45 protein-coding genes (1 of these 45 running past the window's edge) are annotated in these 47,729 nt (G+C 73.4%); 25 read left to right on the forward strand and 20 right to left on the reverse strand.

Annotation, left to right across the window (positions count from 1 at the left end; genetic code table 11):
- Positions 1-214, reverse strand: the beginning of a protein-coding gene (dnaA, locus tag BM142_RS12120) for a chromosomal replication initiator protein DnaA (protein WP_139228868.1). Its footprint begins 1,529 nt before the window's first position; only the first 214 of its 1,743 coding nucleotides appear in the window; the start codon lies at positions 212-214; its stop codon lies beyond the left edge, outside the window.
- Between the two features lie 672 nt (positions 215-886).
- On the opposite strand from dnaA, the gene rpmH reads away from it, so the two are divergent.
- The 8 genes from rpmH (at position 887) to BM142_RS12160 (ending at position 6,632) form a co-directional block, all read left to right on the forward strand.
- Positions 887-1,024: a 50S ribosomal protein L34 gene (rpmH, locus tag BM142_RS12125; protein ID WP_040338882.1), complete on the forward strand. Its 138-nt coding sequence runs from the start codon at positions 887-889 to the stop codon at positions 1,022-1,024.
- 1 nt (position 1,025) lies between these two features.
- Complete coding sequence (rnpA, locus tag BM142_RS12130) at positions 1,026-1,427, forward strand: ribonuclease P protein component (protein ID WP_092198685.1); 402 nt, start codon at positions 1,026-1,028, stop codon at positions 1,425-1,427.
- Positions 1,424-1,795: a membrane protein insertion efficiency factor YidD gene (gene yidD / locus BM142_RS12135; RefSeq protein ID WP_254790832.1), complete on the forward strand. Its 372-nt coding sequence runs from the start codon at positions 1,424-1,426 to the stop codon at positions 1,793-1,795. The genes rnpA and yidD overlap by 4 nt, the downstream gene beginning before the upstream one ends.
- The gene (yidC, locus tag BM142_RS12140; RefSeq protein ID WP_139228869.1) at positions 1,788-2,858 is read left to right on the forward strand and encodes a membrane protein insertase YidC; all 1,071 of its coding nucleotides are present in this window, start codon (positions 1,788-1,790) and stop codon (positions 2,856-2,858) included. The genes yidD and yidC overlap by 8 nt, the downstream gene beginning before the upstream one ends.
- Before the next feature lie 79 nt (positions 2,859-2,937).
- A complete protein-coding gene (locus BM142_RS12145) occupies positions 2,938-3,591 on the forward strand; it encodes a Jag family protein (protein WP_092198691.1) in 654 nt (217 codons plus the stop codon).
- 84 nt (positions 3,592-3,675) lie between these two features.
- A complete protein-coding gene (rsmG, locus tag BM142_RS12150; RefSeq protein ID WP_092198694.1) occupies positions 3,676-4,359 on the forward strand; it encodes a 16S rRNA (guanine(527)-N(7))-methyltransferase RsmG in 684 nt (227 codons plus the stop codon).
- A gap of 118 nt (positions 4,360-4,477) precedes the next feature.
- Entirely contained in the window at positions 4,478-5,530 is a 1,053-nt protein-coding gene (locus tag BM142_RS12155) for a ParA family protein (RefSeq protein ID WP_092198697.1), read from the forward strand.
- A 28-nt stretch (positions 5,531-5,558) separates the two neighbouring features.
- Positions 5,559-6,632, forward strand: a complete 1,074-nt coding sequence (locus BM142_RS12160; protein ID WP_092198699.1) for a ParB/RepB/Spo0J family partition protein — start codon at positions 5,559-5,561, stop codon at positions 6,630-6,632.
- A gap of 91 nt (positions 6,633-6,723) precedes the next feature.
- On the opposite strand, the gene BM142_RS12165 is transcribed toward BM142_RS12160, so the two are convergent.
- The 9 genes from BM142_RS12165 to BM142_RS12205 form a co-directional block, all read right to left on the reverse strand.
- Positions 6,724-7,734, reverse strand: coding sequence for a D-alanine--D-alanine ligase family protein (locus BM142_RS12165; RefSeq protein ID WP_092198702.1), 1,011 nt, complete (start codon positions 7,732-7,734; stop codon positions 6,724-6,726).
- Positions 7,731-9,173, reverse strand: a complete 1,443-nt coding sequence (locus BM142_RS12170; protein WP_254790833.1) for an aminotransferase-like domain-containing protein — start codon at positions 9,171-9,173, stop codon at positions 7,731-7,733. The genes BM142_RS12165 and BM142_RS12170 overlap by 4 nt, the downstream gene beginning before the upstream one ends.
- A 103-nt stretch (positions 9,174-9,276) precedes the next feature.
- Complete coding sequence (locus BM142_RS12175; RefSeq protein ID WP_092198865.1) at positions 9,277-10,446, reverse strand: N-acetylmuramoyl-L-alanine amidase; 1,170 nt, start codon at positions 10,444-10,446, stop codon at positions 9,277-9,279.
- Between the two features lie 198 nt (positions 10,447-10,644).
- Positions 10,645-10,971: a thioredoxin gene (gene trxA, locus BM142_RS12180; RefSeq protein ID WP_092198705.1), complete on the reverse strand. Its 327-nt coding sequence runs from the start codon at positions 10,969-10,971 to the stop codon at positions 10,645-10,647.
- A gap of 84 nt (positions 10,972-11,055) precedes the next feature.
- On the reverse strand, positions 11,056-12,066 hold the full coding sequence (gene trxB / locus BM142_RS12185; RefSeq protein WP_254790835.1) for a thioredoxin-disulfide reductase: 1,011 nt from the start codon (positions 12,064-12,066) through the stop codon (positions 11,056-11,058).
- A 139-nt stretch (positions 12,067-12,205) separates the two neighbouring features.
- Positions 12,206-13,927 carry a hypothetical protein gene (locus BM142_RS12190; protein WP_092198868.1) on the reverse strand — a complete coding sequence of 574 codons (1,722 nt, stop codon included), beginning with the start codon at positions 13,925-13,927 and terminating at the stop codon, positions 12,206-12,208.
- Positions 13,928-14,007: 80 nt separating this feature from the next.
- Complete coding sequence (gene murJ, locus BM142_RS12195; protein WP_254790836.1) at positions 14,008-16,065, reverse strand: murein biosynthesis integral membrane protein MurJ; 2,058 nt, start codon at positions 16,063-16,065, stop codon at positions 14,008-14,010.
- Positions 16,062-18,416 (reverse strand): DUF6049 family protein, encoded by a 2,355-nt coding sequence (locus BM142_RS12200; protein ID WP_092198712.1) that lies wholly within the window; start codon positions 18,414-18,416, stop codon positions 16,062-16,064. The genes murJ and BM142_RS12200 overlap by 4 nt, the downstream gene beginning before the upstream one ends.
- A 75-nt stretch (positions 18,417-18,491) precedes the next feature.
- Positions 18,492-18,968, reverse strand: a complete 477-nt coding sequence (locus tag BM142_RS12205; RefSeq protein ID WP_092198874.1) for an NUDIX hydrolase — start codon at positions 18,966-18,968, stop codon at positions 18,492-18,494.
- A gap of 204 nt (positions 18,969-19,172) precedes the next feature.
- Between BM142_RS12205 and BM142_RS12210 the strand changes: the two genes are divergently transcribed.
- Together BM142_RS12210 and BM142_RS12215 are read left to right on the forward strand one after the other, a co-directional pair.
- Positions 19,173-20,630, forward strand: coding sequence for a CCA tRNA nucleotidyltransferase (locus tag BM142_RS12210; RefSeq protein ID WP_254790838.1), 1,458 nt, complete (start codon positions 19,173-19,175; stop codon positions 20,628-20,630).
- 61 nt (positions 20,631-20,691) lie between these two features.
- Entirely contained in the window at positions 20,692-21,702 is a 1,011-nt protein-coding gene (locus BM142_RS12215) for a matrixin family metalloprotease (RefSeq protein WP_254790839.1), read from the forward strand.
- A 28-nt stretch (positions 21,703-21,730) separates the two neighbouring features.
- Here BM142_RS12215 and BM142_RS12220 read toward each other — a convergent pair whose 3' ends face one another.
- A complete protein-coding gene (locus BM142_RS12220) occupies positions 21,731-23,014 on the reverse strand; it encodes an MFS transporter (RefSeq protein ID WP_092198718.1) in 1,284 nt (427 codons plus the stop codon).
- Positions 23,015-23,100: 86 nt separating this feature from the next.
- On the opposite strand from BM142_RS12220, the gene BM142_RS12225 reads away from it, so the two are divergent.
- Complete coding sequence (locus tag BM142_RS12225; protein WP_092198721.1) at positions 23,101-23,766, forward strand: YqgE/AlgH family protein; 666 nt, start codon at positions 23,101-23,103, stop codon at positions 23,764-23,766.
- A gap of 116 nt (positions 23,767-23,882) precedes the next feature.
- Here BM142_RS12225 and BM142_RS12230 read toward each other — a convergent pair whose 3' ends face one another.
- The 3 genes from BM142_RS12230 to BM142_RS12240 form a co-directional block, all read right to left on the reverse strand.
- Entirely contained in the window at positions 23,883-24,656 is a 774-nt protein-coding gene (locus BM142_RS12230; protein WP_092198724.1) for a hypothetical protein, read from the reverse strand.
- A 98-nt stretch (positions 24,657-24,754) separates the two neighbouring features.
- Positions 24,755-25,834 (reverse strand): inositol-3-phosphate synthase, encoded by a 1,080-nt coding sequence (locus tag BM142_RS12235; protein WP_092198727.1) that lies wholly within the window; start codon positions 25,832-25,834, stop codon positions 24,755-24,757.
- A complete protein-coding gene (locus BM142_RS12240; RefSeq protein ID WP_092198730.1) occupies positions 25,822-26,502 on the reverse strand; it encodes a PadR family transcriptional regulator in 681 nt (226 codons plus the stop codon). Before BM142_RS12240 ends, BM142_RS12235 begins: the two co-directional genes overlap by 13 nt.
- A 297-nt stretch (positions 26,503-26,799) precedes the next feature.
- Between BM142_RS12240 and BM142_RS12245 the strand changes: the two genes are divergently transcribed.
- The 3 genes from BM142_RS12245 (at position 26,800) to BM142_RS12255 (ending at position 31,580) form a co-directional block, all read left to right on the forward strand.
- Positions 26,800-27,213 carry a DUF5318 family protein gene (locus BM142_RS12245; protein ID WP_217640695.1) on the forward strand — a complete coding sequence of 138 codons (414 nt, stop codon included), beginning with the start codon at positions 26,800-26,802 and terminating at the stop codon, positions 27,211-27,213.
- Between the two features lie 201 nt (positions 27,214-27,414).
- Positions 27,415-29,967 (forward strand): transglycosylase domain-containing protein, encoded by a 2,553-nt coding sequence (locus tag BM142_RS12250; protein ID WP_092198736.1) that lies wholly within the window; start codon positions 27,415-27,417, stop codon positions 29,965-29,967.
- An 83-nt stretch (positions 29,968-30,050) separates the two neighbouring features.
- Positions 30,051-31,580: a glycosyltransferase family 87 protein gene (locus BM142_RS12255; RefSeq protein WP_254790840.1), complete on the forward strand. Its 1,530-nt coding sequence runs from the start codon at positions 30,051-30,053 to the stop codon at positions 31,578-31,580.
- Here the strand turns inward: BM142_RS12255 and BM142_RS12260 are convergent.
- A complete protein-coding gene (locus BM142_RS12260; RefSeq protein WP_092198742.1) occupies positions 31,577-32,401 on the reverse strand; it encodes a deoxyribonuclease IV in 825 nt (274 codons plus the stop codon). The genes BM142_RS12255 and BM142_RS12260 overlap by 4 nt on opposite strands.
- Before the next feature lie 173 nt (positions 32,402-32,574).
- On the opposite strand from BM142_RS12260, the gene BM142_RS12265 reads away from it, so the two are divergent.
- The 5 genes from BM142_RS12265 (at position 32,575) to rplI (ending at position 35,313) form a co-directional block, all read left to right on the forward strand.
- Positions 32,575-33,576 carry a hypothetical protein gene (locus tag BM142_RS12265; protein ID WP_092198745.1) on the forward strand — a complete coding sequence of 334 codons (1,002 nt, stop codon included), beginning with the start codon at positions 32,575-32,577 and terminating at the stop codon, positions 33,574-33,576.
- A gap of 222 nt (positions 33,577-33,798) precedes the next feature.
- Positions 33,799-34,086 (forward strand): 30S ribosomal protein S6, encoded by a 288-nt coding sequence (gene rpsF / locus BM142_RS12270; protein ID WP_034952381.1) that lies wholly within the window; start codon positions 33,799-33,801, stop codon positions 34,084-34,086.
- A 2-nt stretch (positions 34,087-34,088) separates the two neighbouring features.
- Entirely contained in the window at positions 34,089-34,586 is a 498-nt protein-coding gene (locus BM142_RS12275) for a single-stranded DNA-binding protein (protein WP_092198748.1), read from the forward strand.
- A 32-nt stretch (positions 34,587-34,618) separates the two neighbouring features.
- Positions 34,619-34,855, forward strand: coding sequence for a 30S ribosomal protein S18 (rpsR, locus tag BM142_RS12280; RefSeq protein WP_014743489.1), 237 nt, complete (start codon positions 34,619-34,621; stop codon positions 34,853-34,855).
- Positions 34,856-34,857: 2 nt separating this feature from the next.
- The gene (rplI, locus tag BM142_RS12285; RefSeq protein WP_254790842.1) at positions 34,858-35,313 is read left to right on the forward strand and encodes a 50S ribosomal protein L9; all 456 of its coding nucleotides are present in this window, start codon (positions 34,858-34,860) and stop codon (positions 35,311-35,313) included.
- 125 nt (positions 35,314-35,438) lie between these two features.
- Here the strand turns inward: rplI and BM142_RS12290 are convergent, their stop codons facing one another.
- Positions 35,439-35,840 carry a RidA family protein gene (locus BM142_RS12290; protein ID WP_092198751.1) on the reverse strand — a complete coding sequence of 134 codons (402 nt, stop codon included), beginning with the start codon at positions 35,838-35,840 and terminating at the stop codon, positions 35,439-35,441.
- Positions 35,841-36,393: 553 nt separating this feature from the next.
- Here BM142_RS12290 and dnaB point away from each other — a divergent pair.
- Positions 36,394-39,009 (forward strand): replicative DNA helicase, encoded by a 2,616-nt coding sequence (gene dnaB, locus BM142_RS12295; RefSeq protein ID WP_092198755.1) that lies wholly within the window; start codon positions 36,394-36,396, stop codon positions 39,007-39,009.
- A gap of 242 nt (positions 39,010-39,251) precedes the next feature.
- Here dnaB and BM142_RS12300 read toward each other — a convergent pair whose 3' ends face one another.
- Positions 39,252-40,016: a GNAT family N-acetyltransferase gene (locus BM142_RS12300; RefSeq protein ID WP_092198758.1), complete on the reverse strand. Its 765-nt coding sequence runs from the start codon at positions 40,014-40,016 to the stop codon at positions 39,252-39,254.
- Positions 40,017-40,132: 116 nt separating this feature from the next.
- On the opposite strand from BM142_RS12300, the gene BM142_RS12305 reads away from it, so the two are divergent.
- A complete protein-coding gene (locus tag BM142_RS12305) occupies positions 40,133-41,119 on the forward strand; it encodes a DUF2804 domain-containing protein (protein WP_092198761.1) in 987 nt (328 codons plus the stop codon).
- Between the two features lie 74 nt (positions 41,120-41,193).
- Here BM142_RS12305 and BM142_RS12310 read toward each other — a convergent pair whose 3' ends face one another.
- Positions 41,194-42,387, reverse strand: a complete 1,194-nt coding sequence (locus BM142_RS12310; RefSeq protein WP_092198764.1) for a fatty acid desaturase family protein — start codon at positions 42,385-42,387, stop codon at positions 41,194-41,196.
- Positions 42,388-42,466: 79 nt separating this feature from the next.
- A complete protein-coding gene (locus tag BM142_RS12315; RefSeq protein ID WP_092198767.1) occupies positions 42,467-43,564 on the reverse strand; it encodes a ferredoxin reductase in 1,098 nt (365 codons plus the stop codon).
- Between the two features lie 93 nt (positions 43,565-43,657).
- Between BM142_RS12315 and BM142_RS12320 the strand changes: the two genes are divergently transcribed.
- The 4 genes from BM142_RS12320 to BM142_RS12335 all read left to right on the forward strand — a co-directional run bounded on the left by BM142_RS12320 (position 43,658) and on the right by BM142_RS12335 (position 46,995).
- A complete protein-coding gene (locus BM142_RS12320) occupies positions 43,658-44,869 on the forward strand; it encodes a helix-turn-helix domain-containing protein (protein WP_092198770.1) in 1,212 nt (403 codons plus the stop codon).
- On the forward strand, positions 44,866-45,459 hold the full coding sequence (locus BM142_RS12325) for an RBBP9/YdeN family alpha/beta hydrolase (RefSeq protein WP_092198773.1): 594 nt from the start codon (positions 44,866-44,868) through the stop codon (positions 45,457-45,459). Before BM142_RS12320 ends, BM142_RS12325 begins: the two co-directional genes overlap by 4 nt.
- A complete protein-coding gene (locus tag BM142_RS12330; RefSeq protein WP_092198776.1) occupies positions 45,456-46,355 on the forward strand; it encodes a hypothetical protein in 900 nt (299 codons plus the stop codon). Before BM142_RS12325 ends, BM142_RS12330 begins: the two co-directional genes overlap by 4 nt.
- 118 nt (positions 46,356-46,473) lie before the next feature.
- Positions 46,474-46,995 carry a hypothetical protein gene (locus BM142_RS12335; protein WP_092198779.1) on the forward strand — a complete coding sequence of 174 codons (522 nt, stop codon included), beginning with the start codon at positions 46,474-46,476 and terminating at the stop codon, positions 46,993-46,995.
- 286 nt (positions 46,996-47,281) lie between these two features.
- Here the strand turns inward: BM142_RS12335 and BM142_RS12340 are convergent.
- On the reverse strand, positions 47,282-47,729 hold a 448-nt coding region (locus BM142_RS12340; protein ID WP_139228870.1), incomplete at its 5' end, for an HNH endonuclease signature motif containing protein.

Consider the following 47,729-nt stretch of genomic DNA (forward strand, 5'->3'; position numbering starts at 1 on the left):
GCTCCGACAGCGCTTCGGCGAGCACCCGCCGCATGCGGGACTCCAGCACGGTCTGGGTGAACTCGTTGGGTGCCGCGAGGACGGCGGTGTCCTCGAACAGGCCCACGGGCCGCGTGAGGTTGAGCATCGCGTTCTGCTGAGGGGACAGGCTCGTCGCCAGCCGCTCGCGGATCTGGTCCCAGACGGTCGCCAGGTCCAGCGTGGCATCGGCCATGCCGCTTCTTCCTCCCCATCGACGTCGACCCCGGTCGCCCGTCCGTCCTCCGGCGTCCCCCGGTGGTGCCGCCCTCCGCGGTCCCCTGCCGGACCACTCGGCTGTGGATGCGCGGGCGCATGTGTTCCACACCGGTGTCCACAGGCTGTGCACGGTCGGCGACAGCTGTTGCCGGGTCGCGCGCCGGAACCGGCGCCGATCGGCATCTCTGCAGGTCGCGGGCCGGTTGGGGCAGAATTCTGGACGGTTCGATGGTCGGCTGACCGACGGGATCGGCCCGCACGGCGGACCCTGGGGTCCGACGTGGAGCGACGGTGACGCTAACAGCCCCGTCCACAGCCCGGCAACGCTCGGGTGGGCCGCCGCGGCGCGTCGACCGCGGCGTGCCGACACCGCCGGACGGCCCGCCGGAGGGATCATCGGCGGTCGGGATCCGCCCGGCCTCCGGTCCGGTCGCTTCCTCGGCTATGCTGACGGGAGTCTGTGGACGGTTCCGGCCGCCTCCTGCACCCGCGCGGTACGGCCGTGCAGGTGGGAAGGCGGGTGAGCCGCTCCGCAGTGACCAGCTTCCGGGGTCGTCGGGATGCGGCACATCGTCGTCCGTCCAGGCCCCCGCGCAGGCCCACCCACCGGCGGGTCTGCACCGCCGATGTCGTGTAGTGGGAGTACCTCGTGAGCAAGCGCACGTTCCAGCCGAACAACCGCCGACGGTCGAAGACCCACGGCTTCCGGCTGCGGATGCGGACCCGCGCGGGCCGGGCGATCCTCGCCGGTCGTCGGCGCAAGGGTCGCGAGAAGCTCTCCGCCTGACGTGCTGCCCGCGCAGGCACGCCTGCGCCGGCGTCCGGAGTTCACCGCGGTCGTCCGGTCCGGCAGGCGCGCCGGGCGGCCGACCATGGTCCTCCACTACCTCTCCGAACGGCCTGCACAGGCCGTGACTCCGTCGTCCGCGGGTTCGCCCGGTCCGGGGACCGCCCCGGGTGCCCGCGTGGGGTTCGTGGTCGGCAAGGCGGTCGGCAACTCGGTGGTCCGCCACCGGGTGACCCGTCGGCTGCGTGCCGTGGTGCGCGACGAGCTGCACCGGCTGCCGTCCACCGCCGATCTCGTGGTCCGGGCGCGGCCGGAGGCCGGGACGGCGACGTCCGCACTGCTGCACCGGGACCTGTCGTCCGGACTGGACCGGCTGCTGGGCGAGCAGGCCCGGCGATCATGATGCGGCGCGCCCTCCTCGCGGCCATCCGCTTCTACTCGCGGGCGATCAGCCCGGCCCTGCCCCCGCGCTGCCGCTTCTATCCCACCTGCAGCGCCTACGCCGCGGAGGCCGTCGAACTGCACGGCGCCGCGAGGGGCACCTGGCTGGCCCTGCGCCGGCTCGGGAAGTGCGCCCCCTGGCATCCCGGCGGCGTCGACTTCGTCCCCGCACGACGGTCGGCGACCGGAACCGCAGAGGTCAGCCGCTCGTCGAGCACTGCAGCGTCGCCGTCCCCGGACGACGACAGCGAGCCGTCCGCCGCCCGCCGTCCCCACCGAGCCGCCCCGCCGGATCCCCGCCGGGCGAACGAGGAGTCCTCCGTTGCTTGACTGGCTGTACACCGGCATCTCCTGGGTGATGGCGCGGTGGCACTCGCTGTGGGACACGGTCTTCGGCAACCCTCCCGCGGAGACCGCGCTCGGCGGGTTGTCCTGGGTCCTCGCGATCGTCTTCCTCGTCGTGACGATCCGGCTGATCCTTTTCCCGCTGTTCGTCAAGCAGATCAAGTCGCAGCGGGCGATGCAGGAGCTGCAGCCGGAGCTCGCCAAGCTGCGCAAGCAGTACGGCAGCGACCGGCAGGGCATGGCCGTCGCCCAGCAGGCGCTGATGAAGGAGCGCGGGGTCAACCCGCTGGCCGGCTGCCTGCCGATCCTGCCGCAGATCCCGGTGTTCCTGTCGCTGTTCCACGTCCTCCGGCGGCTCGCCCCGGACAAGCCCGGCCTCTACAGCTGGTCCGACGAGCTGACCGACCAGGCGGCGCGCGCCCAGCTGTTCGGCGCCCCGATCTCCTCGTCGTTCAACATGAGCGGCGCCAAGGAGACGGCGATCCTCGACATCGCGGGGGTCACCTACACCAACATCCGCATCGTCGCGTTCGTGCTGATCGTGATCATGTGCTTCACGACCTACTACACGCAGAAGCAGATCATGAAGCGCTCCGGCCCGGTCGAGGGCCAGGCCGCGATGGTGCAGAAGATCCTGCTCTACGTCATGCCCGCGGGTCTGTTCGTGTCCGGCTTCCTCTTCCCGATCGGCGTCCTCCTCTACTGGTTCACCAACAACCTGTGGACCCTCGGGCAGCAGTTCTTCATCCTGCGCAAGATGCCCCCGCCCGGGTCCGACGCCGCCAAGGCCAAGGCCGCCGGGGACAAGCCGGCCGTCGACCCGAAGACGCTCGCCCCCAAGCCCGGGGCGAAGCCGGTCCGCCCCAAGGGCGGGCGCCCGGTGGCTCCTCCGGCCACGGATGCGCCCACCGGCGACGGTGCCGCTGACGGGTCCGCGTCGCCGAACGGCGGCGCGGCCAACGGCCGGCCGCCGGGCAAGCAGTCACCGGGTGGTGCGACCAGGGCAGGCCAGTCGCCGCCGAACCGGGGCAAGCGCAAGCGGCGCTGACCGCGCACCGGCGTCGCGCCCGACGCCCCCTCGACCACCGGGTCCGCCCGGCCGCCCGCACCGACCTGGGAGGAACTCCATGAGTGTCCCGCAGCAGCCCGAATCCACGTTGACCGCCGAGGCGACCAGTGACGCCGTCCTGAGCCCGGCCGACGGGGGCGAGGGGTCCGCGGACCCGGCGCTCCCCCAGGCGGACGCGGCCAGCGACGACGCCGTCGTCGACCCCGTGGCCAATGGGGCGGAGGAGGACGACGAGGCGGACGAGGACGGTGCGGACCTCCTCGTGCGCGAGGGCGACGTGGCCGGTGACTACCTGGAGCGTCTGCTCGACATCCTGGACAAGGACGGCGACATCGACCTCGACGTCGAGGGTGATCGCGCGTCGGTCGCGATCGTCGGCGGGAAGCTGACGGATCTGATCGGCCCTGACGGCGCCACGCTGGAGGCGCTCCAGGAGCTCACGCGGCTGGCTGTCGCCCAGTCCACGGGCGTGCGCAGCCGGCTGATGCTGGACATCGGCGAGTTCCGCGCCAAGCGCCGTGCCGACCTCACCGCCCTGGCCGGCGACACCGCACGCCGGGTGTCCTCCAGCGGCCAGCCGGAGCGGCTGTCCCCGATGAACCCGTTCGAGCGCAAGGTCGTGCACGACGTGATCGCCGGGGTGCCGGGGGTGCACAGCGAGTCCGAGGGCGAGGAGCCGAACCGCCGCGTCGTGGTCCTGCCCGACAAGTGACGGACGCGTGAGCGGGCTCGCGGGTCCACCAGCGGGAGCGCCGCGCGTGCGCAGGCAGTCGACCATCGCTGGCGAGGAGGCGGCATGAGCGATCCGGGGTCCGTCGGAGACGGGGGCGTACCGCCCACGCCCGCGGTCGCGGAGGAGCTCTTCGGCCCGGCGTTGCCGGTGGTGGAGCGCTACGTCGTGCAGCTGGCGTCGGAAGGAGTCCTCCGTGGCCTGATCGGGCCGCGCGAGGTCCCGCGCCTCTGGGAGCGCCACGTCCTCAACAGCGCCGCGGTCGCCGAGGCGGTGCCGCCCGGCGCCCGGGTGGTCGACGTGGGTTCGGGCGCTGGTCTCCCCGGTATCCCGCTGGGGCTGGCCCGGCCGGACGTGTCGCTCACCCTGGTGGAGCCGATGGCCCGGCGGGTGGAGTTCCTCGACCAGACCGTCGCGGACCTCTCCGCGGTGGCCGGGTCCGCACTCGCCTGGCGGATCGTCCGGGGCCGGGCCGAGGAGCGCTCGGTGGCCACGGCCGTCGGACCCGTCGACGTGGTGACCGCCCGGGCGGTCGCTCCGCTGCCCCGGCTGATCGGCTGGTGCCGGGGGTTGATGCGCCCGGGCACCCAGTTGGTCGCCCTCGTCGGCGCCCGCACGCTCGACGACCTCTCGGCGATGGTCCCGGAGCTCGAGGCCGCGGGGATGCGGGACATCCATCCGCGGGCCGTCGGTGCGGCGCTGGGGGATGCTGCCACTACCGTGGTGGTCATGACGCGTGGAGCACGGTGACGGCGCTCCCGCTGCACCCCACGATCCGCTGTTCCACGTGGAACAGGTACAGCCACACGACCCCGTTCCACGTGAAACGGCTCGGTACGGTGGAACAGTGCTGCAGGAAGGACCCGCGATGACCGACCCCGGCGAACGGCTGCGCAGCAGTCTCGCGGCCGACCAGTCGTCCTCGGCGTCCTCGGCGTCCTCGGGCGGTGCCGCCGACTTCGACAGCCCGATCGCGATGGAGGCGCTGCGCGCCACCCGCGTGCTGCACGCCGCGGACCAGGATCCCTTCCCGGTGCCGAGCCGGATCCGCGTCATCACCATCGCGAACCAGAAGGGCGGGGTCGGCAAGACCACGTCGACGGTGAACCTCGGGGTGGCCCTGGCCCTCTACGGGCTGCGGACCCTGGTCATCGACCTCGACCCGCAGGGCAACGCCAGCACCGCCCTCGGGGTCGAGCACACCGTGGGCACGCCGTCGGTGTACGACGCCCTCGTCGGCGACAACTCGCTGGGTGAGGTCGTACACCCCACGACGGCGAGCCCCAAGCTGCTCTGCGTGCCGGCCACGATCGACCTGGCCGGGGCCGAGATCGAGCTGGTCTCCGTGGTCGCCCGGGAGCACCGCCTCCGCCGGGCGATCGAGGCCTACGTCCACGAGCTGCCACCCGAGCAGCGGCCGCACTACGTGCTGATCGACTGCCCGCCCTCGCTCGGGCTGTTGACCCTCAACGCGCTGGTCGCCGGCGACGAGGTGCTCATCCCCATCCAGTGCGAGTACTACGCGCTGGAGGGCCTCGGGCAGCTGCTCAACAACATCGACCTGGTCCGCCAGCACCTGAACCCCGGCATCTCGGTCCGGACGATCCTGCTCACCATGTACGACGGGCGCACCAAGCTCGCGGACCAGGTCGCCGACGAGGTCCGCAACCACTTCGGTGACCTCGTGCTCCCCGCCGTGATCCCGCGCAACGTCCGCGTGTCGGAGGCGCCGGGCTACGGGCAGTCCGTGCTCACCTACGACCCGGGCTCCCGCGGATCCACCAGCTACGTCGAGGCGGCCAGGCAGCTCGCCGAGCGTGGCGTGGACCTCCCGCCGCTGGAACGCTCCGGGCTGGCGGGAGCCAACGGTGCTCCCCCGGTCACCGCCCAGTCAACGGTCAGTGCGCAGGACAGTCAGTGAGCAACCCACGGGTGAGCGGAGAGCGGTCATGAGCAAGCGTGGCGGTCTGGGCCGGGGCCTCGCTGCCCTCATCCCCACCAGCGCTCCCGAGACGGAGCGCCCGTCCCCCGCACCGGAACCGGCCGCAGCTCCGGCGGTGTCCCTGGTGCCCTCGCCGGCCGCCGACGAGCGGGACGGCACGACGGACGCTCCGCCCGCCATGTCGGTCCCGGCCTTCGGCACGCCCGTCGCCCCGGTGACACCTCCCGACGACGACGGGGCACTCGGCGTCCCCGGCGCGCAGCTTCGCGAGGTGGCGGTCACCTCCGTGGTCCCCAACCCGAAGCAGCCGCGGCAGGTCTTCGACGACGAGGCGCTGGAGGAGCTCACGCACAGCGTCAAGGAGTTCGGGCTGCTCCAGCCGATCGTCGTCCGGGAGAACGTGGGCTTCCCGGGGGAGGGCACCAGCTACGAGCTGATCATGGGCGAGCGGCGGCTGCGGGCCGCCCGCGCAGCGGGGCTGGAGACCGTGCCCGCCATCGTGCGGGACACCACGGACGACGCCATGCTGCGCGATGCGCTCCTGGAGAACATCCACCGCGTCCAGCTGAACCCGCTCGAGGAGGCGGCCGCCTACCAGCAGCTGCTGGAGGAGTTCGGCGCGACCCACGAGGAGCTGGCCAGCCGGATCGGCCGGAGCCGGTCGCAGGTCACCAACACCATCCGGCTGATGAAGCTGCCGGTGAAGGTGCAGACCCGCGTCGCGGCCGGGGTCATCTCCGCCGGCCACGCGCGTGCGCTGCTCGGACTGGCCGACGCCGAGGCGCAGGACGCCCTGGCGACCCGCATCGTGGCCGAGGGCATGTCGGTCCGCGCGACCGAGGAGGCCGTGGCGATGGCCGCGGCAGAGCGCCCGGCGGCCAAGCGCCGTACCCGGAACATCAGCGCGCCGGGTGTCGAGGAGCTGGGCTCCCGGCTCTCCGATCGCTTCGAGACCAAGGTCAAGATCCAGATCGGCCGCTCGAAGGGGAAGATCGTCGTCGAGTTCGGCTCCGTCGACGACTTGCAGCGGATCATCGGCGTCATGGCCCCGGAGATCACCGGGCGCCGTCCGGAGGGCTGATCAGCCGTCACCAGCGAGAAAGGCCGGTTTACGTCACTGACGTAAACCGGCCTTTCTCGTGCCGCTCGGATCGGGGTGGTGGGAGGAGGCGTCAGCGCGCCGATCCGGCGCGCCGGGCAAGCAGCTGGGCCAGGACGTCGCCGAGCTCGTAGCCGGCGGTCTCGACCGACATCGGGAACATCGAGGTCTCGGTGAGTCCCGGCGACACGTTCACCTCGAGGAAGTGCACCTCGCCGTCCGGCGTGACGATGGCGTCGGTCCGGGACAGGTCGGCCAGCCCCAGGACGCGGTGCACCGTGACGGCGAGCTCGGCGGCGCGGGCGGCGACGGCGTCGGAGACCCGGGCGGGCACGTGGTACTCGGTCAGCCCCGGGGTGTACCGCGCGGTGTAGTCGAACACACCCGACGCCGGCACGATCTCGACCGCCGGCAGCGCCTGCGGACCCTCCCCCAGGTCGATGACCGAGATCGCCAGCTCCACCCCGTCGACGTAGCGCTCCACCATGACGGAATCGCCGTAGGCGAAGCAGCTGACCATCGCCGCGGGCAGGTCCTCGACGTTGCTGACCTTCTGCACCCCGAGGGCCGACCCGCCCGACGCCGGCTTCACGATCAGCGGCAGCCCGAGCCGGGCGACCATCAGATCGAGGACGGCGCCGGCACCGAGCTCGCGGAAGGTGCTGTGCGGCAGCGCCACCCAGTCCGGCGTCGCGGCGCCGGCTGCCCGCACCACCGACTTGGCGGCCGGCTTGTCCCACGCGAGCCGGCAAGCGGCGGCCGGGGAGCCCACGTACGGGACACCGGCCAGGTCGAGGACCGCCCGCAGGGCTCCGTCCTCCCCCGTCGCTCCGTGCAGCGCGATGAACACCGCGTCGGTCGGGGAGGCGGCGAGGCCGGGGAGCAGGTCGGCGTCCGCGTCCCGGATCTCGGCGTCCACGCCGGCCCGGACGAGCTCCTCCCACACCTGGGTGCCCGAGGACAGGCTGACCTCGCGCTCGAAGGTCAGGCCACCGCTGAGGACGACCGCGCGCAGGCCGGAGTGGTCGGCCGCGCCGGACGCGGGGGTCGTCGCCGTCGGCCGTCCGGCTGAGGGATGGGTCATGCCCGTCCGTCCTCGTAGGTGTCGCTGTTGGCCGGCCCGACGATGGTGCCGGAGCCGCTGAACGGGGCGTCCGCCCCGGCCGCGGGGCGGACGGCGCGGAAGCTGCCGGTGTCCACGGCGTCGAACGTGGAGTGCAGGTCCAGCTCGGCCTCGATGACCCGGGCCAGCCGGCGCACGCCCTCCCGGATCTGGTCCGGTTCGGGGTAGCAGTAGGACAGCCGCATGAACTCCCGGCCGCTGCCGTCGGCGTAGAACCCGATACCCGGTACGTAGGCCACCAGCGCGTTCACCGCGCGGGGCTGCATGAGCTTGGCGTCCAGACCGTGCGGCAGCTTCAGCCACACGTAGAAGCCGCCGTCGGGGCGGGTCCAGGTGGTGCCGGCCGGCATCAGCGTCTCGAGCGATTCCAGGGTGGCGTCCCGGCGCTCGCGGTACAGCTCGGTGAACAGCTTGATCTGCTCCCGCCAGGGCTGGGTGTCCAGGTACCGGGCGACGGCGTACTGGGTGAGCGACGGCGGGCAGAGCACCTGCGCCTCGGTGGCCAGGACCAGCTTCTCCCGGACGGCGAGCGGGGCGAGCACCCAGCCCACCCGCAGGCCCGGGGAGAAGGTCTTGGAGAACGAGCCGAGGTAGATGACCCGCTGGGAGTCCCGGGCGCGCAGCGCGCGCAGCGGCTCGTGCTCGAAGCCCAGCAGGCCGTACGGGTTGTCCTCGATGACGAGCAGGTCGTGCCGCTCGGCGATGGCCATGATCGCCTCGCGCCGCGGCTCGGTCAGCGTGACGCCGGCGGGGTTGTGGAAGTTCGGCACGGTGTACAGGAACTTGACCCGGTCCCCGGCCGCCCGGCAGGCGACGAGCGCCTCCTCGAGGGCCTCCGGGATCAGCCCGTCGTCGTCCATCGCGACGTGCCGGACCCGGGCCTCGGCGGACTGGAAGACGCCGAGCGCGCCGACGTAGGACGGGGCCTCGGCGAGGATCACGTCGCCCGGGTCGACGAAGACGCGGGTGACGAGGTCGAGCGCCTGCTGGGAGCCGACGGTGACGACGACCTCGCTCGGTGAGGCGTCGGTGATGCCCTCCAGGGCCATGACATCGCAGATCCGCTCGCGCAGCCGCGGGTCACCCTGTCCGGAGCCGTACTGCAGGGTCTGCGCGCCCATGCCGGAGACCAGCTCGCCGATCATCGAACCGACGGCGTCCAGCGGCAGCGCCGTGACCGCGGGCATGCCGCCGGCCAGGGAGACCACCTCCGGCCGGCTCACGACGGAGAAGAGGGCGCGGATCTCCGAGGACTTCATGCCGTGGGTGCGTGCTGCGTACCGGTCGGCCAGGGGGTCCAGCCGCGGATGCCGCGGGACGACGTGGGGATGCGCACCGTGCGTCAGGTGCGTCCCCGGCTGACCGGGACCGGCGGGTGGGCCGGGCGGAGTGGTGGGCACCTTCACGAGTGTAAGGACGTGGCGACCGAGCGGGACCGGGCCTCCCGCCCCGAGTGGACTGCACCACCGGCCGTCCGCCGGACGACGAGGCGGCCAGGAACCGTCAGATCCGCTCCGGCAGCACGAAGGTGCCGGTCTGGAGGTCGGCCTCGGCGGGCAGGTAGAGCCGCTGGACGGCGGCCAGGACGGCGGAGGCGACGGCGCTCCGGACGCGGGCGTCCAGCAGGAGCAGCCGGTCGACCGGGTGGGACAGGTAGCCGCAGTCCAGCCGGACCGCCGGCATCCGGGTCATCCGGAGGGTGCCCCAGGTCTTGGGGTGCGAGCCCAGGTCGAGCATGCCGGTACGGGCGAGGACCTCGCGGCGCGCGAGGTTGGCGAACTGCTCGCCGACCGTGGAGGAGGCGCCGGAACCGGTGCCGTAGTAGTAGCTGGCCACGCCGCGCGCGTGCTCGGAACCGTGCGAGTCCAGGTGCAGGGCGATGAACAGGTCGGCGCGGGCGTCGTTGGCGAAGGCGGTGCGCTCGGCCGCCGACGGGTTCTGGTCCCTGCCGCGCGTGAGGTACACCCCGGCCCCGGCCGCGGCGAGCCGCCCCTCGATGCGCGAGGCCAGGTCGAAGACGAGGTCGGACTCGGTGGTCTCCCCCTGGGTGTAGCCGGCGTCCTCGCCGCCGTGGCCCGGGTCGACCACGATGCGGCGGCCGATCAGGTGCGGCCCGCTCTCGACGAAGGAGGCGCTCTGCCGGAGGAGCTGCGGCCGCCCGCCGGTGACCTTGCGGCCGAGCTGGCGCAGGGCACGGAGGGTCGCCGGCCCGCACGTGCCGTCGGAGGTGAGGCCGTAGTCGCGCTGGAAGGCCCGGAGGCCGCTCTCGGTCCCGGGCCCGAAGACCCCGTCCACCGGTCCGGCGTCGTAGCCGAGCTCGTGCACGCGCTCCTGCAGGGTGATGACGTCGTCGCCGCGGACCGGTCGCTCCGGGTCGTAGCGCAGCAGCCGGTCCCCCAGCGACCAGCGGGCCTCGTTCAGGGCCCGGTAGGTCTCCTCGCCGACCCGCCCGTCCACCGACAGCCCGCGGTCCTGCTGGAAGTGCCGGACGGCCAGCTCGGTGGCCTGGTCGTAGACCGCCGAGTCCAGCGCCACGTCGGGAAGGGTGGCCATGGCGTGCGGCGGGCGGGGGACGGCGGTGCCGTCGACGTCCGGCAGCAGGCCCAGGCTTCGTAGCGCCGTCTGCACGTCCGCGACGGCGGCACCACGGTCCCCGAGCCTGAGGATCTGCATGCGGCTGTCGGCTCCCATCGTGTCCTGATTGTCGTCCCCCCGGCCGTTCCCGGCCCAGCGGGGGTGCATCCGGACGAAGGAGGGCCCACCCGGCGAGGGCCCCGCTGCCCCCGCCACTCGCGCGCTCGCGGCGGGGTCTGCAGTGGGGCCGATCCCGGATGGGCCCGTTCGTGACCCGGCGTCACCGGGCCTGGCGGCTCAGAGGTAGTCGGCGAGGTCGTTGAGGATCGCGCCCTTGGGCTTGGCGCCGATGATGCTCTTGACCGGCTTGCCGCCCTGGAACACCGTCATCGTCGGGATCGACATGACCTGGTAGTCGCGGGCGATCTGCGGGTTCTCGTCGATGTTGAGCTTGGCGATCGTGAGCTTGTCGCCGTGCTCGGCGGCGATCTCCTCGAGGACCGGGGCGACCATCTTGCAGGGGCCGCACCACTCCGCCCAGAAGTCCACGAGCACGGGCTTGTCGCTGCCCAGCACCTCGTTGGCGAAGCTGGTGTCGGTCACCGTGACGGTGTTGCCTGCCATGGGTCGTTCTCCCTTGTCTCGGCTTGCTGGAGTGCCTGTCGGGGTCAACCGACGGGCGGGTGGATGTATGCCCGGGCGGGCGCCTCAGCGCTCGTCGAACGTGTCGGCCAGCCAGCGCTCGGCGTCGATCGCCGCAGCGGCGCCGGTGCCGGCCGAGGTGATGGCCTGCCGGTAGATGTGGTCGACGACGTCGCCGCAGGCGAACACGCCATCGATGTTGGTGCGGGTGGACGGGTGCTCCACCTGGATGTAGCCCTCGTCGTCGAGCTTGAGCTGCCCGGCGAACAGCTCGCTGCGCGGGTCGTGCCCGATCGCGACGAACAGGCCGCTGACCGGCAGCGTCTCGGTGCCACCGGTGGCGGTGTCGGTCAGCTCGACCGCCGAGACGGTGGAGTCGCCCAGCACCTCGGTGACCTGCTTGCCCAGCGCCCAGCGGATCTTGGCGTTGTCCTGCGCGCGCTTCTGCATGATCTTCGAGGCGCGGAGCTCGTCGCGCCGGTGCACCACGGTGACGCTCTTGGCGAAGCGGGTGAGGAAGGTGGCCTCCTCCATCGCCGAGTCGCCGCCGCCGACCACGGCGATGTCCTGGTCGCGGAAGAAGAAGCCGTCGCAGGTGGCGCAGGCGGACACGCCCCGGCCGAGGAGGCGCTGCTCGTTCTCCAACCCGAGGTACCGGTACTTCGACCCGGTGGCCACGATGACGGCGTGGGCGCGGAAGACCTCGCTGCCGACCTTGACGATCTTGGGCTCGGCGGTCAGGTCGACCTCGGTGACGTCGCGCGGCTCCAGCTGGGCCCCGAACTTCTCCGCCTGCGTCCGCATGTCGTCCATCAGCTGCGGCCCCTGGATCCCCTCCGGGAAACCGGGGAAGTTCTCCACCTCGGTGGTGGTCATGAGCGCACCGCCGAACTGGGAACCCTCGAACACCAGCGGGTGGAGGTTCGCGCGGGCGGCGTACGTGGCTGCGGTGTAACCAGCCGGGCCGGACCCGATGATGATCAGGTCACGAACACCGTCGTGCTCGGCGGGCGGGATCACGGGATCCTCGATCTCGCCCGTCGTCACGGCGGGACCGGGGGTCGGGAAATCAGTCACGGGCTGCACAACCACCGATCGTAGGGGTCGCATTCCCCGCCGCGCTGCCCCTTGCCGGTGGCTGCACCGCGCCGGGGCACCCCCCGTGCACCCCGGCGGCGCGGCTCCGGACCCGCGCGCGCCAGGAGGAGGGAAACGCTCAGCCGGCTGCCTGGACGCTGACCTCGGCGATCTCGGCGGCGAAGCCTCCCTCGCTGGGCACCAGCCCGGTGAGCCAGACCAGCACGTAGCGGGCGGTGACCGGCTCGTCGAACGCGAGCTGGGTCTCGCCCTGGAGCTCGCCCGACGCGGCGACGTCGTAGGCGGCCACGGCCTCGCCCGCGGACTCGGCCGTGCGGATCTCGAACGTGGCGCCGGCCGACGGGCTGGTGACGGTGACCGCGCCGAGCTCCTGGGCCGACCCCAGGTCGAGCAGCAAACCGACGCCGTCCTTGAGGTTGCCGAAGGCCGGGGAACCCCGGTACTCGTACGTCGACCAGGCGGTCGCGGGGTCGCCGTCGAAGGCGAGCTCGACGCTGCCGGGGTTGTCCGGGTCGCCGTCGCCCTGCGGGTCGAACACGTCGCCACCGGCGATCGCCACGGCTGCGCCGGGCTCGACCGTGCCGGGCTCCGCGGAGCCCCCGGCGGGTGCGCTCGCCGACGGGGTGGAGCCCGGGGTCTCGTCGACCTCCCCCGCCACCGAGATCACACCCTTGCCGAACCACCAGGCGAGACCCACCACCACGAGCAGGGCGAGCAGGGGCAGGCCGATGACCACCAGACGGTGCCGTCGGGCACCGTCCTCCTCCTCGTCCCCGGCGAACGGCCCGTCGTCGGCGTTCCCCGCCTCGAGGACGGCGAAGTCCTCGTCGTCGCGGTCCGCGGGGCCGGCGAACGCCGAGCCGGCGTAGGCACCAGCCGCCGGTGCGACCGAGCCGGCGGCGATGGTGTCCCCGCCGACCGCTCCCGGGGCGACGGCCGGATCGGTCCCCGGCCGAACCGGCGGGACCGGGGGCAGGGTCTGCGGGTCGAGGCGGACCGGCTCCGCGTCGGCATGGCGGGGTGCCGCGTCCACCGCGTGGTCGGCCTGGTCGGGGCGGCGGTCGCGCAGGCGGCGCAGCCAGCCGCTGTCGGTCTCCTCGGCCCGTGCCGCCGCCGACATCGGCCCCGGACGGGAGCGCTCGGCGAGCAGCGCGGCCATGGCGGCGACGCTGGACAGGCCCTGACCGGGTTCGCTCGAGCGGGCCCGGCGGACCAGTGCCACCAGGTCCGACGGCCCGGTGAGGCGCCGAGCGCCGGGCCGGGCCGGGTCCAGCCCGGTGAGGCACGCCTCGAGCAGCGCGCCCAGCGCGGCGATGTCACCGTCGATGGTGCCGGTGGCGGCGGGCACGGCCCGCAGCCCGACCAGCCCGTTGGGCCGGAGCACCACGTTCTCGGGGGTGAGCCCGCCGACGGCGAGGCCGACGCGGTGCGCCTCGGCGACGCCCTCGGCCAGGCGGCGCAGGACGGTCCGGACCTCGCGGTCGGGCAGCGGACCACGGGTGAGCCGCTCGGCCAGAGTCTCGCCGTCGATCCACTCGTTGACGACGTAGGCGGCGCCGCCGGGCACCATGTCGCCCCCCGGCCCACTCCCGATGCCCTCCGAGGCGTCGTAGACCATCGCCAGCGCCGGGGTGGCCAGCCCGCCGGCCGTGAGGGCCCGGGTGATCCAGGCGTGCGCGGCCGGGCCGGCGGGGGTGTGCACGCGGATGGCGACGTCGCGGTTGAGGACGCGGTCCTTGGCGCGCCAGCACTGGATCGCGCCGGTCGGCGTCGGCTCGTCGGGGCCGATCCGGTCCAGGGGCCGGTAGCGGTCGGGCAGCCCGGTGGTCGTCGACGTCATCGACACTGTCGACCCCCTGTCCTGCTGCGGCCGCCGGCGCGTGCGCTCCGACGGTGGCGACGTGTCCCGCGAGGGATCGGTCATCCGCGCCCCTTCCGTCCCCTGAGTGCTGCCAGGGGCTCCCGGATCTCGGGGACGCGGGCGATCACAAGACCTGCGAGGGCCACGCCGCCGATCACCACGGTACCGACCAGGACCGTCACGAGCGACCCTGTGGGGGACGTGCCCACGAGGTCGTCGGTCACGTTCCGGACAAGCCAGCCCACGAGGCCGGCGGCGATCGAGACGGCGGCCATGCGCAGCAGGGGGCCGAACGTCGCGCGGGTCTGCAGGCCGCCCAGCCGGCGCCGCAGCGCGAGGTCGCCGATGACCCAGCCGGCCACGTAGGTGACGCCGGTGACGAGCATCAGGCCGGCGACGACGTGCTCCGGTTCGACGACCGCCGGGACGAGCAGCAGCAGCGGCACGCGGACGGCGACCATGCCGAGCTGGATGAGCGTCGGCGTCCGGGCGTCCTTCATCGCGTAGAAGACCCGCAGCTGCAGCAGCGTGACGGCCATCGGCAGCAGCCCGAAGGCACCGATGGCCAGCGCCGTACCGATCCCCTCGGCCTGCTCCACCGTCGTCTCGCCGCGCGCGAAGGCCAGGATGCCGAGCGGGGGACCCAGCACGACGAGGACGGCCGTGACGGGCAGCAGGCCGAGCGCCGACAGCCGGGTCCCGAGGGAGAGGTCCTCGATGACGGCCGGGGAGTCGTGCCGCGCGGCGGCCCGGCTCATCCGGGGCAGGAGGGCGGTGAGCAGCGCGACGCCGATGATCCCGTAGGGCATCTGGAACAGGAGGCTCGCGTTGGCGAAGGCGAGCGACCCGAGCCCGCCCTCCCGACGGGCCTCGTTGGCGATGCGGATGGCCACGGCGACCCCCACGGCACTGATGCCCGAGTAGGCGACGACCCACAGGCCGAGGGTCCCCGCCTCCCGCAGCCCGGTGTTCTTCAGCCCCCACCGGGGCCGCAGCGGCACGCCCACCCCGCGCAGCAGGGGCAGCAGCACCAGCGCCTGCACCGCGATGCCCAGCGTGGTGCCGATCCCGAGCAGCCACACCTGGAACGGCGTGATGGTCAGCGGCGTGAGCTCGCCCGGACCGCTGGCGGCGAGGAAGAGGAGGCCGGTCGCGATGACGACGACGTTGTTCAGCACCGGCGCCCAGGCGGGCGGCCCGAAGACCCCCCGGGAGTTGAGGATCGCCTGGGCGAGGGCGCCGACCCCGTAGAAGACGATCTCGATCAGCAGGATCCGCGCCAGCCAGTTGGCCAGCTGCACCTGCTCGGGATCGTCCTGGATGCCGTAGAGCCGGGTCAGCAAGGGCGCGGCGAGCACGGCGAGCGCCGTCACCACCACCAGACCGCTGAGGGCGATGGTGCTCAGCCGCTGGGCGTAGGCGGTGCCACCGTCCCGGTCCCGTTCCTGCGCGTGCACCAGCAGCGGGACGACGACGGAGGCGAGGACCCCGCCGAGCAGCAGCTCGTAGACGATGTTCGGCAGCGTGTTCGCCGTGTTGTACGCGTCGCCGACGGCCGCCACCCCGAGCGCGGCGACGAGCACCATCGTGCGGAGCAGACCGGTGATCCGGGAGACCAGGGTGGCGACCGCCATCGTCCCGGCGGCGCGCAGGATCCCGCCCGCCGCGCCGGCAGCACCCTCCCGCTGGTCGGCCTCCTCCTCGGTCTCCGCTGCCGGCCCGCGCGGGACGGGCGGCAGCACCGTGATGACCTGGGTGTGGCTGTCGTCGGCGGCCGGCACCCACCGGTTGCGCAGCGGCGGGAGCGGCGGCACCGGGCGTGCGGCCGGCCGGGCGGGCGGCAGCGGCGGCACCGGTGGGGGGGCGGGCGTCAGGGCCGCGGACGCCGGGTCCGCGAACGGTGCCGAGGGCGGGGGCGCGGCGCGGTAGGGCGGTGGCGGCAGCGCCGTCCCTCCGGTGCGGCGGGAGGGTGCCGGCGGCGGCACCGGTGGCCGGCCGGCGCGCACCTCGTCGGCGGGGCGCCCGCGCAGCTCGTCGGCGGGGTGTCCGCGCTCCTGGTCGGCGGGGCGCCGGCGTTCCTCGGCGTCCGGGCGCTCGTGCCCGGGGCCGGAGGTCACACCGGGCTCCGGTTGGGGGACTCCGGCAGTGCGGAGTCCTCGGGCCGATCGGCGCGCCCCCCAGCGGCGGCCGCACGCCGCCGCAGCACGAAGCGGACCAGCCGGCGCAGGAAGAGCAGCCCGAGCAGCGCTCCGGCGCCGACGGTGATGATCAGCGAGATCAGCCCGTACGCGGTGCTCTTGACCTGCAGGGAGATCTCCCGGCCCAGGGGGGTGCCATCGGGGGTGGTCAGCTGGGCGCGGACGGTGAACCCACCGGCCTGCTGCACCTGCGTCGGCACCTCGATGGTCGAGCGCTGCCCCGGTGCCAGCGTCTGGGGCTCGACGGTGCCGATCGACAGCCCACGGCTGCCGCGGGTGCGCACGTCGAGCAGCACCTCGACGGTCATCGGGAGGTCGTTCTGCACGGTGAGCACGAGGGGTGCGTCGCTGGAGCCGAGGCTGTAGGTCCCGTCGGCCGGCGCCAGCAGGGTCACCCGGTCGTCCAGCCGGTCCAGGGTCGCCCGCAACCCCGCCGCCACGTCGCGGAAGTCCTCGGGTTCGTCCCGCCGGGTCGCCGAGGCCGCGCGGGAGATCGCCGCGTCGTAGCTGCGCATGGCGGTCGCGACGTCCCCGACGACGGCGCCGGCCAGCTGCTCGCGCATCGCCGTGGCCGCCACGACGTCGGCCAGACCGGCGGGGTCGAGGGCGGGGCCGCCCTCCGGCCCGGTCAGGTCCCCGGCGGCTGCGGGTGCGGTCGCGGACAGCTCGGCGAGCGTCGTGGGGCGCAGCCACGGCAGGCCGGCGGTGTCGGCGATCATCGCCCCGGCCCCCTCCGGCCCGGCGTCCACCTCGTGCGGAGGGGCCACCAGGACGGTCTGTTCGCTCCCCGCGGCGGCCTGCGTGGTGAGGGCCGCCAGCTCGGCCAGGTAGCGCTGCTCGGCCATCCGCGGCCCACCCGGCGTCTCCTCGGCCGCTCCGGCGAGTTCGCTCAGCGTCGAGTCGGCGACCAGGGCGGACAGCGGTCCGACGGTCGTGGCGAGGGTGGTCCGTGCCGCGGCGGTGGGGTCGGAGAGCCCGGCCGCGTCGTCCCCCTCGGAGAGCCCCCCCGACCCCACGACGACGGTCTCGACGCCGCCGTCCTGAAGGACCGGCACCGTCTCCGGGCGGAGCGAGTTGCCCGGTGCCCACAGCAGATCGGTGCGCGGCTCCACGCCGAGGGCGTCGGCGATGATCTCCGCTCCGGCCCCGTTCCCGGACGGATCCGGTGCCGGTGCCGGTGCCGACGGCGTCGCGCTGCCGGAGGTGGCCGACGAGCCGTCCTCGGCGGCGGTCGTTCCAGGCGGGTCCTGGGCCGTGCCCTCCGGGGTGCCGGGGAGGCTGCGGGTGAGCACCTCGGGTACGCCGGCACCGGTGAGGGCATCGGCGTCGACGTCCCCGTAGGGCAGGGCGACGACGGGATGCTTCGCGGCCACGTCCCGCAGGCGTCCGAGGAAGGAGGCGGCCTCCTCCGTGCCGGTTCCCGGCCGGCCGTCGACCTCGTAGGGCCCCGCGGCCATGAGCTGCAGCTCCTCGACGAGCGCGGGGTCGACCGCGAGCGCCACCCGGAGTGCCGGCGGGACGGAGCTGCCGTCCTCGGTCGTTCCTCCGGGGAGGCGCTCGACGACCGCGAGGGCGCGGTCGAGCCGGCCCCCGGCGCTGATCGACTCGGTCAGCCCGTCGTCCCGGAAGCCGCCGGCCGCCGTCCGGTGGGACGACTCGACGATCGGCCACAGCCAGGCGACGGCGGTGCGCGCGGTGGGCGCGGTCGGCTGCTGGATGACGTAGCTCGGCAGCTCGCCCACCCGCTGGTCCAGGCCGTCGACGACCCCGTTGACGTTCAGCAGCACCGGGTAGACGCCGTCGGCGCTGAGCTGCAGCTCCTCGGACGGCACGGTGTAGCCGAACTCCAGCTCGTCCCCGGGCGCCAGCTCGCCGGGGACGTCCTGGAAGGGGGCGAGCACGGCGGTCGCGGGGTCGGGGTCCCGCTGGTGGCCGGCGAGCTCGTCGCGGCTGGTGAGGACCCCGCCGCGTTGCAGCCGCACGCTGAGATCGGTGATCGGCGCCGACCCGGTGTTGGTCAGGGTTCCGGTGACCGTGACCAGGGAGCCCGGGGTGATGGTGCGCGGCTCGAACCGGCCGATCTCGATGCTGACCGGCCGGTCGGGGTCGACCGCCTCGTCCTCGGCGGTGGCCGGCTCCCCTGGCGCGGCGAGCACGTGCCCGGTCACCGGGGCGGCCGCTGCGGTCGCCGGTCCGCTCAGCGCGACCAGACCGAGCGCCGTGGCGAGCACGGGGACGACGGCGGCACGCGACAGCGCCGTCCGCGTCATCGACCCTCCTCGCGGGCGCACGTCGGCCGGGTGACGCGGATCCGCGCGGTGGCTATCTGGACCTCGCAAGCTCGCTCAGGCGCTGTCCGCCAGCAGGGCCGGTGCGCGCTCGACCAGTGCTCGCTCGTCGGCGTAGGCCAGGCGTCCGCTGAGCTCGTCGAGCGGGACCCAGGCGACCTCGGTCACCTCGACGTCGGCGTCGGAGAGCGCTCCGCCCGTGGCCCGGAGCAGGAAGTGGTGCACGGTCTTGTGCACCCGGCGGCCGTCGGCCACGAACCAGAAGTCGATGATCCCGAGCGGGGCGACGACCGCACCGATGATCCCGGTCTCCTCCGCCACCTCGCGGACGGCCGTGTCCTCGGGCGTCTCGCCCGCCTCGATGTGGCCCTTCGGCAGCGACCAGAGCAGCCGCCCGCGGCGGTCGGTGCGGCCGATGAGGGCGGCACGGGGCCCGGTCACACCGTCGTCGGCCACCACCAGGCCCCCGGCAGAGGTCTCGTCGACCCGGCGGAGCCGGCGGCCGGGGCGTCCACGCCCGCCCGTCCCAGCCATGTCAGCAGGGTAGCGCGAGTCCGGCGACAGCCCGGTGAGCATCGCAGCGAGGGACGAGCGAGGAGCGGAGCGGGGCGTGGAGCCGGACGGGAGGTATGGCCGGCGACAGCCCCGTGAGCATCGCAGCGAGCGCGGGGCCGAGGGCGGTCCGGCACCGCACTACTCTGGCTGGTCGTGTCCGCCACCCCCTCGAGTCCGCCTGACGTGCCACCGGTCCCCCCGGCGGTCCAGGAGACCGTCCGGGAGCTGGTCGACCTCTCCCCCGTCCTGGCCGACCTCGGCCGGCGCTTCGCCGCCGCGGGCCACGAGATCCACCTCGTGGGCGGCTCGGTGCGCGACTCCCTGCTGGCAGCGGGGTCGGGGGGCCGCCGGGTACCCGGTGACCTGGACCTGACCACCGACGCGCGGCCCGAGCAGATCCTGGGCCTCCTGTCGGGCTGGGCCGGTTCCACGTGGAACACCGGGATCGCCTTCGGCACGGTCGGGGCCGAGATCCTCGGGGTGCGCGTCGAGATCACGACGTTCCGCGCCGACCGCTACGACCGGGAATCCCGCAATCCGGAGGTCGCCTGGGGCGAGTCGCTGGTCGACGACCTCGTCCGGCGCGACTTCACGGTCAACGCCATGGCCGTCTCCCTGGGGCCCGACCGGACGGTCACCGATCCCTTCGGCGGACTGGGGGACCTGCTGGCCGGCCGGCTGCGGACGCCCGGCGCGGCGGCGGACTCCTTCGCCGACGACCCGCTCCGCATGCTGCGGGCGGTCCGGTTCGTCGCGCAGCTGGGGCTGACGCCGGTCGACGACGTGGTCGAGGCGATGACCGCGATGTCGGGCGAGCTGTCCCGCATCACCCCGGAGCGGGTGCAGGCGGAGCTGTCCAAGACGCTGCTGCAGGACGCGCCGCGCGCGGCACTGGAGCTGTTCGTCGGGACCGGCCTGGCCGACGTCGTCCTCCCGGAGCTCTCGGCGCTGCGGATGGAGATCGACGAGCACCACCAGCACAAGGACGTCTACACGCACTCGCTGACCGTGCTGGACCAGGCGATCGCGCTGGAGAAGGCCGATCCGGACTCGGGCTCCCCCGACCTGGTGCTGCGCCTGGCCGCCCTGCTGCACGACATCGGCAAGCCGGCCACCCGCCGGCACGAGCCACGGGGGCGGGTCTCCTTCCACCACCACGAGGTGGTCGGCGCCAAGCTCGTGCGCAAGCGGCTGACCGCGCTGCGGTACCCGAAGGACGTCATCGAGGCGGTCTCCCGGCTGACCTTCCTGCACCTGCGGTTCCACGGGTACGGGACCGGCGAGTGGACCGATTCCGCGGTGCGCCGGTACGTCACCGACGCGGGTGAGCTGCTCCCCCGCCTTCACAAGCTGGTCCGCTCGGACTCCACCACCCGGAACCGCAGGCGGGCCGCGGCGCTGTCGGCCACCTACGACTCGCTGGAGCAGCGGATCCGGGAGCTCTCCGCCCAGGAGGACCTGGCGCGGGTGCGGCCGGATCTGGACGGGAACGCGATCATGCAGTTGCTGGGCATCGGACCGGGGCCCGAGGTAGGGCGTGCCTGGCGGTTCCTCAAGGACCTGCGGCTCGAGCGGGGTCCGCTCGAGCCGGAGGAGGCGGAGTCCGCGCTGCTCCGCTGGTGGGCCGATCGGCAGGGCTGAAGCCGGCCGCACCGAGCGCGCCGGGCTCCAGGACACGCGCCCGTGTGCCGACAATCGGAGCGTGTCCCCGTCCGACCACCCCGAGCAGCCCCTGGGCGGCGCCGGCCCGGTGCCGAGCTCGCCGAGCGGCCGCGTGCCGCAGTGGGTGCTGGACGAGGCCGCCGGGCTGCGCGTCGAGCCGATGCCCTGGCGCGGCCCCGGCCTGCCGCCGTCCGCACCTCGCCGCCGGCGGGGTCGCCGGGCGCTGCGCGCACTCGTCGTCGTCCCGTCGGTCGTCCTGCTCATCCTGGGCGCCGCGGTCCTGGTCGGACCCGGCTCGTGGCCCTGGACGGCGGTCGATGCCGCCCTGCCGTCGGCCGTGCCGACGGCGACCGCTCCGCCACCGACGTCGCCGCCGGACCGCCCGACGGCCGGCCAGGAGTCGGCGCGCTCCCCGCTCGGGACCCCGCCACCTCCTCCGGCGGAGGGCGGCTCGCACGGGTTCATCGCCCTCCAGGCCGACGGCGTGACCCCGGTGGCCTACGACCCGTGCCGGCCGGTGCACTACGTGGTCCGCCCGGACAACGCGCCGCCCGGCGGTGAGGAGGTCGTGCACGCGGCGTTCGCCCGCCTGTCGGAGGTGACCGGTCTGCGGTTCGTGCACGACGGCGGCAGCGCCGAGCCCGGCACGCTGGAGCGGCGGGTCTTCCAGCCGGAGACCTACGGCGACCGCTGGGCACCCGTGCTCGTCGCCTGGGAGACCGAGGAGCAGAACCCCGCGCTGGTCGGCGACACCGTCGGCCAGGCCGGGAGCGTGGCGGTCTCCCTGGGCGACGGTCCGCAGGTCTTCGTGACGGGGACGGTGTCCCTCGACGCCGGTCGGATGCCGGAGATCCTGTCCTTCCGGGACGGCGCGACGACGGCGCGGGCGATCGTCCTGCACGAGCTCGGCCACCTCGTCGGCCTCGGGCACGTCGAGGACGAGCAGCAGCTCATGTACCCGGAGGCGCGGCGCGAGGTCCCGGACTTCGCCGCCGGCGACCTCACCGGCCTGGCCGCCCTGGGGCGGGGGCCGTGCGTCCGGGAGCTCTGACCGCGGCCCGGTGCTTCCGGGCCGGGCGTCAGTGCTTCCTGGTCAGGCGCAGGTAGGTCACCGCAGCGACCAGGTAGCCGGATGCGACCACCGCGGGCACCAGCGCGGAGACGCCCGACTCGGGGAGGGTGACCGCGCCCAGCACCAGGGCGAGCACGAAGGTCATGTTGAACAACGTGTCGTACACCGAGAAGACCCGGCCGCGGTAGTCGTCCTCGACGGTCTCCTGGAGCGTGCTGTCCACGCAGATCTTCACCGCCTGCGCCACGAAGCCCAGCAGCAGCCCCACCAGGACGACGGCACCCGGGGTCACCCACACGGCGAGTGCCACCTGCGCCCCCGCGCCGCCGGTGAGGGCGACCGGGATCCACCGCCGGATCCCGATGCGCCGCACGGCCGGTGGCGTGACCAGGGCCGCGAGCAACGTGCCGGCCGCGGCGGCGGCCACGACCTGCCCCAGCCCGAGGATGCCTCCCGGGAACAGGCCGCCGCCGTCGAGGAAGGTGTTGCGGTAGATCAGCAGCGTCATGAGCGTGAAGACGCCGTAGCAGAGCCGGTGCAGGCCGATCGCCAGCAGCGCGGCGGCCGCCGGCGGACGGGCGGCCACGTGCCGTGCCCCGGCCACCATGCCGAGCAGGGTGGCCCGGACCGTGGCGCCCACCGACTCGTGGGCAGCCACCATGTGGTCGGGCCCCAGGTGCTCGCGGGAGAACCCGCTGACGACGACCGACGCCACGAGGTAGGGGACGGCCGCCGCCAGCGCCATGAGCGCGTACCCCGGGTCACCGGAGCCGGTCGCCTCCAGCGCGAGGATCGCGGCCGCCCCGCCGGCGACCGTCGAGACGCCGCCCGCCGTCGTGGAGAGGGCGTTGGCCGGTACGAGGAGCAGTTCGGCGGTGGTGTGCGGCAGCCCCGCGGACAGCGCGGAGAGCACGAGCCGGTTGACCGAGAAGACGGCGAGTCCGGCGGTGTAGAAGCCGGTGCCCTCGACACCGCCGAGGATCAGCACCGCCACGACGGACACCAGCCCGGCGCGGACGACGTTGGCCCGCAGCAGGACCTGGCGGCGGCTCCAGCGGTCCAGCCAGACCCCGGCGAAGGGCCCGACCAGCGAGTAGGGCAGCAGGAGGACGGCGAAACCGGCGGCGATGTCCAGCGGATCGGCGGCCCGCTGCGGGTTGAACAGCACGGTGCCGGCGAGCGCCGCCTGGAAGACGCCGTCCCCGAACTGGGAGAACAGCCGGGTGAGCAGCAAGCGGCGGAAGTCGCGCCGGGAGAGCACGAGCCGGACGCTCGTCCCCACCACCGGCACGTGATCACCCTAAGGGCCCACCGGTTCCCGCCGACGGCGCACGATCGGGCGCCATCGGGCGCGGGCGTGGGGCACACTGGTCGGCGATGACCGCGGTCCCCTCGCCCGATCCCGAGTCCGGTCCGCCCACGCGGCCCGTGACCGGGCGACCTGCGCCCGCCGTCCCGGCGCTGTCGATCGGGCGCATCGGCGACGTGCATCCCGGAGCGCTGCTCGTCGCGATGCCGGCGCTCACCGACCCCACCTTCGCCGGCACGGTGGTCTACGTCCTCGACCACTCCGAGACCGGCTCGCTGGGCGTCGTCCTCGGCCGTCCGAGCCAGGTCGAGATCCGCGACGTGCTGCCCGGCTGGTGCGACCTGGCCGTGGCACCGGGGGTCTTCCACGTGGGGGGCCCGTGCGAGACCGACACGGCGCTGTGCCTGGCCGTCTGCCCGGGCGCGCCGGCCCCGGTGGAGGAGAGCCCGCTGCGGCGGGTGGCCGGGAACGTGCACCTGGTCGACCTGGACAGCGACCCGGCGGACCTGCAGGAGGAGCTGAGCGGCCTGCGGGTCTTCGCCGGGTACGCCGGCTGGTCGGCCGGCCAGCTCGCCGACGAGATCTCCGAAGGAGCCTGGGCCTGCGTCCCCGGGCGTCCGGAGGACGTGCTGTGCCCGGCCTCGGGGCCGGAGCTGTGGCGCACGGTCCTCGGCCGGCAGACCGGCCGCCTCGCCGTGCTCTCGACTGCCCCAGCAGACCCATCCGTCAACTGAGGCTCCCCGACGCGCGCAGGATCTGGTAGGAAGTAGCCCGAGAGAGGGCGGTCTGGGGAAGAGACCGCCCTCTCTCGCTGTCCGTGGCCCCTCTGCAGGGGCAGCGGGGTCCTTCGTCAGATGCCCAGGGCCGCCGCGACGTCCGGGTGGTCCGCCGCCGCCGCCGTCTCCTCCGCGGCCGGCAGGTCGATCGGGCGCATGCCGTGCCCCGAGAGCGTGACGGTGACGTCGAAGCCGCCGTCGGCCAGCGGGGTCACGAACTGGGTGAGCACGTCCTCGGCGGCGTCGACCGCGACGGTCCGGTCACCGGGCACGCCGAAGAGCGTGGTCAGCCGGCTGTCGATGGAGCGCTGGCCCTGCCACGTGTAGTCGCCGTCGAGGAAGGCCCGGGGGTCGTCGGCCCGCCGTGCCGACAGGTTCAGCAGCACCTCGGTCAGCACGTCGAGGAGCAGGGGGGCGCCGTCCTCGGACCCGAGGGTGACCGGACGGCGGAGGTACGTCACAGCCGGGACGCCGCCCGCGGCGAGCGCGTCGGTGAGCCCGGGGACGTCGCCGACCCAGACCTCCTCGTCGGTGAAGAAGAGGGTGCGGACGTCGTCGTCCCGGCCGTCGTCGAAGCTCGTGACCACCTGCGCCCGGCCGACCTCGTTGCGGAAGTCGACGGCGCCGGTCAGCGTGAGCAGCTCGCCGTCGCCGTAGGGGGCGGTCACCACGAAGTCCGCGCCGCCGCGCTGCTGGTTGCGCTGCAGGAGCGCCGACAGGACCTGGGCCTCCTCCTCGGTGACCGGGTCGCCGGCCGTGCGGTCCAGCCCGCTGTCGCCGGTGCACCCGGTGACCAGCGCCATCGCCAGGCCGGCCGAGAGCAGCAGCCGGGCGGCACGGGGAGGCATGCCGTGCAGCGTAGGCACGCCGGCCGCCGGACCGGGGACGACGCACGGGCCCGCGTCCTCCGGGGAGGACGCGGGCCCGTGCGGGTGGTGCTGGTCGTTCAGCGCTCGATGTCGCCCCGGATGAACGCCTCGACGGCGTCGCGGGCCTCGCTGTCGCTGTACTGCACCGGCGGGCTCTTCATGAAGTACGACGACGCGGACAGGATCGGGCCACCGATCCCCCGGTCCTTGGCGATCTTCGCGGCCCGGACGGCGTCGATGATGATGCCCGCCGAGTTCGGCGAGTCCCAGACCTCGAGCTTGTACTCCAGGTTCAGCGGGACGTCGCCGAACGCGCGACCCTCCAGGCGGACGTAGGCCCACTTGCGGTCGCTCAGCCACGGCACGTGGTCCGACGGGCCGATGTGCACGTTGCCCTTGCCCATGTCGCGGTCGACCTGGCTGGTGACCGACTGGGTCTTCGAGATCTTCTTGGACTCCAGGCGCTCGCGCTCGAGCATGTTCTTGAAGTCCATGTTGCCGCCGACGTTGAGCTGCATCGTGCGGTCGAGCTGCACCCCGCGGTCCTCGAACAGCTTGGCGAGCACACGGTGGGTGATCGTGGCGCCGACCTGGCTCTTGATGTCGTCGCCGACGATCGGCACACCGGCCGCGGTGAACTTGTCCGCCCACTCCTGGGTGCCGGCGATGAACACCGGCAGGGCGTTGACGAACGCCACGCCCGCGTCGATGGCTGCCTGGGCGTAGAACTCCGCGGCCTCCTGCGAGCCCACGGGCAGGTAGCAGACGACGACGTCGGCGCCGGACTCCCGCAGGGCCGCGACCATGTCGACCGGCTGGTCGTCGGACTCCTCGACGATCTCGCGGTAGTACTTGCCGAGCCCGTCCAGCGTCGTGCCGCGCTGCACGGTCACGCCGAGCGGCGGGACCTCAGCGATCTTGATGGTGTTGTTCTCGCTGGCGACGATGGCCTCGGAGAGGTCACGGCCGACCTTCTTGGCGTCGACGTCGAACGCGGCGACGAACTCGATGTCGGACACGTGGTACTCGCCGAAGCGCACGTGCATCAGGCCCGGCACCGACGCGGTCTCGTCGGCGTCCTTGTAGTACTCCACGCCCTGGACGAGCGACGCCGCGCAGTTCCCGACGCCGACGATGGCGACCTTCACTGACCCCATGGATTCTCCTTCTCCCTGGACCCCTGGGGTCCGGTGGACGCGGACCGGGTGCGGTCCGCGGATGACTGGCGGGGGGCGTCGGGCGCCACTGCTGGACCCGTCGACTCCCGATGTCCGGTGTCGACCAGCTCTCTGTCGATCAACTCGGAGAGCCAGCGGACCTCGCGGTCCACCGACTCGAGGCCGTGCCGCTGCAGCTCGAGGGTGTAGCGGTCCAGCCGCTGACGGGTCCTCGCCAGTGAGGCCCGCAGGCCCTCGCGCTGCTGCTCGACGGTGCGGCGGCGGCCCTCGAGGATCCGCAGCCGCACGTCGGAGGCGGTGTGCCGGAAGAAGGCCAGGCGGACACCGAAGAGCCCGCCGTCGTCGTAGGCCTCCGGGCCGGTCTGGGTGACCAGCTCGTGGAAGCGCTCCTTGCCTTCCGCGGTGATCTCGTAGACCACCTTCCCGCGCCGGCCGGTGAGCGGCGGTGCGTCGGCCGGCAGCAGCGCGTGCGGATCGGGCTCGTCGGTGGAGATGAGCCCGGCCGCCCGCATCCGCTTGAGCGCGGGATAGAGCGAACCGTAGGAGATGCTGCGCATCCCCCCGAGCACCTCGGCCAGCTGTTTGCGCAGCTCGTAGCCGTGCATCGGCGACTGGTGGAGGAGGCCGAGGATGGCGAACTCGAGCATCCCGACTCCTTCCGCCGATGGTCCCGGTGCGACGGGACCGACCGTCCCGATGTATCGAGACGATACATCGAGATGTGCAGGTGCGGACTCCGGGCGCCGCGGGCTGGTCCGGGTGGTGCCTCCCGGGTCGGCGGCCCCGGGGGAGATCCGCGCGACGGGAGGACCGGCCGGCGGGCACCGCGCACGGGCCCGCGGCGGTCCCTGCCGCGCGGTCCGACGGCCCGGCGGAGCGGCGGACGGCGATCGGCCGCGGTCCGAGCCGGAGGTGTCGCCGCGTTCTTGCGTACATTGGCCGCCGTGCCCGGACGTCGATCCGTCGTGGACTACTCGCTGCAGCGGCGAGCTGTGCTCGCCGACGTGTACGCGGGCCGCACGGGTCTGTTCGAGGTCTGCGACGCCAGTCCCTACCTCTCCCGGGCGGCGAAGTACCACGGCGAGGTGACCTCGGTCGCCTGCCCGGTCTGCCGCAAGGAGCGCCTGACACGGGTGAACTACGTGTACGGCGACTCCCTCGGGCCGACGTCCGGGCAGGCCAAGACAGAGGCCGAGCTCGCCCGGATGGACGCCGCACAGGAGGAGTTCACGGTGTACGCCGTCGAGGTGTGCCGCAGTTGCGGCTGGAACCATCTCGACGCCTCGTACGTCCTCGGTGCCGAGCCCGTTCCGGGGCAGCAGCCCCGCCGGGGACGCCGGCGGGCCGCCACGGAGTAGCAGCCGGGGTGGGGGCGGGCAGCCGTCCCGTCGGCCCCGTCCGTCGCAGCAGCCCCAGCGGGGCACCGCTGAGGGGGGTCCTCCCCCGCTGCCACAGCTGGAGACGTCACGCTCGACACCGCGCCAGACACCGGCCGGACCGGCACCTCGGTCCGCCGACCAGGTTTTCGACGACAGAGAACTGTCAGAGAGGGGTTCCGCGTGCCATCACACGACGAGACCTCGCCCGTGGCGCCGCGCGCCGGATCGGTCCGCCGTCCGTCACCGGCCCGGACCCGCAGCACCGGCGGGGGTGGCGGCCGCGGATCGGGCCGCCCGCCCGCGGGGGGCCGGGCACGCACGACGGCGTCCCGGACCGGCACCGGGGCGCCGCAGCGCCCGGCCGGCAGCCGGCCGACCGGCGCCCGCCCCGCGGCGAAGAAGGGCAGGCCCGCCGGGTCGAAGGGTGCGCGGACCAAGAAGCAGCGGCGCAACCGCCGGCTGAAGATCGCCGGTGGCCTCATCGGCGGACTGCTGGTCCTGCTGGGTGTCTTCGTCGGTGTCGTCTACGCCAGCACCGAGGTGCCGAGCCCCGACTCGATCACGACCTCGCAGACCACGGTCATCTACTACTCCGACGGCCAGACCGAGATGGCCCGCCTCGGGGACGAGAACCGGACGAACGTCGCGCTCGACCAGATCTCCGAGCCCGCGCAGAACGCCGTCCTCGCGGCGGAGAACCGCAGCTTCTACTCCGATCCCGGCATCTCGCTGACCGGCATCATCCGGGCCACGTGGAACAACCTCACCGGCGGCTCCACCCAGGGCGGATCCACGATCACCCAGCAGTACGTGAAGAACGCGATCCTGCAGAACTCCGAGCAGACGTTCAGCCGGAAGTTCCAGGAGCTCTTCCTGTCGATCAAGCTCGACAACAACTACACCAAGCAGCAGATCCTCGAGAACTACCTCAACACCATCTACTACGGCCGCGGCGCCTACGGCATCGAGGCGGCCGCCAACACCTACTTCGGCGTCCCGGCCGCGGAGCTGACCGCGGAGCAGGGCGCGGTGCTCGCCGTCCTGATCCGGAGCCCCTCCCGCTACGACCCCGAGGTGAGCCCCGAGGACGCCCAGGACCGCTGGGGGCGGGTGCTCGACGCCATGGTCGAGGAGGGCTGGCTGTCCGCGGAGGAGCGGGCGGCCGCGGTGTACCCGACGGTGCTGCCCAAGGCCGGTTCCTCCCTGGGCCTCCCCGGCGGCCCCGAGGGGCACATCGTCAGCCAGGTCCTCGACGAGATGGAGGCCGAGCACGGCTACGACGAGCAGCAGGTCCGCGCCGGCGGGCTGCGGATCACCACGACGGTGGACAAGGGGACGCAGGACGCCGCGATCGCCACGGTGAACGACGTCATGGGCGACGAGGACCCGAAGCTGCGCGAGGCCCTGGTCGCGATCGACCCGCGGACCGGCGGCGTGGTGGCCTACTACGGCAACGAGGTCAGCCGGAGCGAGGACCCCGCGGTGGACACCACCGACTACGTCCAGGCCCTCAAGCCCCCGGGTTCCTCCTTCAAGCCGTACACCCTGGCGGCCGCGCTGCAGCAGGGCATCAGCGTCGACGCCCGCCGGGACGGGACGTCCCCCCAGGAGTTCCCGGACCGGCCCGGCCAGGAGGTGGTGAACTCCGGCAACGCGCAGTGCGCGGCGTGCACGCTCAAGGAGGCGATCACCCGCTCGCTCAACACCACCTTCTACGGCCTGGCCTACGAGGTGGGACCCGAGCGGGTGGCCGAGGTGGCCCGTGCCGCGGCCGGCATCCCGGACACCTGGGACGCGGCGGACCCGACGGTTCCCGAGGGTCTCGGGGGCTACGAGTCGCTGAGCGTCCCGGGGACCGACGACACCGGTGGCTCGATCGGTATCGGTGAGTACGCCGTCCGGCCGATCCAGCAGGCCGCCGGCTTCGCCACCTTCGCCGCCGGCGGCGTGTACCGCCCGCCGCACTTCGTCGCCTCGGTCGCCGACAACACCGGCACCGTGCTGATGACGGTCGACCCGGCCGCCGATGCGGTGCAGGCGGTGCCGGCCGACGTGGCCAACGACGTCACGTTCGCCCTCCGGGACGTGGCCAGCTCCTCCGACCGGGCCCTGGACGGGAGCCGCCCGGTGGCCAGCAAGACCGGCACCCAGGGCCTGGACCGCGAGGACAACTCCGACGCCTGGATGGTGGGCTACACGCCGTCGATCTCCACCGCGGTGTGGGTGGGGACGCAGGGCACCGAGGCCATCGAGGACGCCCGCGGGCGGATCGTCTACGGCTCCGGACTGCCCGGTGAGATCTGGCAGCAGTTCATGAACACCGTCCTCGAGGGGTCGCCCGAGGAGGACCTGCCCGACCGGGCGATCATCGAGGGGGACACCGGCGAGGGCGTGCCGGAACCCGAGCCGGAGCCCGAGCCGGAACCGGAGCCGCAGTTCCCCGACGCGAACGGCAACGGGGTCGACGACCGCACCGAGTTCCCCGACGCGAACGGCAACGGGGTCGACGACCGCACCGAGTTCCCGGACGTGAACCGGAACGGGGTCGACGACCGCACCGAGTTCCCCGACGCGAACGGCAACGGGGTCGACGACCGCACGGAGCAGCAGCCGCCGGGCCAGGACGACGACGGCGACGGCGACGACGCCGAGGGCGTGCCCGGCCTGCCCGGCTCACCGGGCACCCCCGGTCAGGGCCCGGGTGGCCCGGGCGGACCGGGCGGCGGCGGCTGAGCCGATCGCCGATCGCGATCCCGCACACTGGGCGGGTGAGCAGCACGTCCACGGACCCCTCCGGAGCACCTCCGGAGGGGTCCGTGCTCGTTCCACGTGGAACGAGCGACCCCCCCGGCCCGGACCGGGTGATCCCGTCGTGGGCCGATCCGGTGGTCGCGCAGGCCAGCGAGGCGGTGGGTGGCCCGTGGGGCCGGCACGCGGTGACCGGCCGTGCCCGGTTCTGGACGCCGCTGCGCGTCTGCCTGCTGTTCGCCACGGTCGTCCTGGCCGTCGCCTGGGCCAAGCAGGCGCCGTGCTCGGCCGGTGACTGGAGCGGCTCCCGCCAGTACACCCACTTCTGCTACTCCGACGCGGTGCCGCTGTTCGGCGGCTACGGCCTCGGCGACGGCGCACTCCCCTACCTGGACACCCGGGTCGAGTACCCCGTGCTGACCGGCGCCGTGATGGCCCTGGCCGCCGCCGGGGCGCGGCTGTACGCCTCGGCCGCCGAGGCGGTGGGCCTGCTGCCCGACGTCCCCCTCGTGCAGGGCTTCACCGCACTGACCGCGCTGCTGCTGTCGGTGTGCGCGCTGGTGACCGTCCGCGGCGTCCTGGGACTGGCCGGCCGCCGGCCGTGGGACGCCGCGATGGTCGGGCTCTCCCCCGTCCTGCTCGTGCACGCCTTCACCAACTGGGACCTGCTGGCCGTCGCGTTCGCCACGCTCGGGATGCTGGCGTGGGCCCGCAACCGTCCGGTGCTCGCCGGGGTGCTCCTCGGGATCGGCATCGCCGCGAAGTTCTACCCCCTGCTGCTGCTCGGCGTCCTGTTCGTGCTCTGCCTCCGGGCGGGCCGGCTGGCGACCTGGGCCACCACGACGGCGGCCGCGGGGGTGGCGTGGGCCGCGGTCAACCTGCCCGTGGCCGCTGCCGCCCCGGACGAGTGGGCCTGGTTCTTCGTGTTCAGCCGGGAGCGGCAGGCCAACCCGGAGTCGATCTGGAACATGGCCCTGCACGCGACCGACTCCCGGATCCTCGACGGGCCGCTGGCCGCCGGGCAGCCGCCGTCCGTGCTGAACGCGGTGGTCACCGGATGCCTGCTGGCCCTCGCCGCGGGCGTCGCCTGGCTGGCGCTGGCCGCCCCGGTCCGCCCGCGGGTGGCCCAGCTGGCCTTCCTGCTGGTCGCGGGCTTCCTGCTGCTGAACAAGGTGTGGAGCCCGCAGTTCTCGCTGTGGCTGCTGCCCCTGGCAGTGCTCGCCCGGCCACGCTGGCGGTCGTTGCTGCTGTGGCAGGTCACCGAGGTCCTGGTGTGGGGGGTGACGATGCTGCACTACCTCGGCACGGACAACCGCGGCATCGAGGTCCAGTGGTTCTTCTTCGGGGTCCTGCTGCGCGACGTGGCCGTCGTCGTCCTCATGGCGCTGGTCGTCCGCGACGTGCTGCGCCCCGACGGCGACGTCGTGCGGGCCGGCTGGCCCGGCGTCGACGACCCGGCCGGTGGCCCGCTCGACCACGCCCGCGACCGCCTGACCCTGCGACGTCGCGCCACGATCAGCTCACCTGATCGTGGCGCGTCCTCCCTCGGCGCAGACCGTGGGGGAGGACGCCGCGAGGTGAGGGAGGACGGGCGCTAGCTCAGCGCCTGGCGCAGCAGGGTGATCTCCCCGGCGTGCGCGGACGCGTCCCCGGGGGTCTCGAGGACGACCGGGCAGTCGGCGGCCCGCGCCACCTCGACCAGCAGCTCGGTCGGGATCTCGCCGCCGGCGAGCGGGGCGTGGCGGTCGCGGCTGGAGCCGTGCGGATCACGGCTGTTGTTGAGGTGGACCAGGTCCACCCGGCCGGTGATCGCGCGGACGTCGTCCACCGCGGTCGCCAGGTCCCAGCCCGCCGCCCAGGCGTGGCAGGTGTCCAGGACGAACCCGGCGCCGAACTCACCCACGGCGTCCCAGAGCCGGGCGATCGCGTCGAGGTCACGGGCCATGGCGTTGCCGCCACCGGCGGTGTTCTCGATGTAGAGCGGCACCGGGAAGCCGCCCTCCTCCGCCTGCCGCGCGAAGGTCTTGCGCCAGTTGTCGAACCCGACGGCGGGGTCGTCCTGCGCGAGCACGTGGCCGCCGTGCACGACCATCCCCCGCGCACCGACCGCGGCGGCCGCGGCGGCGTGCGCACCGAGCAGCTTGCGGCTCGGGATGCGGATGCGGTTGTTCGTCGTCGCCACGTTGAGCACGTACGGCGCGTGGACGACGACCATCACGTCCCCGGCCATCAGGTCCGCGGCGTCCGGCCGGGGCTTCGGCGCCTTCCAGCCCTGGGGGTCGGCCAGGAAGAACTGGACGCCGTCGGCGTCCATCTCCGCCGCGCGGGCGAGGGGCCCGCCGTCGTCGAGCTCGTTCTCCTCGGTCAGGCCGGGGCCGACGTGTACGCCGATCGGGTGTCGGGCGGGCGGGGGAGTCATGGCCGCCGACCCTAGTTCTTCGGCAGGATCAGGTTTAACCGTAACTGCGATCACACATCATCGTTGGTGCAGCGGGACGGGGGTCACCCGCCGGTAAGAGGCGGTCCTCAGCACACACGGAGGTAGAGCAGACGATGGCAACCGGTCGGATCCGTCGAACCGCGACGCGCGGAGTGGCAGTCGCCGTGCTCGGCTGGCTGGGCGTGGCCGCGCTCTCCGTCCTCCTGGCCCCCGGTGCCGCGGCAGCCCCCTCCGCGACGATCGAGATCAGGAACCTCACCCCTCCGGTGGCCAGCGTGGACCCCGGCGGCACGGTCACGTTCGTCAACAAGATCCCGGCGCAGAACAAGACGGGCATCAGCCTGCCGCTGGTCGGCGGCGTGTCCGCCACCGTCTACACCGACGTGGCGGTGACCTTCTTCGGGCAGGAGCGGAAGCTGGCCCCGGACCAGAGCGCGTCCTGGACGTTCTCCGCGCCGGCCACGACCGGCACGATCACGTACACCTACCGGATCGTCCCGCAGTCGGGGCTGGCCGTGAACCTCGTCAACCAGGTGATCAACACCGTGGCCGCCGGCCTCCCGGCGCTGCCCGCCCCGACGCCCTACGTCGTGCAGACGGTGCTCCCCGCGGTGCCCAACCTGCCGAGCGTGGGGGTCCCCGCGCTGCCCCAGGTGACGGTGCAGCTGCCCCCGATCCAGGCGCCGACGGTCCCCACGCCCGGCACGGACTCCCCGGCTCCGGTCCCGGCCCCCGGCGGCGGGACCGGAGCCCCCCAGGGGCAGGCCCTCCCGCCGACGCCGGGCGACGCGTACGCCTACGACACCGGTGCGGCCGCCCCGCGCATGGCGCCCTCCGACATCGTCGCCGCGGCGGCCTTCGACCCCGCGCGCTACTTCATCCCGGGGGAGAGCCTCGGGCGGCCCGACGGCACCTCCGGGAGGGGTTCCGGTGGGGTCGCGGGCAGCTACGACGGCGCCTCGGTGCCGGTGTTCGGGCAGCTGGCCGGCCTGGACGGGACGACGTTCGAGGACGGCGACCCGGTGGTCGAGGCGTCCTCGGGGCGGGCGGCCGCGCAGACGCTCCCGGCGGCCGCGCTGGCCGCCGTCGTGGCGCTCGCCGCGGTGACCGCGGCGCTGGTCCGCACCCACCAGGCCGCCCGCGCCACCCGCTGACGCCCGGCCCCCGTCCAGGGGCCCGCCCCGAGCTCGCGAGGGGTGGGGAGGACGGGGGTCCCTCGTCTGTGGACCGCGGGGCGGCGGGGGTGACCGCCGCTGGTAGCCTGGGTCCGCGCGTTCCGGCTCTCGTCCGAGTTGGCCGGGGCGCGCGACGCATGTACGACCCTCCTGCTGCAGATGTACTGCAGCCGCCAAGACCAGAGGAGGTGGGGTTTCTCCATGCGCAACTACGAACTGATGGTCATCCTCGACCCTGAGCTCGAGGAGCGGACGATCGCTCCGTCGCTCGACCGGTTCCTGACCGTCGTCACCAAGGCCGGTGGCACCGTCAAGACCGAGATCTGGGGCCGTCGTCGGCTGGCCTACGAGATCAAGAAGCAGGTCGAGGGCATCTACGCGATCGTCACGATCGAGTCCGAGCCCGCTGCGGTCGCCGAGCTGGACCGCCAGCTGAACCTCAACGAGTCGGTGCTCCGCACGAAGCTGATGCGCCCCGAGGTCCACTGACCATGGCCGGCGAAACCGTCATCACCGTCATCGGCAACCTGACCGCCGATCCGGAGCTGCGCTTCACGCCGTCGGGCGCCGCCGTCGCGAACTTCACCGTCGCGTCGACCCCGCGCACCTTCGACCGCCAGACCCAGGAGTGGAAGGACGGCGAAGCGCTGTTCCTGCGCTGCAACGTCTGGCGCCAGGCCGCGGAGAACGTGGCCGAGTCGCTGACCCGTGGCTCTCGCGTCATCGTGAGCGGCCGGCTCAAGCAGCGCTCCTTCGACACGAAGGAGGGCGAGAAGCGCACCGTCATCGAGCTCGAGGTCGACGAGATCGGCCCGTCCCTGCGCTACGCCACCGCGAAGGTCACCAAGGCCTCGCGCGGTGAGGGTGGCGGCGGCTTCGGTGGCGGCGGCGGTGGCGGCTTCTCCGGCGGCGGTGGTGGAGGCGGTGGAGGCGGCGCGAGCGACCCGTGGTCGACGCCCGCCGGACCGTCCGACGAGCCCCCGTTCTGATCCCCCTCATCTGATCTACCTGGAGAACCCCGGTGCCCAAGCCACCCATTCGCAAGGTCAAGAAGAAGGTCTGCCAGTTCTGCAAGGACAAGGCGACCTACATCGACTACAAGGACACGACGCTGCTGCGGAAGTTCATCTCCGACCGCGGCAAGATCCGTGCCCGCCGCGTCAGCGGCAACTGCAGCCAGCACCAGCGTGACGTCGCCGTGGCCGTGAAGAACAGCCGCGAGATGGCACTGCTGCCCTACACCTCGACGGCGCGCTGATCATGAGCACGATGAAGCTGATCCTCACCCAGGAGGTCACCGGTCTCGGTTCCTCCGGCGACACCGTCGAGGTCAAGGGCGGCTACGGCCGCAACTACCTCCTGCCTCGCGGGCTGGCCATCCAGGCCACCCGTGGCGCGCAGAAGCAGATCGAGTCGCTCCGCCGGGCGCGTGCCGCCCGCGAGGTGGCCTCGCACGAGGACGCGCAGGCCCTGGCCGGCCGGCTGTCCGGTCTGTCGGTGCAGGTGCCGGCTCGCGCCGGTGAGGGTGGCCGCCTGTTCGGGCGCGTCACCACCGCCGACGTCGCCGCCGCGGTCACCGCCGCCGGTGGCCCGGAGCTCGACCGCCGCCGGATCGAGCTGCCGAGCAGCATCAAGACCACCGGGGAGCACACCGTCACCGTGCGGGTGCACCCCGAGGTCTCGACCCAGCTGACGATCGAGGTCGTCGCCGGCTGAGAAAGGACCCCCTCGCCCCCCACCGCTCGCACGCTCGCGGCGGGGCCCTGCGAGGGGGCCGTTCCATCGCGTTGCGAGGGGCGTCGGACTCCGGTCCGGCGCCCCTCGTGGCGTCCACGGGCCGGTCACGCGACCGCGGTGGCCTCGAGTTCCACCATCAGTTCCGGGAAGGCGAGCCGGCTGATGCCCAGGAGCGTGCTGGTGGGCTTCACTCCCTCCCGGCGGAACCGCTCCACCACGGAGCCATAGCAGGCGAAGAACGCGTCGACGTCGGTCGTGTAGATGTTCAGCTGCACCACGTTCCCCAGACCCATGTCGCCTCCGGCGAGGACGGCCTCCAGGTTGTCGAGCGCCATCGCCACCTGGGCGGCCATGTCGCCGGCGTGCTGCGGCCTGCCTTCGGCCGACATCGCCGTCTGACCGGAGCACACCAGGACCCGGGTGGCCCCGGTGACCAGCTCGGCCTGGTTGAAGCCCATGTCGACCGACCACTGCCACGGGTTGACCGCTGTCCGGTTGAGCGTCATGCCCACTCCCTCCTCGGCCGTCGCGCCCGCGCGCGACGGGGCCACCGATGGTGGCGTCCCCGGCGTGGGCGTGGGGTGTTCCCGGGCACGGTCCGTGCGGACCGGTGGACCGGCCGTGGCACCCGTGGGCGGCGCCGGCCGGGCGGCTGTGACACGTGGTGCGCCGCTCGGAAAATTGTTCTGCACTTTCTCCCGTCCACAGCCCGTGGGCAGCGTTCGTGCAGGTGACCGGGGGGAGGACGGCGGTTGGCCGGCACGTGTCCCCCGACGTCTCCACATGTCGACAGGCGTGAATCCACCGACTTGTCCACAAGTTGTGCAGATCGGCGTGCACACCGGTGTTGGACGCACCCCCCTCCGGCTTCCTAACGTCCTCCCCAGCTGCCGCCGGGCGCCGAATCCGGCTCGGTCCCTCCGTGGGCCCCGTCCAACTTGTCAGTGCCCGGCGGTAGCAATGACCCGAACACACGTTCGGTCCGGCGGTGCCCGCCGAGCTCCGGCTTCCCCTCGGAGTGGTGGTGCGGGCGCGCCTGCGCGAGATGGAGGAATACCCGTGGCGGTGGCCGACGACTTCAGCCGGCCCTCAGCGACGGCGCCGGCCTACGACCGGCAGCCGCCGCAGGACATCCCCGCCGAGCAGTCCGTGCTCGGCGGCATGCTGCTCAGCAAGGACGCGATCGCCGACGTCGTCGAGGCGCTCCAGGGCCCCGACTTCTACCGGCCCGCGCACCAGGTCATCTTCGACTGCGTCCTCGACCTCTACGGCCGGGGTGAGCCGGCCGACGCGATCACCGTCGCCGCCGAGCTCAACCGCACCGACCAGCTGTCCAAGATGGGTGGCGCGGTCTACCTGCACACCCTGATCGCCTCCACGCCGACGGCGGCCAACGCGGGCTACTACGCCGCCATCGTCGCCGAGCAGGCCGTCCTGCGGCGCCTGGTGGAGGCGGGGACCCGCGTGGTGCAGCTCGGCTACGGCGCGGCCGGCGGCAAGGGCGACGTCGACGACATCGTGGACCGGGCGCAGCAGGAGATCTACGACGTCACCGAGAAGCGGATGAGCGAGGACTACTCGCGCCTCGAGGACATCCTGCAGCCCACCATGGACGAGCTGGACGCCATCGCCTCCCGCGGTGGCGTCAGCCGCGGCGTCCCGACCGGCATCCGCGACCTCGACGAGCTCACCAACGGCCTGCAGGCCGGGCAGATGATCGTCATCGCGGCCCGTCCCGGTGTGGGCAAGGCCCTGGCTCTGGACACTCCGATCGCCACGCCGGACGGTTGGACGACGATGGGCGAGGTCGCCGTCGGTGACCGCGTCATCGGCTCTGACGGTCGGCCCACGACGGTGGCCGCCGCCACCGACGTCATGACCGACCGCCCGTGCTACGAGGTGCACTTCTCCGATGGGTCGGTCATCGTCGCCGACGCCCAACACCAGTGGCTCACCGAGACGCGCGCCAGCCGCCAGTCGGCCCAGGCCGCGGCGACGGGCTACAACCGCTATCGCAATCAGAAGACATTCGCCGAGGTGCGCACGACCGAGGACATCGCCCGGACCGTGCGGTGCGCGACGAAGGACGCCCGGCTCAACCACTCCGTGAAGAATGCGGCCCCACTGGACCTGTCACCGGCCGATCTCCCCGTACCGCCCTACGCGCTGGGTGTGTGGCTGGGCGACGGCACCTCTGCGGCGGCGCAGTTCACCAGCGCAGACCCGGAGATCGCCCTTCACATCGAGAGCGAAGGCCTGGTCGCCCAGCCCGCGGGCGTGGACCGCCGTTACTCGCTGCAGCTCCCGCCACGCGTCTGGACCGAGGACCGCACCTGTCCGATGTGCGGTGAGCGATTCGTCCCGGCGACGTCGCAGGTGCAGACGTGCGGGAAGACCTGCGGCGGCGCGCTGCGGGCGGCCGGCGGCGTCGGGCGGCAGGCTTCCTGCCTGGACTGCGGGGGTGCATCCTCCGGCATGGCGCAGTGCCAGGCCTGCCGTGACGATCACGGCACGGTCAAGGCGCTCCTCCGTGGCCTCGGCGTACTCGGCGACAAGCACATCCCGACGCGCTACCTGCGGGGCTCCATCGCCCAGCGGAGGGCGTTGCTCGCCGGCCTGCTCGACACGGACGGAACCGTCGCGCCTAGCGGCGTGGTCCAGTTCGCCGTAACCAGCCGGCGACTGGCCGAGGACGCCCGGGAGCTCATCGCGAGCCTGGGCTACCGCGTGCGGCTCAGCACGAAGCCGGTGCGCGGCCGCACGGAGAACTCCTCCACCTGCTTCACGCTGACCTTCAGCACCGACGACGAGGTCTTCAAGCTTGAGCGGAAGAAGCTGCTGCACAAGGAGCGCGGGGCTCGGACCTTCACCTCCCGGGGCAGCCGGTTCATCACCGACGTGCGCGAGATCCCGTCGGTGCCGGTGCGTTGCATCCAGGTCGATGCGGCGGACCACCTCTTCCTCGCCGGCCGGAGCTTCATCCCGACCCACAACTCGACGCTGGGTCTGGACATCGCCCGGTCGGCGTCGGTCAAGCACCACCTGCCCGCCGCCATCTTCAGCCTGGAGATGAGCAAGCACGAGATCACCATGCGTCTGCTGTCGGCCGAGGCGAAGGTGCCGCTGCACCACATGCGCGCCGGCTCGCTGTCGGACGAGGACTGGTCGAAGCTGGCCCGCCGGATGGGCGAGATCGCCGACGCGCCGCTCTACATCGACGACTCGCCCAACATGACGATGATGGAGATCCGGGCAAAGGCGCGGCGGCTCAAGCAGCGCAACGACCTCAAGCTCGTGGTCATCGACTACCTGCAGCTGATGACGTCGGGCAAGCGGGTGGAGAGCCGTCAGCAGGAGGTCTCGGAGTTCTCCCGTGCGCTGAAGCTGCTGGCCAAGGAGCTCGAGGTCCCGGTCATCGCGATGTCGCAGCTCAACCGTGGCTCGGAGCAGCGCCAGGACAAGAAGCCGATGCTGTCGGACCTGCGTGAATCCGGCTCGATCGAGCAGGACGCCGACATGGTCATGATGATCCACCGCGAGGACATGTACGAGAAGGAGTCCCCGCGAGCCGGCGAGGCCGACATCATGCTGGTGAAGCACCGCAACGGCCCGACCGCCAACGTGACCGTCGCCTTCCAGGGTCACTACAGCCGCTTCGTGGACATGGCCAACTAGCGCTCGGAACTCCACCCCCAGGAGGCCCGGGACCGCGCCGGTCCCGGGCCTCCGCTGCTCGAGCAGGCCTCGGGAAGGGGCGTCAGCCTCGGGTAGGGGCGTCAGGGCTGGGGCGTCGGGGCTGGGGCGTCGGGGCCAGGGCGTCAGGGCTGGCGCGTCAGGGCCGGGTCGTCGGGGCCGGGTCGTCGGGGCCGGGTCGTCGGGGCCGGGTCGTGAGGGCTGGGGTCTCAGGGACCCGGCGCTCAGGACTCGAGCATCCAGGGTATCGTCCCGGCGACCGGGTGGAAGCCCATCCGCTCGAGGATGGGCCGGCTGGCGGGCAGCGCGTCCACCTGCAGGTAGTGGACGCCGCGGTCCCGGGCAAGGACGGCGCGATGTCCCACCAGGGCACGGAACACGCCTCGGCCGCGCCATTCGGGCAGCGTGCCGCCACCCCACAGGCCGGCGAACTCGGTGCCCTCGTGGAACTCGATCCGGCCGGCCGAGACGGCGACGTCCCCGGCCCACGCAACCACCGCCTCGACCGGCCGCGGCCGCAGCCGCAGCGAGGCGCGCACCGCCTCGGCGGTGCCCAGGTGCACGGACCCGAACACCGTCCGCTGGACGTCGACCATCGCCGCGATCCCGGCGTCGTCCGTCACGGCCGCCAGGCGCACCCCGTCGGGGGCGGCTACGGGCAGGTCGAGCTCGGCGACGTCGGCGATCATCACCGTCTCGGCCGGCTCCGCCCGCAGGCCGGCCGCTCGCAGGCGCTCCGGCAGGTCCGCGGGACGGTCGTGCGAGTACAGCTTCCACTCCAGCGACCCCGCGGCCCGGGCGATCTCCGCGGCGATCACCGCGTCGGCGTCGGCCTCGCTCAGGTCGCTCCAGACGACGGCGGCCCACCGGGAGTCCGTTCCTACCGTGCGGGTCACGCGGGTCGTGCACTCCACCCGGGTGCCAGGCCCGGCGACGGGGCGCCGGCGCATCTGCTCGTCGAAGGCCGCGAGTGCGGCAGGAACGTCCACGGCGGCATCCGAGCAGCCGGGCGGTGTCGGCGGCAAGGGAGTTCCGGGTTCGGCGGACGTCGGCCACTCCTGGTTCCACGGGAAACATGGTCCGGGAGCCCGGCTAGCGTGCCCTGGTGCCCACCGTCGAACGCGAGATCACCGAGCCCGTCGACCTCTGCGGCCCCGACGGGAGGCTCGACCCGTCAGCGGTGGGCTGGACGCGTCGCCCGCTGCACCGGGCCAACGTGCGCGGCTGGGGACGCACCAAGCGCTGGGAGTACTGGGGCGTCGCCACCCCCACGCACGTGGTCGGGCTCGTCCTCTCCTCGCTCGACTACGCCGGGGTGCACAGCCTCTACCTGCTCGACCGGCGCACCGGGCGGGAGATCGTGCGCGAGGCCGTCGTCCCGCTCGCCCGGGGAGCCGTGCTCCCGGACCGCAGCGGCGTCGGGACGGCGTCGGTGCGCACCCGGGCGCTGTCCCTGGAGTTCGCGACCCGCGCGGACGGAGTGACCCTGCGGGCGGAGGCCGACGACGTGCTCGTCGACCTGGCCGTCGTCCGGCCGGCGGGGCAGGAGTCGTTGGGTGTGGTCGTGCCGTGGAGCGCGCGGCGGTTCCAGTACACCGTGAAGGACGTCGCCCTGCCGGTGACCGGGCGGCTCGTCGTGGCCGGCGAGGAGGTGACGGTCGAGGGGCCGGCGGCGTTCGCCGTCCTGGACCACGGCCGGGGGCGGTGGCCCTACTCGATGACGTGGAACTGGGCGGCCGGGAGCGGGCCGGGCGGGAACGGGCTCACCCTGGGCGGGCAGTGGACCGACGGCACCGGGATGACGGAGAACGCGGTGCTCGTCGAGGGCCGGCTGCACAAGGTCGGCGCGGAGCTGCGCTGGGAGTACGATCGCACGGACTGGCTGCGGCCCTGGCGGATCACCGGCGGCGGCCTCGACGCCACGGTCACGCCGTTCCACGAGCGGAGCGCCCGGACGAACCTCCTGGTGGTCGCGTCGGAAACCCACCAGTGCTTCGGCGAGTTCACCGGGTGGGCGACCACGGACGACGGTGCGCGGGTGTCGCTGGACGGGCTGACCGGCTGGGCGGAGGAGGCCCGCAACCGCTGGTGAAGCGGGCGCAGTGGACCGCAGAGGCCCAGAACCATGACGGTTCCGGGCCTCTGCGGTGCAACGCTCCGGTTCGTTCAGGCGGCGCGGGACAGCTCGCGCCGGACCTTCTTGCCGCCGGTGGTCATCCGGACCAGCTTGACGACCTGTGCCGGGGCGTTCTTCGGCGTGGTCTCGGCGAGCCAGCCGTTGGGCAGCGACAGCCGGATCACCTTGTGCCAGGCGCTGGCCACCTGCTTGTAGAGCGGGGCCGAGTGATAGGTCAGCCCGTAGCGGTCGAAGATGTCCTTCACCTTGGGGGCGATCTCGGCGTACCGGTTGCTGGGCAGGTCGGGGAACAGGTGGTGCTCGACCTGGTGGCTCAGGTTGCCGGTCATGATGTGCATGGCCTTGCTGCCGGAGATGTTCGCCGAACCCAGCATCTGGCGCAGGTACCACTCGCCGCGGGTCTCGCCCTCGATCGAGCTCTTCTCGAAGGTCTCCACCCCCTCGGGGAAGTGCCCGCACATGATCACCGAGTGCGACCAGAGGTTGCGGACGACGTTGGCGGTGAAGTTCGCCGCCAGGGTGGGCAGGAACGACGGGCCGGACAGCGCCGGGTGGATGACGTAGTCCTTGGTCGCCTGGTTGCGGATCTTCTTCAGCACCTGCTTGGCGGCGGCCCGGAACTTCGGGTCGTTGCGGCGCTTCTTGGTGGCCAGGTTCTTCCCCAGCTCCAGGTCGTAGGCCGCGATGCCGTACTCGAAGAAGCAGGCGTTGACGAAGTTCCAGAGCGGCTGCGCCAGGTAGAGCGGGTGCCACTTCTGGTCCTCGTCGACGCGCATGATGCCGTAGCCGAGGTCGTTGTCCTTGCCGATCACGTTCGTGTACGTGTGGTGCAGCTCGTTGTGCGAGTGCTTCCACTGCGCGGCCGGGCTGGCCATGTCCCACTCCCACGTCGTGGAGTGGATCTTGGGGTCGCGCATCCAGTCCCACTGGCCGTGCAGGATGTTGTGCCCGATCTCCATGTTCTCGAGGATCTTGGCCAGCGACAGGCCGGCGGTGCCCACGAACCAGGCCGGCGGGAACATCGAGACCAGGAGCACGGCGCGGCTGCCCAGCTCCAGCTTGCGCTGGACGTCGATGACCCGGCGGATGTACTTGGCGTCGTCCTCGCCCAGGCTGTCGCGCACCTCCTGGCGGATGGTGTCGAGCTCCTTGCCGATGATCTCGATGTCCTCGGCGGACAGGTGCGCGATCGGGTTCTCGGGCTTCTTCTGCAGAACGGTCATGGATCCGTCTCCTGAGTGTCGGGGCGGTCGGTGGTCGGGGAGCTGGACTCGGCTCGGTGGTCGGGGAGCTGGACTCGGCTCAGTGGTCCACGGTGCACGCGCCGGCGGCGGCGCTCACGCAGGTCTGGACGAGCACGCCGTCGCCGGGTGCGGCGACGGTCAGCTCGCCGTTGCGCAGGTCGCGGACGGCGCCCTCGCGCAGGGGGAGGACGCAGCCGTAGCAGATGCCCATGCGGCAGCCGCTCGGCATGAGGACGCCGGCCTCCTCGGCGGCGTCGAGGATCGGGGTGGCCCCGTCGGCCTCGAGCGTGGTGCCGTTCTTGCTGAAGGTCACGGTGCCGCCCTCGCCTGTGACGACGACGGAGGGGCGGAAACGCTCGGTGTAGAGCCGGTCGGCGAGGCCGGCTTCGGCGAAGTGCTCCTCCAGCGCCTCGAGCATCCCCACCGGGCCGCACGCCCAGGTGGCGCGCTCGTGCAGGTCGGGGACCAGTTCGGCGATGGAGCGCGCGTCGAGCATCCCGGCGCTGTCGGTGTGCTGCTCGATCAGCCGGATCCGGCCGTCGGCGGCCATGCGGCGCAGCTCGTGGCCGAAGACGACGTCGTCGGCCGTGGGCGCCGAGTGCACCAGCACCACGTCGGTGAGCTCGGGGTGGTTGCGCAGGATGCCCATGACCGGGGTGATGCCGGACCCGGCGGTGACGAACAGCGCCTTCTCCGGACGCTCGTCGGGCAGGCAGAACTCGCCGGCCGCCTGGTCGAGCTGGACGATCGTGCCCGGCCGGGCACGGTGCACCAGGTGGTTGCTGACCTTGCCCCCGGGGATGGCCTTGACGGTGACGCTGATGCAGCCGTCGTTCCGGGTGAGGTCCGAGGTCAGCGAGTAGGCGCGCCACTGGCGGACGCCGTCGACGTCGATGCCGATCCGGATGTACTGGCCGGGGCGGTGCGGGCGCCAGCCCCGGCCCGGGCGGAGAACGATCGTGGCGGCGTCCCGCGTCTCGGGCCGGATCGCCTCGATGCGGCCGCGCAGGTCGGCGCCGGAGCGGAGCGGATCGACGAGGTCGAGGTAGTCGCTGGGGAGCAGGGGCGTGGTCACCAGCTCGGCGAACCTCAGCACGCGGTCGCGCAGGGCGACGCGCGGCGCAGCCGTGGTCGGACGCGGATCGGTGGTCGTCATACATAGAGACTTGTCCAGCCCAGGGCGTAGATACCTGTGTGACGGACGTGAATCGGTCGGTAGGTTCTGTTCCCTGCGAACAAGAGGGGTGGCATGACGACCGAGCCGACCGCGATCCCCGGGGACGTCGCGCGCGCCATGCGGGACGACCTGTCGTCGGTCGCCGAGCGCACCGTCGCCGAGATCATCGTCGAGGTGCCGAGCTACGCCGACGCGTTCACCGGGAGGATGGGCCAGAAGATCGGCAACGCCGTGGAGCTGGCGCTCGGCGGGTTCCTCGAGCTGGCCACCGCGAGCACCGGCGCGGACCCGAGCACCCCCATCGGCCCCGCGCTGGCGGCCGCCTACGACCTGGGCCGCGGTGAGGCCCGCAGCGGCCGTTCCATGGATGCGCTGCTGGCGGCCTACCGGGTCGGTGCCCGCATCTCCTGGCGGGAGATGAGCGCGACCGCGGTGGCCGCCGGGCTCTCGGTGGAGCAGCTGGCGCGCTTCGCGGAGCTGGTGTTCGCCTTCATCGACCAGCTGTCGGCCGCCAGCGTGGCGGGGCACGCCGACGAGCTGGCCACGACCGGGCGGGTCCGGCAGCGCTACCTCGAGCGGCTGGCCGCCCTGCTGCTGACCGGGGCCGCTCCCGAGGACCTGGCGGCCGCGGCGGAACGGGCCGACTGGGCGCCCCCGCGGACGCTCACCGCCGTGCTGCTGCCGGAGGGGAAGGTCCGCGGCGCCATGGTGTCCCTTGACGGGCGGACGCTGCGGGCGGCCGACGACGTCCGGGACCCGTCCGGCGCGGGGGAGCTGGTGGTGCTCCTCGTGCCCGACGCCGAGGGCCGGTCGCGGCCGGCGCTGCTCCGCTCGCTCGACGGGCGGGACGCCGTCGTCGGCCCGCCGCGGCCGTGGACGGAGGCGCAGGGTTCCTACACGCGCGCCCTGCGGGCGGTGCAGCTGGACCTGGTGGCCGAGGGCTCCGAGCCACTCGACACCGAGGCCCGGCTGGCCGATCTCGTGCTCCGGGCCGACGAGCCGGCGTTGGCGGACCTGCGGGCAAGGGTGTTGGCTCCGCTGGACGAGCTCTCCCCGGGGGCGCGCGAGAAGCTGACCGAGACGCTGCGTTCCTGGCTGATGCACCACGGGCGCCGGGACGCGGTCGCGGGCGAGCTGTTCGTGCACCCGCAGACGGTGCGCTACCGGATGGGGCAGCTGCGCGAGCTGTACGGGAAGCGGCTGGAGGAGCCGCGGACCGTGCTGGAGCTGACGCTCGCCCTGGGCGTCGCACCCGGACCGCCGTCGGCAAGGATCGACCCGTGACAGCCGGCGTCCTGATCGTGCACGGCTGGGAGAACCGGCGCCCCGAGGGGCACTGGCAGCGCTGGCTCGCGGGGGAGCTGGCCGACCGCGGGCTCGCAGTCCGCTATCCGCAGTTCCCGGAGCCGGACGAGCCGGTCCTCGCCGACTGGACGGCGCTGCTCCGCGACGAACTGGGCCGGCTGGACCCGGGGGGCGAACGGATCCTGGTCTGCCACAGCCTCGCCGTGCTGCTGTGGTGGCAGGCAGCGCCGGCCCTGGGTGCGCTGCAGCCGGACAGGGTCCTGCTCGTGGCCCCGCCGTCGGCCGACGTGCTGCGGTCCCATCCCGCGGTGCGGGCGTTCGCGCCGCCCGGCATCGAGGGCGCGGCCCCGGGCGACGACGTCCGCGGACGCGTCCGTCTGGTGGCCGCCGATGACGACCCGTACTTCCCGGGCGGGGCGGCACCGTTCTACGCGGACCGGTTCGGCCTCGACGTCGACGTGGTGTCCGGGGGTGCGCACCTGGACCTGCCGGCGGGTTACGGCGCATGGCCGGCGGCGCTGGACTGGTGCCTGGACCCGTCGGTACGCATCTCCGGGAGGCGGTCGTGACGGTGGATCTCGCGCGGGCGGCTGACTTCCTGGCGTCGTCGGCGCGGGTCCTGGACCGGCGGAGGTTCGACCTGCTGTTCGGGGACGGCGAGCCCGCCGCGGTGCCCGCCGCGGTGCTCGCGGCGGTCGATGCGTACCGCAACCCCGACGGCGGCTACGGGTGGGGCCTCGAGCCCGATCTCCGGTCGCGCACCAGCCAGCCAGGAGGAGCGCTGCACGCGCTCGAGGTCTTCGCCGACGTCGCGCCGGTGCTGACGCCCCGCGCGGTCGAGCTGTGCGACTGGCTGGACGCGGAGACGCTGCCCGACGGCGGGCTGCCGTTCGCCCTGCCGGTGCCCGACCCGGCGGCGTGCGCGCCCTTCTGGGCCTCGGCGGACTCCGGGACGTCGTCGCTGCAGATCACCGCGGTGGTGGCCGCGACCGCGCACCGGGTGGCCTCGGCGGATCCGGCGGTCGCCGGGCACCCCTGGCTGGAGCGGGCCACCGGCTACTGCCTGCGCGCCGTCCGGGACCTCGGGCCGGAGCCGCACGCGATGGTGCTCGCCTTCGCCGCCCAGTTCCTGGATGCCGCAGCGCCCGTCTCCCCCGAGGCCGGCGGTCTCGTCGACGTGCTGCGCCCGCACGTGCCCGCGGACGGGCTGCTGCACGTGGCCGGTGGCGCCGAGGACGAGTTCATGCGGCCGCTGGACATCGCGCCGCTGCCCGGTGGCCCGGCCCGGTCGCTGTTCGCCGCGGGGGTGGTGGACGCCGAACTCGAGCGGCTCGCCGCCGGGCAGCTGCCCGACGGCGGGTGGGGTGTCGACTTCGGCAGCTTCTCCCCCGCCGCGACCCTGGAGTGGCGCGGGCACCGCACGGTGCAGGCGCTGACCGTCCTGCGTGCCAACGGGGTGCTCTGAGCCGCCGGCGATTCACGGCGGCATGTCATGCCGGTCACAGGTTCCGCGCAGCTTCTCCCTCCAGCGTGAGCCGTGATCGACCCGACGCGGGTCGACCGGACACGACGGAGGACCGGACATGGACGACGACACGATGCAGGAGCCTGGGCGACCGGACCGTGCTCGGCGGGGTTGGGCCCGCTCGATCGCCCTGGTCGGTGGCGGGCTGGTGGCCGGCGGCATCCTCGCCGGGACGCTGACGGCCACCGCCGCGACCGACGAGGGCACCGCGGACGACGAGGGCGCCGCTGCCGACTGCCCCGGGGGGCGTGGGTCCGGCGGACCGTTCGGGGACGAGGAGGCGCTCACCGGTGACACGGCCACGTCCGTCGAGGAGGCGGTGCTGGACGAGTACCCGGACGCCACGGTCCGCTGGCTGCTGACCGATTCCGACGGGGCCTACCAGGCGCTCGTCCTGACGGCGGACGGAGAGCGCCTGCACGTCGAGCTCGACGAGTCGTTCGCGATCACCGACACCGAGGCCCACGCCGCCGGCAGCGGCCGGGGTCCCGGCCGCGGGTTCGGCCACGGCCACGGCCACGGAGGGTCCGACGAGGGCACCACGGATGACGGCACCACGGACGACGGCTCGGCGGACTGAACTGCCGGGACCCAACCACCGGGGTGGAGCAGGGGCTGAACCACCGAGGCCGAACCACCGGGGTGGAGCAGGGGCTGAACCACCGAGGCCGAACCACCGGGGCCGAACTACCGGGGCTGAACTACCCGGGCTGAACTACCGGGGTGGAGCAGGGGCTGAACCACCGGCGGTCCATTCGGGTTGATCACGGGCGGGCGCACGACCGGCGGTGACTGGCCGGTCGTGTGTCCTGTCCGCGCGTCAGTGCATGGGCCTTGGTGCTCGGGGGACGGAAGGCTCCGCCCGTTCAGAACGGTGGCGGGTCGTCGTCGGGCTCGTCGGGGTGGTCGTCCGGTGGTGGGTCGGGGTCCGGCTGTGGGGGTGGGCGGAGGCCGGGTGGTCGGGTGGTGCGGGTGATGCCGGACGGGCTGGTCACGTGCAGGGTGCCGTCGGGGTCCATGCGGAAGGTCCAGCCGCGGGCGAAGGTCTTGAGCCGGTGGTGGGAGCGGCACAGGCAGCAGAGATTGGTGCAGGTGGTGGCTCCGCCGTCGGCGTGCGGGATGACGTGGTCGTGGTCGGCCCAGCCGGCGCGTTGCCCGCAGTTGGGGGTGCGGCAGCGTCGGTCGCGGGTGCTGGTGAACCGGTGCTGGGCGGCGGTGGGTTCGTAGGCGTCGGTGGCCGGTGGCATGCCCAGCACCGGGCAGCCGCACCCCGCCGCGGAATCGCCAACGGAATCGCCCGTGGCGTCGCGGCCG

It is taken from the genome of Blastococcus tunisiensis, from assembly GCF_900112815.1.
GTDB lineage: Bacteria > Actinomycetota > Actinomycetes > Mycobacteriales > Geodermatophilaceae > Blastococcus_B > Blastococcus_B tunisiensis.

Excerpts from the sequence above, each read along its gene's own strand:
- rsmG (WP_092198694.1), top strand. The coding sequence starts at position 3,676 with ATGAGCGATCCGGGGTCCGTCGGAGACGGGGGCGTACCGCCCACGCCC.
- BM142_RS12240 (WP_092198730.1), bottom strand. The coding sequence starts at position 26,502 with ATGCTCGAGTTCGCCATCCTCGGCCTCCTCCACCAGTCGCCGATGCAC.
- yidD (WP_254790832.1), top strand. The coding sequence starts at position 1,424 with ATGATGCGGCGCGCCCTCCTCGCGGCCATCCGCTTCTACTCGCGGGCG.
- BM142_RS12165 (WP_092198702.1), bottom strand. The coding sequence starts at position 7,734 with ATGACCCATCCCTCAGCCGGACGGCCGACGGCGACGACCCCCGCGTCC.
- BM142_RS12260 (WP_092198742.1), bottom strand. The coding sequence starts at position 32,401 with ATGACTCCCCCGCCCGCCCGACACCCGATCGGCGTACACGTCGGCCCC.
- BM142_RS12160 (WP_092198699.1), top strand. The coding sequence starts at position 5,559 with ATGAGCAAGCGTGGCGGTCTGGGCCGGGGCCTCGCTGCCCTCATCCCC.
- BM142_RS12275 (WP_092198748.1), top strand. The coding sequence starts at position 34,089 with ATGGCCGGCGAAACCGTCATCACCGTCATCGGCAACCTGACCGCCGAT.
- BM142_RS12290 (WP_092198751.1), bottom strand. The coding sequence starts at position 35,840 with ATGACGCTCAACCGGACAGCGGTCAACCCGTGGCAGTGGTCGGTCGAC.
- BM142_RS12190 (WP_092198868.1), bottom strand. The coding sequence starts at position 13,927 with ATGACGTCGACGACCACCGGGCTGCCCGACCGCTACCGGCCCCTGGAC.
- BM142_RS12320 (WP_092198770.1), top strand. The coding sequence starts at position 43,658 with ATGACGACCGAGCCGACCGCGATCCCCGGGGACGTCGCGCGCGCCATG.
- BM142_RS12175 (WP_092198865.1), bottom strand. The coding sequence starts at position 10,446 with ATGCAGATCCTCAGGCTCGGGGACCGTGGTGCCGCCGTCGCGGACGTG.
- BM142_RS12315 (WP_092198767.1), bottom strand. The coding sequence starts at position 43,564 with ATGACGACCACCGATCCGCGTCCGACCACGGCTGCGCCGCGCGTCGCC.
- trxA (WP_092198705.1), bottom strand. The coding sequence starts at position 10,971 with ATGGCAGGCAACACCGTCACGGTGACCGACACCAGCTTCGCCAACGAG.
- rpsF (WP_034952381.1), top strand. The coding sequence starts at position 33,799 with ATGCGCAACTACGAACTGATGGTCATCCTCGACCCTGAGCTCGAGGAG.
- BM142_RS12145 (WP_092198691.1), top strand. The coding sequence starts at position 2,938 with ATGAGTGTCCCGCAGCAGCCCGAATCCACGTTGACCGCCGAGGCGACC.
- BM142_RS12230 (WP_092198724.1), bottom strand. The coding sequence starts at position 24,656 with ATGCCTCCCCGTGCCGCCCGGCTGCTGCTCTCGGCCGGCCTGGCGATG.
- BM142_RS12225 (WP_092198721.1), top strand. The coding sequence starts at position 23,101 with ATGACCGCGGTCCCCTCGCCCGATCCCGAGTCCGGTCCGCCCACGCGG.
- rplI (WP_254790842.1), top strand. The coding sequence starts at position 34,858 with ATGAGCACGATGAAGCTGATCCTCACCCAGGAGGTCACCGGTCTCGGT.
- BM142_RS12205 (WP_092198874.1), bottom strand. The coding sequence starts at position 18,968 with ATGGCTGGGACGGGCGGGCGTGGACGCCCCGGCCGCCGGCTCCGCCGG.
- BM142_RS12335 (WP_092198779.1), top strand. The coding sequence starts at position 46,474 with ATGGACGACGACACGATGCAGGAGCCTGGGCGACCGGACCGTGCTCGG.
- BM142_RS12310 (WP_092198764.1), bottom strand. The coding sequence starts at position 42,387 with ATGACCGTTCTGCAGAAGAAGCCCGAGAACCCGATCGCGCACCTGTCC.
- BM142_RS12155 (WP_092198697.1), top strand. The coding sequence starts at position 4,478 with ATGACCGACCCCGGCGAACGGCTGCGCAGCAGTCTCGCGGCCGACCAG.
- BM142_RS12235 (WP_092198727.1), bottom strand. The coding sequence starts at position 25,834 with ATGGGGTCAGTGAAGGTCGCCATCGTCGGCGTCGGGAACTGCGCGGCG.
- BM142_RS12200 (WP_092198712.1), bottom strand. The coding sequence starts at position 18,416 with ATGACGCGGACGGCGCTGTCGCGTGCCGCCGTCGTCCCCGTGCTCGCC.